Source organism: Amycolatopsis alba DSM 44262 (genome assembly GCF_000384215.1).
Lineage (GTDB): Bacteria > Actinomycetota > Actinomycetes > Mycobacteriales > Pseudonocardiaceae > Amycolatopsis > Amycolatopsis alba.
Genome location: NZ_KB913032.1, coordinates 461,374 through 519,044, shown reverse-complemented (window position 1 = coordinate 519,044; position 57,671 = coordinate 461,374). Strand labels below are relative to the sequence as shown.

Annotated in this window: 48 protein-coding genes (2 of these 48 only partly in view); 30 read left to right on the top strand and 18 right to left on the bottom strand. The window is 68.3% G+C overall.

Annotated features, from left to right (window positions below; all coding sequences use genetic code 11):
- From AMYAL_RS0102270 to AMYAL_RS0102250, 5 genes are all read left to right on the top strand, one after another.
- Positions 1-1,249: the 3' portion of an ATP-binding protein gene (locus tag AMYAL_RS0102270; RefSeq protein WP_026466670.1), read on the top strand. 356 nt of this gene lie to the left of the window's left edge; only the last 1,249 of its 1,605 coding nucleotides appear in the window; its start codon lies off the left edge, out of view; the stop codon is at positions 1,247-1,249.
- Positions 1,246-1,914 (top strand): response regulator, encoded by a 669-nt coding sequence (locus tag AMYAL_RS0102265; RefSeq protein ID WP_026466669.1) that lies wholly within the window; start codon positions 1,246-1,248, stop codon positions 1,912-1,914. The genes AMYAL_RS0102270 and AMYAL_RS0102265 overlap by 4 nt, the downstream gene beginning before the upstream one ends.
- Before the next feature lie 37 nt (positions 1,915-1,951).
- Positions 1,952-2,317, top strand: coding sequence for a MerR family transcriptional regulator (locus AMYAL_RS0102260; protein ID WP_026466668.1), 366 nt, complete (start codon positions 1,952-1,954; stop codon positions 2,315-2,317).
- A gap of 18 nt (positions 2,318-2,335) precedes the next feature.
- Positions 2,336-3,286: a quinone oxidoreductase family protein gene (locus AMYAL_RS0102255; protein ID WP_020629670.1), complete on the top strand. Its 951-nt coding sequence runs from the start codon at positions 2,336-2,338 to the stop codon at positions 3,284-3,286.
- A gap of 153 nt (positions 3,287-3,439) precedes the next feature.
- On the top strand, positions 3,440-3,988 hold the full coding sequence (locus AMYAL_RS0102250; RefSeq protein ID WP_020629669.1) for a snapalysin family zinc-dependent metalloprotease: 549 nt from the start codon (positions 3,440-3,442) through the stop codon (positions 3,986-3,988).
- 266 nt (positions 3,989-4,254) lie between these two features.
- Here the strand turns inward: AMYAL_RS0102250 and AMYAL_RS45500 are convergent, their stop codons facing one another.
- The 3 genes from AMYAL_RS45500 to AMYAL_RS45495 form a co-directional block, all read right to left on the bottom strand.
- The gene (locus AMYAL_RS45500) at positions 4,255-5,364 is read right to left on the bottom strand and encodes a choice-of-anchor Q domain-containing protein (protein ID WP_020629668.1); all 1,110 of its coding nucleotides are present in this window, start codon (positions 5,362-5,364) and stop codon (positions 4,255-4,257) included.
- 291 nt (positions 5,365-5,655) lie between these two features.
- A complete protein-coding gene (locus tag AMYAL_RS0102240) occupies positions 5,656-6,237 on the bottom strand; it encodes a hypothetical protein (RefSeq protein WP_020629667.1) in 582 nt (193 codons plus the stop codon).
- Positions 6,238-6,294: 57 nt separating this feature from the next.
- The gene (locus AMYAL_RS45495) at positions 6,295-7,986 is read right to left on the bottom strand and encodes a tetratricopeptide repeat protein (protein WP_051137495.1); all 1,692 of its coding nucleotides are present in this window, start codon (positions 7,984-7,986) and stop codon (positions 6,295-6,297) included.
- Between the two features lie 228 nt (positions 7,987-8,214).
- Between AMYAL_RS45495 and AMYAL_RS0102230 the strand changes: the two genes are divergently transcribed.
- On the top strand, positions 8,215-11,742 hold the full coding sequence (locus AMYAL_RS0102230) for a glycosyltransferase (protein ID WP_039793765.1): 3,528 nt from the start codon (positions 8,215-8,217) through the stop codon (positions 11,740-11,742).
- A 56-nt stretch (positions 11,743-11,798) separates the two neighbouring features.
- On the opposite strand, the gene AMYAL_RS0102225 is transcribed toward AMYAL_RS0102230, so the two are convergent.
- The 8 genes from AMYAL_RS0102225 to AMYAL_RS0102190 are packed head-to-tail and all read right to left on the bottom strand — an operon-like array spanning position 11,799 to position 21,811.
- Positions 11,799-13,205: a beta-N-acetylhexosaminidase gene (locus tag AMYAL_RS0102225; RefSeq protein WP_026466667.1), complete on the bottom strand. Its 1,407-nt coding sequence runs from the start codon at positions 13,203-13,205 to the stop codon at positions 11,799-11,801.
- Position 13,206: 1 nt separating this feature from the next.
- Positions 13,207-14,088 (bottom strand): carbohydrate ABC transporter permease, encoded by an 882-nt coding sequence (locus AMYAL_RS0102220; protein WP_020629664.1) that lies wholly within the window; start codon positions 14,086-14,088, stop codon positions 13,207-13,209.
- On the bottom strand, positions 14,079-15,038 hold the full coding sequence (locus AMYAL_RS0102215; RefSeq protein ID WP_020629663.1) for a carbohydrate ABC transporter permease: 960 nt from the start codon (positions 15,036-15,038) through the stop codon (positions 14,079-14,081). The genes AMYAL_RS0102220 and AMYAL_RS0102215 overlap by 10 nt, the downstream gene beginning before the upstream one ends.
- Entirely contained in the window at positions 15,039-16,322 is a 1,284-nt protein-coding gene (locus AMYAL_RS0102210) for an extracellular solute-binding protein (protein WP_020629662.1), read from the bottom strand.
- 12 nt (positions 16,323-16,334) lie between these two features.
- Entirely contained in the window at positions 16,335-17,465 is a 1,131-nt protein-coding gene (locus tag AMYAL_RS0102205) for a lactonase family protein (protein ID WP_020629661.1), read from the bottom strand.
- A 27-nt stretch (positions 17,466-17,492) separates the two neighbouring features.
- Complete coding sequence (locus AMYAL_RS0102200) at positions 17,493-18,881, bottom strand: GntP family permease (protein ID WP_020629660.1); 1,389 nt, start codon at positions 18,879-18,881, stop codon at positions 17,493-17,495.
- Positions 18,878-20,473: an N-acyl-D-amino-acid deacylase family protein gene (locus tag AMYAL_RS0102195; RefSeq protein ID WP_020629659.1), complete on the bottom strand. Its 1,596-nt coding sequence runs from the start codon at positions 20,471-20,473 to the stop codon at positions 18,878-18,880. The genes AMYAL_RS0102200 and AMYAL_RS0102195 overlap by 4 nt, the downstream gene beginning before the upstream one ends.
- A 33-nt stretch (positions 20,474-20,506) precedes the next feature.
- Positions 20,507-21,811 carry an amino acid deaminase gene (locus AMYAL_RS0102190; protein ID WP_020629658.1) on the bottom strand — a complete coding sequence of 435 codons (1,305 nt, stop codon included), beginning with the start codon at positions 21,809-21,811 and terminating at the stop codon, positions 20,507-20,509.
- Between the two features lie 150 nt (positions 21,812-21,961).
- On the opposite strand from AMYAL_RS0102190, the gene AMYAL_RS0102185 reads away from it, so the two are divergent.
- Genes AMYAL_RS0102185 through AMYAL_RS0102175 form a run of 3 tightly spaced genes read left to right on the top strand, consistent with a single transcriptional unit; the run spans position 21,962 to position 24,044 of the window.
- The gene (locus tag AMYAL_RS0102185; RefSeq protein ID WP_020629657.1) at positions 21,962-22,903 is read left to right on the top strand and encodes a sugar kinase; all 942 of its coding nucleotides are present in this window, start codon (positions 21,962-21,964) and stop codon (positions 22,901-22,903) included.
- Positions 22,900-23,664 (top strand): IclR family transcriptional regulator, encoded by a 765-nt coding sequence (locus tag AMYAL_RS0102180; protein ID WP_020629656.1) that lies wholly within the window; start codon positions 22,900-22,902, stop codon positions 23,662-23,664. The genes AMYAL_RS0102185 and AMYAL_RS0102180 overlap by 4 nt, the downstream gene beginning before the upstream one ends.
- Entirely contained in the window at positions 23,661-24,044 is a 384-nt protein-coding gene (locus AMYAL_RS0102175; protein ID WP_020629655.1) for a RidA family protein, read from the top strand. Before AMYAL_RS0102180 ends, AMYAL_RS0102175 begins: the two co-directional genes overlap by 4 nt.
- A 208-nt stretch (positions 24,045-24,252) precedes the next feature.
- Here AMYAL_RS0102175 and AMYAL_RS0102170 read toward each other — a convergent pair whose 3' ends face one another.
- From AMYAL_RS0102170 to AMYAL_RS0102155, 4 genes are all read right to left on the bottom strand, one after another.
- Complete coding sequence (locus tag AMYAL_RS0102170; RefSeq protein ID WP_020629654.1) at positions 24,253-25,248, bottom strand: 1-aminocyclopropane-1-carboxylate deaminase; 996 nt, start codon at positions 25,246-25,248, stop codon at positions 24,253-24,255.
- Positions 25,245-25,883: a GntR family transcriptional regulator gene (locus AMYAL_RS0102165; RefSeq protein ID WP_020629653.1), complete on the bottom strand. Its 639-nt coding sequence runs from the start codon at positions 25,881-25,883 to the stop codon at positions 25,245-25,247. Before AMYAL_RS0102165 ends, AMYAL_RS0102170 begins: the two co-directional genes overlap by 4 nt.
- Before the next feature lie 86 nt (positions 25,884-25,969).
- On the bottom strand, positions 25,970-31,150 hold the full coding sequence (locus AMYAL_RS0102160) for a type I polyketide synthase (RefSeq protein ID WP_020629652.1): 5,181 nt from the start codon (positions 31,148-31,150) through the stop codon (positions 25,970-25,972).
- A 306-nt stretch (positions 31,151-31,456) separates the two neighbouring features.
- Entirely contained in the window at positions 31,457-31,816 is a 360-nt protein-coding gene (locus tag AMYAL_RS0102155; RefSeq protein ID WP_020629651.1) for a DUF1844 domain-containing protein, read from the bottom strand.
- Positions 31,817-32,087: 271 nt separating this feature from the next.
- Between AMYAL_RS0102155 and infC the strand changes: the two genes are divergently transcribed.
- From infC to AMYAL_RS0102115, 8 genes are all read left to right on the top strand, one after another.
- A complete protein-coding gene (gene infC, locus AMYAL_RS0102150) occupies positions 32,088-32,663 on the top strand; it encodes a translation initiation factor IF-3 (protein ID WP_051137636.1) in 576 nt (191 codons plus the stop codon).
- 70 nt (positions 32,664-32,733) lie between these two features.
- Positions 32,734-32,928, top strand: coding sequence for a 50S ribosomal protein L35 (gene rpmI, locus AMYAL_RS0102145; RefSeq protein ID WP_007028043.1), 195 nt, complete (start codon positions 32,734-32,736; stop codon positions 32,926-32,928).
- A 62-nt stretch (positions 32,929-32,990) separates the two neighbouring features.
- Complete coding sequence (rplT, locus tag AMYAL_RS0102140) at positions 32,991-33,368, top strand: 50S ribosomal protein L20 (protein ID WP_005163284.1); 378 nt, start codon at positions 32,991-32,993, stop codon at positions 33,366-33,368.
- Positions 33,365-34,195, top strand: coding sequence for a TrmH family RNA methyltransferase (locus AMYAL_RS0102135; RefSeq protein ID WP_084702302.1), 831 nt, complete (start codon positions 33,365-33,367; stop codon positions 34,193-34,195). The genes rplT and AMYAL_RS0102135 overlap by 4 nt, the downstream gene beginning before the upstream one ends.
- A gap of 40 nt (positions 34,196-34,235) precedes the next feature.
- Positions 34,236-35,066, top strand: coding sequence for a DUF6159 family protein (locus AMYAL_RS0102130; RefSeq protein ID WP_026466664.1), 831 nt, complete (start codon positions 34,236-34,238; stop codon positions 35,064-35,066).
- A gap of 275 nt (positions 35,067-35,341) precedes the next feature.
- Entirely contained in the window at positions 35,342-36,406 is a 1,065-nt protein-coding gene (gene pheS / locus AMYAL_RS0102125) for a phenylalanine--tRNA ligase subunit alpha (protein ID WP_020629647.1), read from the top strand.
- The gene (gene pheT / locus AMYAL_RS0102120) at positions 36,407-38,977 is read left to right on the top strand and encodes a phenylalanine--tRNA ligase subunit beta (protein ID WP_020629646.1); all 2,571 of its coding nucleotides are present in this window, start codon (positions 36,407-36,409) and stop codon (positions 38,975-38,977) included. It begins immediately after the preceding gene.
- A 90-nt stretch (positions 38,978-39,067) separates the two neighbouring features.
- Positions 39,068-42,451: a tetratricopeptide repeat protein gene (locus AMYAL_RS0102115; RefSeq protein ID WP_020629645.1), complete on the top strand. Its 3,384-nt coding sequence runs from the start codon at positions 39,068-39,070 to the stop codon at positions 42,449-42,451.
- Here the strand turns inward: AMYAL_RS0102115 and AMYAL_RS0102110 are convergent.
- Positions 42,432-43,124: a DNA alkylation repair protein gene (locus AMYAL_RS0102110; protein ID WP_020629644.1), complete on the bottom strand. Its 693-nt coding sequence runs from the start codon at positions 43,122-43,124 to the stop codon at positions 42,432-42,434. The two genes, AMYAL_RS0102115 and AMYAL_RS0102110, sit on opposite strands and share 20 nt — an antisense overlap.
- Positions 43,125-43,309: 185 nt before the next feature.
- Between AMYAL_RS0102110 and AMYAL_RS0102105 the strand changes: the two genes are divergently transcribed.
- Both AMYAL_RS0102105 and AMYAL_RS0102100 read left to right on the top strand, forming a co-directional pair.
- A complete protein-coding gene (locus tag AMYAL_RS0102105) occupies positions 43,310-44,899 on the top strand; it encodes an alpha/beta hydrolase (protein WP_020629643.1) in 1,590 nt (529 codons plus the stop codon).
- Between the two features lie 347 nt (positions 44,900-45,246).
- Complete coding sequence (locus AMYAL_RS0102100; protein WP_020629642.1) at positions 45,247-45,741, top strand: hypothetical protein; 495 nt, start codon at positions 45,247-45,249, stop codon at positions 45,739-45,741.
- A 42-nt stretch (positions 45,742-45,783) separates the two neighbouring features.
- On the opposite strand, the gene AMYAL_RS0102095 is transcribed toward AMYAL_RS0102100, so the two are convergent.
- Entirely contained in the window at positions 45,784-46,749 is a 966-nt protein-coding gene (locus AMYAL_RS0102095; RefSeq protein WP_020629641.1) for a helix-turn-helix transcriptional regulator, read from the bottom strand.
- Between the two features lie 102 nt (positions 46,750-46,851).
- Here AMYAL_RS0102095 and argC point away from each other — a divergent pair, with 102 nt between their 5' ends.
- Genes argC through argH form a run of 8 tightly spaced genes read left to right on the top strand, consistent with a single transcriptional unit; the run spans position 46,852 to position 54,391 of the window.
- On the top strand, positions 46,852-47,880 hold the full coding sequence (argC, locus tag AMYAL_RS0102090; protein ID WP_020629640.1) for an N-acetyl-gamma-glutamyl-phosphate reductase: 1,029 nt from the start codon (positions 46,852-46,854) through the stop codon (positions 47,878-47,880).
- Positions 47,877-49,037 carry a bifunctional glutamate N-acetyltransferase/amino-acid acetyltransferase ArgJ gene (gene argJ / locus AMYAL_RS0102085; RefSeq protein ID WP_020629639.1) on the top strand — a complete coding sequence of 387 codons (1,161 nt, stop codon included), beginning with the start codon at positions 47,877-47,879 and terminating at the stop codon, positions 49,035-49,037. The genes argC and argJ overlap by 4 nt, the downstream gene beginning before the upstream one ends.
- A complete protein-coding gene (gene argB, locus AMYAL_RS0102080; protein ID WP_020629638.1) occupies positions 49,034-49,954 on the top strand; it encodes an acetylglutamate kinase in 921 nt (306 codons plus the stop codon). Before argJ ends, argB begins: the two co-directional genes overlap by 4 nt.
- Positions 49,951-51,144 (top strand): acetylornithine transaminase, encoded by a 1,194-nt coding sequence (locus AMYAL_RS0102075; RefSeq protein ID WP_026466663.1) that lies wholly within the window; start codon positions 49,951-49,953, stop codon positions 51,142-51,144. The genes argB and AMYAL_RS0102075 overlap by 4 nt, the downstream gene beginning before the upstream one ends.
- Positions 51,145-51,160: 16 nt before the next feature.
- Positions 51,161-52,087 carry an ornithine carbamoyltransferase gene (argF, locus tag AMYAL_RS0102070; RefSeq protein ID WP_020629636.1) on the top strand — a complete coding sequence of 309 codons (927 nt, stop codon included), beginning with the start codon at positions 51,161-51,163 and terminating at the stop codon, positions 52,085-52,087.
- Complete coding sequence (locus tag AMYAL_RS0102065) at positions 52,084-52,605, top strand: arginine repressor (protein WP_020629635.1); 522 nt, start codon at positions 52,084-52,086, stop codon at positions 52,603-52,605. Before argF ends, AMYAL_RS0102065 begins: the two co-directional genes overlap by 4 nt.
- Positions 52,595-52,948 (top strand): adenine nucleotide alpha hydrolase family protein, encoded by a 354-nt coding sequence (locus tag AMYAL_RS0102060; protein WP_020629634.1) that lies wholly within the window; start codon positions 52,595-52,597, stop codon positions 52,946-52,948. The genes AMYAL_RS0102065 and AMYAL_RS0102060 overlap by 11 nt, the downstream gene beginning before the upstream one ends.
- 27 nt (positions 52,949-52,975) lie before the next feature.
- Positions 52,976-54,391 (top strand): argininosuccinate lyase, encoded by a 1,416-nt coding sequence (argH, locus tag AMYAL_RS0102055; RefSeq protein WP_020629633.1) that lies wholly within the window; start codon positions 52,976-52,978, stop codon positions 54,389-54,391.
- Positions 54,392-54,451: 60 nt separating this feature from the next.
- Here the strand turns inward: argH and AMYAL_RS0102050 are convergent, their stop codons facing one another.
- Entirely contained in the window at positions 54,452-55,138 is a 687-nt protein-coding gene (locus tag AMYAL_RS0102050) for a TetR/AcrR family transcriptional regulator C-terminal domain-containing protein (protein ID WP_020629632.1), read from the bottom strand.
- Positions 55,139-55,172: 34 nt separating this feature from the next.
- Here AMYAL_RS0102050 and AMYAL_RS0102045 point away from each other — a divergent pair, with 34 nt between their 5' ends.
- The 3 genes in view from AMYAL_RS0102045 to tyrS are tightly spaced (at most 41 nt apart) and all read left to right on the top strand, a layout consistent with a single transcriptional unit that may run on beyond the window.
- Entirely contained in the window at positions 55,173-56,552 is a 1,380-nt protein-coding gene (locus AMYAL_RS0102045; protein WP_020629631.1) for a serine hydrolase domain-containing protein, read from the top strand.
- A gap of 41 nt (positions 56,553-56,593) precedes the next feature.
- Positions 56,594-57,229: a DNA-3-methyladenine glycosylase gene (locus AMYAL_RS0102040; protein WP_093976513.1), complete on the top strand. Its 636-nt coding sequence runs from the start codon at positions 56,594-56,596 to the stop codon at positions 57,227-57,229.
- A 32-nt stretch (positions 57,230-57,261) separates the two neighbouring features.
- Positions 57,262-57,671 carry the 5' end (the start) of a tyrosine--tRNA ligase gene (gene tyrS / locus AMYAL_RS0102035; protein ID WP_020629629.1) on the top strand. The gene runs 865 nt beyond the window's last position, so 410 of the gene's 1,275 nt are visible here — the first part of the coding sequence; its start codon is at positions 57,262-57,264; its stop codon lies off the right edge, out of view.

The window sequence follows — 57,671 nt, the reverse complement described above, 5'->3', positions numbered from 1 at the left end:
GAACATCGGCGAGGCGCAACGCGGTGGCAAGGTCGTCGAGACCTACGCCGGTTCGCTCGGCCCTTCCGAACGCGTGGTGGTCCCGGTGCGTGGCGCCGCGGGACAGGTCGTCGCGCTGGTCTCGGTCGGCATCACCGTCGAAGCGATCGACGCCGAACTGCGCGAACGCCTGTGGCCGCTGCTCGGGGTCGCGGCGGCGGTGCTGGTGGTCGGCGGGATCGGCAGTTACCTGGTCAGCGCCCGGCTCCGGCGGCAGACCAGGGGGATCGCGCCGGGGGAACTGAGCAACCTGTTCGAGTATCACGAAGCCGTCCTGCACTCGATGCGCGAAGGGCTGCTGCTCGTCGGCGGCGACGGGCGGGTGGTGCTGTGCAACGACGGCGCCCGCGCGCTGCTGGGCGTCGACGGCGATCCGGTCGGCCGGGAACTGTCCGCATTGGACATTCCCGAAGACCTCGTCGAAGCGTTCACTTCGGGGGAGGAGCGCACCGACGAACTCCACCTCACCGAAGCCAGGGTGCTCGTCGTCAGCACGGCGCCGGTGCGCTCGCGGGGGGAGGCGATGGGCACCGTCGTGATCCTTCGTGATCACACCGAACTCCAGGCGCTGACCGGTGAACTCACCACCGTGCGCGGACTGGCCGAGGCACTGCGGTCGCAGGCGCACGAGGCGGCGAACCGGCTCCACACCGTCGTTTCGCTGGTCGAGATCGGCCGCCCCGAACAGGCCGTCGAGTTCGCGACCGAAGAACTCGCGCTGGCGCAGGAACTCACCGACCGCGTGGTCGGCGCGGTCGCCGAACCGGTGCTGGCGGCGTTGCTGCTGGGCAAGGCGGCGGAGGCGAGCGAACGCGGCGTCGAGTTCACGATCACGCCCGACACCGTCATGGAGGACTCGGACACCGGCGTCCCGCCGCGGGATCTGGTGACCATCCTCGGCAACCTGATCGACAACGGGATCGACGCGGCGGCGGGGAACGCCGGCGACGGCGGACGGCCGGGGGTCGAGGTCACCGTCCGCGCGGACGCCGGCGGATTGCTGCTGCGGGTCGCCGACACCGGGCCGGGTGTCGAGGACGTCGAAGAGGTGTTCCGGCGCGGCTGGTCCACGAAACCCGAGGACGGTCACGGTCTCGGTTTGGCACTGGTGGGTCAGGCGGTGCGGCGGCACGGTGGGACGATCGACGTCGGCCGCGACGAGGGCGCGGTGTTCACCGTGTGCTTGCCGCCGAAGGAGCCGACACGATGATCAAGGTGCTGGTCGTCGAGGACGAACCGGTGGCCGCCGACGCGCATCGGGTGTACGTGGAGCGGATGCCCGGCTTCACCGTGTCCGGCGTCGTCCATTCCGGCGGGGACGCGTTGCGGTTCTGCGAACGCGAACCGGTCGACCTGGTGCTGCTGGACTTCTACCTGCCGGACACGCACGGGCTCGCGGTCTGCCGGTCCCTGCGCGCCGCCGGTCTGCCGATCGACGTCATCGCGGTGACCTCGGCGCGCGATCTGGCGCTGGTCAAGGCCGCCGTGTCCGTCGGCGTGGTGCAGTACCTGCTGAAACCGTTCACTTTCGCTTCCCTGCGGGAGAAATTGGAGCGGTACGCCGAGTTCCACGGCGCTTCGGGCGAGGTCACCGGGCAGGCCGAGATCGACCGCGCGCTCGGCACCCTGCGCACCACCGAGCGGCAGGCGCTGCCGAAGGGGATGAGCGGGCAGACCCTGGAGGCGATCACCGACGTCCTCGCCTCGGCCGCGGACGGTCTCTCCGCCGGGGCCGCCGCGACCGCGATCGGCGCGTCCCGCGTCACCGCGCGGCGCTACCTCGAATACCTCGCCGACAACGGCCTCGCCCAGCGCGAGCCCCGCTACGGCCAGGTCGGCCGCCCCGAGGTCTGGTACAAGCCGAAAACCGTATAACGACCTATACCACGTCGCGGTGGCTACCGTGGGCGGGGTGAAGATAGGCGAACTCGCGCGGAAGACCGGGGTCAGCGTCCGCGCGCTGCGCTATTACGAGGAAGAGGGCCTGATCAGCCCCGGCAGGGAAGGCAACGGCTACCGCGACTTCTGCGACGGCTCGGTCGAGGCCGTCCTCCAGATCCGCGGGATGCTCGACGCGGGACTTCCGACGAGGCTGATCCGCGAAGTCCTCCCGTACCTCGACGGGCCCGGCGACGTCCGGCCGAAGGTGCCGTGCGAGTACATGATCGACGAGGTCGCGCGGCAGCGGGAAGTCCTCGATCGCCGGATCGCGCTCATGACCCGCAATCGCGACGCCCTCGACGCGTACCTCCGCGACTTGACCCTCACGCAAACGTGAGGCTTTTAGCGTGCGGGCATGACTTCGATGCGTGCTTTGCGACAGGACTCCGCGAACGGACCTGAAGACCTCCGCCTGATCACCGACGCCCCCGTTCCGGTGCCGGGACCAGGCGAAATCCTGGTGAAGGTGGCCGCCGCCGGTGTCAACTTCGCCGACGTCATGCAGACGCGGGGCACTTACGAGGGCGGTCCGGAAGCGCCGTACCTCGCCGGATTCGAGGCCGCCGGCGAGGTCGTGGCCGTGGGGGACGGCGTGACCGCGCCGGCCGTCGGCGATCACGTCGTCGGGACCGGCGGCGGAGCCTTCGCCGAGTACGTGGTCATGTCCGCGGCCGTTGCGGTCCCGGTACCGGAGGGCTGGTCGGACGAGCAGGCGGCCGGGCTGATCCTGAACTGGGTCACCGCGCTCGCCGCGCTCAAACCGCTGGGGCGGGTGGCCGCCGGTGAGACCGTGCTGGTCCAGGCGGCGACAGGCGGGGTCGGGCAGGCCGCGGTCCGGCTGGCCAAGCACTACGGGGCCACCGTCATCGGCACCGCGTCGCCGGGCAAGCACGATTCGGTGCGGGCGCTGGGCGCCGACCGTGTCCTCGGCTACGGCGAGGAGACCGGGGACGTGGATCTCGTGCTCGAATCGGTCGGCGGGACGACGTTCGCCGCGAGTCTCGCCGCCGCCAAGCGGGTCACCGGACGCGTCGTGGTCTACGGCGTCGCCGGGGGAGAGGTCGCGATCACCAACCGGGACTTGAACTTCCGGCACCAGATCCACCTGATCGGCCTGCATCTCGGCGTTCTGATCGAGCGCGCGCCCGCGATCTTCGCGGAGCTGATGGACGAGCTGCGGGCACTCATCGCCGACGGCGTCTGCGCTCCGGGAACTCCGACGGTGTACGACCTCGCGCACGGGCCCAAAGTGCTGGCGGAGCTGGAGGCGCGGGTGACTTCGGGCAAGCTCGTCCTGCGACCTTGAGCGCGACATCGTTGTATGCGGACATGCGCATGTCAATAGGTCGAAAGTGTTGGTAAATCACCAGCTGGCTGACGCGACGAAAGTCGGTGCCAAGTCGCGGCCGAGGCTCCTAAATTCACGAACCATTCCGTTGTCCTCACAAGGAGTGGGTCCATGGCAAGGAAGTTCTTCGTCTCCGCGTCCGTGAGCTTGGCGCTGCTCGCCGTCCCGGTGACCGCGGGGCAGGCAGCGGCGGTCGAACCCGCCCAGTCGGCCGCGGCGGTGACCACGGTCTATTACGACGCCTCGGGAGCGCCCAGCTTCCGTGCCGCCATCCAGGCGGGTGCGGCGAACTGGAACAACTCGGTGTCCAACGTGAAGCTGCAGGAGAGCTCGTCGGGAGCCACCCTGCGCTACACCGAGGGCAACGACCCTTCGGGTTCGTACGCCGAGACCGACGGCCACGGCCGCGGCACCATCTTCATCGACTACACGCAGGCTCAGCAGTACAACCAGACGCGGATCGCCGCGCACGAGACCGGCCACGCGCTCGGCCTGCCGGACAACTACCAGGGTCCGTGCTCCGAACTGATGTCCGGTGGCGGCCCCGGCCCGTCCTGCACCAACGCGAAGCCGAACGCCCAGGAGGTCTCCAGGGTGAACTCGCTGTGGGCCAACGGCTTGCTGTCGACCGGCACCATGCAGCGCATCTACAACTACTGACGCGCTCCGCTCCGTGAAGGCCTCCTTCCCTACCCTCAAGGTAGGGAAGGAGGCCTTCACGGCGTTCTATTGAGGCGTAGGGCAAATGCGGCGTCGCCTCGCTCGCCCACGTGCCGACCTCGGGTGTCGCGAAAGCCACTCAGTGTCAGGGTGGGTTGTGCTTTCGGGACACCTGATGTCCCGAAAGTGGCTTTCGCGACACCTCCTGGGCCCCACCGATCCCGAGGGGCCGCGGGACCCGAGGTGAAGGAGGCCTTCACGGCGTCCTAGCCCTGGAACTCGTAGGCGCCCGCGTCGACCCGCGCACCGGCATACACCGGGTTCCCGTCGACGTCGCGGTCGTCGTACTTCGTGGTGCCGAGGTCGATCGCCGGGCTCCCCGCCTTCAGGACGAGGTTCGTCGCCGACGTGAACTTCGGGTCGGCCACCTTGTCCGTCGCTCCCGCCGTGAACTGCCGGAGCCCGCCGAAGTAGACGTTGTGGTCGGTCGCGGTGAAGGTCGGGTCCGCGTAGCCGACCTTGTACGCGGCCTGGACTATGTTCTGCGTCATCTTCAGCATCTGGTTCGTGCAGCCGCCGTAGCAGACGAAACCCTCCGACTCGGCGTTCGAGAGCCGGAGAGAGTTGTTGCGGAACACCGTGCCGAGCACCGGCCCGTTGCCGTCCTCGGCACCGCGCGTGACGATCCCGCCGCGCGTCTTGGCGCCGAAGACCGCGTTGTACTCGAAGACGTTGCCGGTCGAGACGCCGTCGGGGTCTTTCGTGTCCGTGCCGAGTTCGGTGAAGGTCTCGTTGTCCTCGGAGATGTTGTGGTGGATGACGTTGCGGGACCCGTAGAAGATCTCGACAGCGGCGCCGTCGAGGCCGCCGAAGTCGTCGGACTTCGCGATCGAGCCGCTGATCCGGTTCCAGCCGATGTCGGAGTCGTTGCCCTGGACCAGCGCGGCGAACGCGCCGGAGTCGTCGTTGCCGCCAGGGGTCACGACGGTCATGTGGTTGTTGTCGACGAGGTCGTTCTGCGTGATTTCGGTGTGGTCCGCCGACGGCGCGATGAACACGCCCGCGCCGGCGCCGGTGATCAGGTTCGACAGCACCTTGTTGCGGTCGCCGGACACCTTCACCCCGGCCCATGAACAGCGCCCGGCGTCGGCGGCGACGCCGATCTGGAGGTCCTGCACCACGTTGTCGTCGCCAGGCAGGTCGACGCACGCTTCGGTGTTGCCTTTGACGATCGGGCGGGCGCCGGTGCCGTACGCGCCGATCGTGACGCCCGAGCCTTTGACGGCGAGCCCGCCGCTCCAGGCCCCGCCCCGCCGCAGCAGCACGGTGTCACCGGGCGCGAACGTGGTCGAGGAGACCTTCGCCAGGACTTCCACGGCGCCTGCTGTGAGGTACCGACGGCGGTGTCACTGCCGTCGACCTGGTCGACGTAGTAGGTCTTCGAAGCGGCTTCGGCTGTCGTGAATCCGGTGCACGTGAAGGCGGCGAGCACGCTCACGGAAAGCAGTTTCCAGGACATCCCGCGGACCGTAACCGCCTGCCGCACAAGGCTCGTACAAAGACCTCCGCGGCGTGGCCGCGTTCAGGGCAGTACGTCCCGAGCGCCACGTTCGAGACGGTGAGCGTCCCAAGCGTGGCGCTCGGGGCACGCACACCACCATTCGCGATCACTCGAGGGCGCGGTCCCGTGGTGAATCGATGGTCAGGGGAGCCGACGCGCCGCCGGTGAGCTGGTTCAGCTGGGTCATGGTCCGGTCCAGCTGCTCCGCCAGCCGCGGAATGGTGCTGGACGGCAGATAGGCCTCGGCCCCGGCGTCGAGGAGGCGGCGCACCGGACCTTCGAACTTGACCCCGAGTTCGGCGTCCTCGATCTCCGTGATCACGATCCGGGCCTTCGGGTACAGCGCCCGGAAGCTCGCGATCAGCTGGGGGCTGGATGGCGGGACCAGCAGCACGTCGACGGTCGGGGGAGCCGAGTGCAGGTCCAGGACGAGGTAGCCGGGGCCGAGCCGCTCGGACAGCGAGTCCCGCGCCGACGCCGACAGCTTCATGGCGGTGGCCACGACCGTGATCTCCTCGGAGTCCGTCGAAGGCGCCGGGACTTCTTGACCAGCGCCGGAAATCGTCCCGATCGTGTCGCCGTTCCGGGTGATGAGCACGTCTTCGCCGGGGCGGAGAGTCTCGATGAGCGCTACGAGTTCTTCAGGGAGCTGGGTGGCGTCGACCCACCGCGCGGACTGATCACTCATGACTACATGATGGCCCCCTTCCTTGCACCTGACGCAAGGAAGGGGGCCATCATATACTTACTTCTGCCGCGGCCGTCCGGGGAAGTTCACGGTGTCGTACAACGTGAACAGCCGGGACCACGGCGACAACAGTGCCGACGCGCGGAAGTGCCGGCTGCGGCTCGTCGAGGTCGACTGGCCTCGGCTGTTGTTGCCCCACCCCCGTTTTCTCGACCCGTTCGACGGATTGAGAACCTTGGCGACTTCAACCCGGAAGTCGGTGATTTCCGACTGCGGGATCGTTTTGACGTCGAGTGTCCGCAGACGCTCCTTGGCCGCTTCGACCACCAAGGGATCGAGTCGCCATCGAGTGCCGTCGCGGGTCGCCACCGAGCGGCTGAGCAAGCGGCTCAACACGGCACCGACATCGACGGTGGCGAAGCTCTGCACCGCCGCAAGCACTGGACTGGGGAATTCGTGCTGGTCGGCGCGAGAAATGAAGTCGAGCAGCACGAGTTCGTCGACGCTCATAGGGTCGATGACCCGTCGGGAGTTCTCAAACACGGTGTCACGCAGTGACTGCTTGGTGGAGAGTTCGTCTCTGGCAGTCAGATACGAGGTAATTCCCTGTCGATGCCTCAGATACTCGCCGACGGCGATCAACGCTCCTGGATTACCGCCCAGATCCTGGACCAAGCACCGGCGACTCTTCTTGTCAACGTCGTCGTCAGGCTTCCGGTACGAGTCCAGCAACTCGTCGGCTTCGATCGAAGACAGCCGCCCCACCCGGACCACGGGTAGATGGCCTCGGAAAGCGTCGTCCTGCCCGACGAGTACCGTGTGCGCTCCGCAACCGCCTGGGAGTACCAGATGGCCAAGGTGCTCGGGACCGCAGCCTGGGGGTAGGTCGTCGACAATCCACAGAGTGGCGTTCTCGGTTTTGTCGAGCGTTCGCGCCACGGCCGAGGAAAGCTGCTCGTCCGGTACGGAGCTGAGGTCCATTCCCAGCTCGCGACAGGAACTCCGGAGCTCACCGCAATAGACGGATTGAAGCCGATCAGGTCGTGAGCCTGCTCCGGCCAGGCTCAACCAGCGGACTCCACCGGGAAACGCGTCCCTGAACCGCCACGCGTAGTTCGCGACGAGAGCGGTTTTCCCAGAGCCGGGTGTGCCCCAGAGTGACACAAAGGAGCCGTAGGCGCGCTCTCTGATAACCGAGTATTTGCTGGCGTGGAGTTCCGTATGAAGGGTCCAAAGTTCACGATGCCGTCCGACGAACCCCCGAACATGGCGAGCCAGCCAAACAGGCCACAGGCGTTCCTCGAAAGACGGCGGACGGCCGAAGGGGCCGTTCAACTCGCGGGCCCTCCCTGCGATCCACCGAGCAAGGTCGGTAACTCCCGCTTGGGGGTGGGCGAACTTCGCGTCTGCCAACTCGATCGGGTGAATATGGTCGGTCCCTGGCTCAGGGTTGATCACCAGGATCCGCTGCCGGACGGTGCCTTCCCGCTGAGCGGCCAGGAAAGCGGTCATGAGTTCATGCTGACACGCGTGCCTGCTGGCATAGCCTTCCGAGTAGTACGCCACGAGCGTTTTCGAACCCTGCACAGCGAGCCCGATGCGCTCCGTGAGGCTATCGGTGAGGGTGATCCCGTCTTCGTCGAGGAAGACGTCCATCCCCTCGGACCGCAGTTGCTCCGCAAGGTCGCGTCCGAACTTCCGATCGTCGCCGGAGAACGACAGGAAGACGTCGTAGATCGTATCGGACAAGTTCGTTGGATCCTCTCAGCCGACGCTGGCGCAGGTGTCGTCCAGTAGTCTTTTCTCCCCAGAGACTTCACCATGTGCGGTGGTCGCCGCGACCTGTCCTGCCGTTCCATCGTTCCCATCGGGTTTTGTAACGGCTGAACGGCTCGAGGGGGCCCTGTACCCAGGTGTCTTGCCTGACCATGGGTGAACATCTGAGCAGTGCGAGTGACCGCGAGAAGAGGGACAGCGGTGGACCGAAAAGCCTTCGGGGTGAGAGTGCAGGAGCTGCGCACTGGCGCCGGCTTGTCCTTGAAAGCGTTCGGGGACCAGATCCACTACAGCAAGGCGCAGATAAGTCGCGTAGAGCACGGAGCAGCACCACCGACGACCACGTTCGCCGCTGCTTGCGATCGCGTCCTGGGAACCGGTAACGAGTTGGCGCGCGCGGCCGCTGTTCTGGCGGTCGATGAACGGCGTGCCCGTATCGAACCACCGTGCGACTTGCCGGCCGGGCCGCGCCAGCTGATCGGTCGCGACGTTGAGGCGAGGACACTCGAGCAGCATCTCAGTCCCGCCGAGCCGAGCCGCTTGCCGCGTGTTTGCGTGCTCTACGGCATGGCCGGTGTCGGCAAGACGGCGATCGGTTTATGGGTTGCCGAGCGGCTCCATCATGACTACCCGGACGGCTGCATCTACCTCGATATGCAGGGCTACAACCCGGACAGCCATCCCTTGGGAAGGGACGAGGCGCTCGTCCGTGTACTGCGACGGTTGGGTGTGCCCGGTGAGCTGGTGCCATCGACTGAGGGGGATCGGACCGCTCTTCTCCGGCAGAAGCTAGCCGGCCGCCGAGTCCTGGTGATGCTCGACAACGTCTCGAGTGCTCAGCAGGTGCATGCTTTGAGACCACCCAACGGCAGGTCTGCGGTCGTCATCACCAGCCGCCAGCCACTGACCGTCTTGGACGCGGCTTTGCACCAGCATGTCCGGGCGCTGGAGCCTGCAGCCGCGATGGCCTTGTTCACCTCGGTCGCCGAACTGGGGACGACCGAAAGGGGCGATCCGGCGGTCGTCCGGAAGATCACCGAGATGTGCTACCGGCTTCCCCTCGCGGTGTGCATCGTCGCATCGCGCTTCCGGGACAATCCAGCCCGGCGGCTGGAAGATGTGGCCGCTCGTCTCGCCGATCAAGCGGCTCGTCACCAGGAGCTCACCGACGGGTTGCGAAGCGTGACCGCGGTGCTCGAGGCTTCTTGCGCCACGCTGTCCGACGCGCAACTGGCGATGCTGCAGCTCATGGCGGCGCATCCAGGCCCTCGAGTGGACGCGTGGGCGGCCGGGGCGATGGCGGGAATCTCACCTGCCGCGGCCGAGAGCCTCTTGGACGAGCTGATCAGGGCCGGGATGCTCGAACGGCATTCCCATAGCGCGTACCGCGTGCACGATGTGTTACGGGATCACCTGCGTCGTCCAGATGCTGAATTGCTGTCCGGTCCGGAGGAGGATTCGGCAAGAGAAAGACTATTCGAATATTTCCTGCATGCCGCCGCCGCGGCGGATTCCCATATTGACGAGCATCGTTATCGGCTGGAGCTCGATCTGGTTTCTCCGGCTGTGGAGACTCCGTTGTTTCCGGACGCCTATTCGGCTGGAAAGTGGATGGAAAGCGAAGTGGATAACTTCCTTCCGTTGCTTCAGGAGATGGCATCGCGGCGTCATGACATGGTCTGCTGGCAGTTCGCTTATTGCCTTCGGGGTTATTTTTATGCCACCAAGCAGTGGGAATTGATGACGGCTTGCTATGGGCAGGCCATGGAGGCGGCGACGCGTACCGGTGACCATCGTGCAATTGCTATCGTCCTCAACAACCTCGGCCTGGCCAGTATGCAGCTCGGCCACAAGGATGAGGCGATGGAGCTGTACTCGCGTGCCCAGTTGGAGTTCTCCGCCGCCGATGACCGTTTCGGCGAGATGAATGTCGGGGCGAACCGGGCCTGGCTCGCATATGAGCGAGGTGACTTCGGTCAGGCGCTGGACCTGTCCCGGCGCGCTTGGGCTTTCTATCGTGATCAGGCGCTGCGATCGAATGCGGCGATTGCCCTTGATTGCATCGCGCGTTGCGAGCTTCGGCTTGGTGGGCTCGCTGCTGCGAAGGTGAACTTCGAGAAGGTGCTGGATGATTACATGGAACTTCTCTTTCGTGACGGTGATGTTGCGCAGCTCATTTCTCATCTCGCTGAAACGGAATTGCTCTTGGGTGAATTCGATGCGTCGGCGAATCACTACCGGAATGCGATAGACCGTGCTCGATCGGGTAAAGCGCAGCGAGAGGAGGCGGTTGCCTATGAGGGCCTCGGCCGAGCGGCTGCTGCTCAAGATCGTCTGGTCGACGCCGACGCGCATCGCGCGGCGGCGATCGCTCTGTATAACGAAGTCGGTGCGGTCGCTGACGTCGAGCGGCTGAGGGGCGAGCAGAAGGCTCAGGTGGAGCAGGGCCACGAAGAGCCGCTAAAGCACGAACCTCGACCTGAGGTGACGGTCGTTGACCCTGGGCGGGTTCGTGTACTGGCGGTCAACACCGAGTGGGCCTCGGGGCACGGCGGCGGTATCAGCACCATCAACCGTGAGCTCTGCAAAGCACTTGCCGGGAAAGGCGCGGAGGTGTTCTGCTCGGTACCGAGTGCGAGTGACGAGGAGCGGAACGACGCGGCTGCGGCAGGTGTCCATCTGGTACATCCACCCGCCGCGTTGGGAGCGCCGGAAAGCGCGTTGTCCCGGCCGCCGGTCGTCTCTTCACCGATCACCCCTGACTTCGTCATCGGGCACGGTCGTAAGACCGGCGAAGCCGCCTTGTGGCTGGTAGAAGACCACTATCGGGACGCCAAGCTCCTGCATTTCCTGCATGTTGTCTCCGATCGAGTCGAAGTCGACAAACGGAGAATGGACGGAGATCCGGCCGCCCAGGCCGACGAGCGCAGCAGGCATGAGATCGAGATCGCGAAGAAGGCGCATCTGGCGATCGGGGTCGGGCCAGCACTGAGCAACAACCTGCGGGACCATCTACGTGGTTCCGGAGGTCCGGAGGTGTTGCGACTCGATCCCGGATTCGATGTCTCCGACGACATAGCGGAAACGCCGGTGCTCAGCGACACGGTTCGCGTACTTCTGATGGGACGGCTAGGGCATCAGGAAGCGCGGATCAAGGGCGTCGACATTGCGGCCAGGGCTCTGGGACATGTGCTGTCGCAGCGAGGAGCGAATGAGCCTGAAGTCGAACTGGTGCTTCGCGGGGCCGAGAAAGGAGACTCCGAGCGTCTGATCCGCGAAGTCAAATCCTGGGCCGGGAATGATTCCCTGCGGGTGGTTCCACGACCGTACTCTCCGGACAGAGAGGCTTTGCGGCAGGACTTGCATCGTGCGAACGTCGTCATCATGCCTTCCCGCTCCGAGGGGTTCGGGCTGGTCGGGCTGGAGGCGATCAAGCTGGGAGTACCGACGCTGATCAGCAAGCGAAGCGGGTTGGGCCTTCTGCTCGCCGAGGAACAATCCGAGCTGTCTGTGGATCTGTCGAACAAGCTGATCCCGGTCACGGAAGAGGAGTACAAGGACACGTTGCGGTGGGGGGACGCGATCGCGGCTGTCCTTGCCAATCCGAAGCCTTCTTTCGGGATGGCGAGGCTGCTGCGTGAGGAGATGGCGGAGAGGCGAACTTGGGCGATGGCCGCCGACATGCTTCTGAAAGCGATGCAAGAGCTTCGCTACGACAACGGAGGATGAAGGAGTCGGGTGGGCCACCTTTGACGGCGGCCCACCCGATGTTCTTTTCGGACCAGCTACCGCGGTCGTCCGGGAACCCCAGGCCGTGTCTGCCACGGGTGCGGCCCGTCGAGCGGCCGGTACTCGACGCCCAGCGCGTCCAGCCGCGGCAGGTGGTGATCCCGCAGGCGCGGCAGGAACTCCGCGTAGTCCCGCCCCGCGGGGTCGCTCCACGCCACCTCGGCGAAAGCGGCCAGTCGCGGGAAGGCGACGTAGTCCACCCGCCGCACGGTGTCGAGATGCTCCGACCACACCTGCGCCTGCGCCCCGAGAATCGTCTTCCCCTCGGGGAAATCGGCGGGCACCGGCTCGTAGCCGTAGAAGCTCTCCAACGTGCTCAGATACCCGACGGGAATCGGCTCGTCGGGATGATCGGACTGCCGGTGGTCCAAGTAGATGTGGTCCTCGGGACACATGACGACGTCGTGACCGGCGGCCGCGGCTCGCGCGCCCGCCGCCTCGCTCTGCCATGAGCCGATGACCATCGGCGGCAGGTCGCCCGCTTCGAGCACCTCGTCCCAGCCGAGCGGACGACGTCCTCGTTCGACCAGGTGCCGGGCGATCTCGCGGACGAACCAGCCGTGTTCCTCGGTCGCGCCGGGAACCTCGTCGCCGCCGAGGGCGATGACCTCGGACGGGAAGATGTCCAGCACGTGGTCGAAGACGCGTTTGAAGAAGTCCACAGTGGACTTTTCCGTGTTCAGCAGTGACGTGCTGATGCCCCAGCTCGTCCACACCTCCCACGGTTCGGTGGTCTCCGGGCCGAGTTCGGGATAGGCGGCGATCGCGGCCCGCGCATGCCCTGGGATGTCGACCTCCGGGACGACCGTCACCGCACGCGCGGCGGCGTACGCGACGATCTCGCGGAGGTCGTCGGCCGAGTAGAAGCCGCCGTGCGGACGCCCGTCGCGCTCCGGTCCGTCGTGCCGCCCGACCATGGACGACTTCCGCCAGCCGCCGACCTCGGTGAGCCTGGGGAACTCGGGGATCTCGATCCGCCAGCCCTGGTCGTCGGTCAGGTGCAGGTTGAGCACGTTGAGCTTGTGCGCGGCGATCAGGTCGACGAACCGCAGCACCTCGGCCTTGGTCCGGAAGTTCCTCGCCACGTCGAGCAGTGTCCCGCGCCAGCCGAACCTCGGGTGGTCGGTGACCACACCGCAGGGGATCGTCTGCTGTCCACTGTGGATCGACGCCGCCCGGAACGCGTCCGGCCCGATGAGCTGCCGGAGCGTCTGGCGGCCGTAGAACTCGCCCGCCGCGTCGGCCGCGTGCAGGGTCACGCCGGACGGGTCGATCTCCAGCCGGTAGCCCTCGGCAGGCAGGAGGTCGTCGCTACGCACGTCCACTTCGGACGGTGCAGAACACTGTCCCGGCAGCGGTTCCACCGAGACGGGACGGGGGAGCAGAGTTTCGAAGCCAGGCATGTCAGCCCTTCACCGCGCCGCCCATGACGGACACGAGTCGTCGTTGCACGAGAATGAAGAACACCAGCACCGGGATGGTCATCAGGGTCGAACCCGCCATCACCGCGCCCCAGTCGGTGTCCTCCGGTTTGAAGAACACCAGGATCGCCAGCGGGAGCGTCTGATTCTCGGTGTTGGAGATGATGAACGTCTTGGCGAACAGGAAGTCGTTCCAGGCGTGGATGAACGCGAGCACACTGATCGCCACCAGCCCCGGCGCCACCAGCGGGAAGAGGATCTGCCAGGTGAACCGCATCCGGCTCGCCCCGTCGATCTTCGACGCCTCTTCCAGCTCCTGCGGCACCGCGGCGACGAACCCGCGCAGCATCCAGATCGCGAACGGCAGGCTGAACGCCAGATGCACCAGGATCAGCGAGCCGAGGTGGTTGGTGCCGAACGCGGGAGCGACGTCGCCGACCGACCGCATCAGGAAGAACAGCGGAATGGTCAGCGCCTCGACCGGCACCATCTGCGCCACCAGCACCATCACCAGCAGGACGGTCCTGCCCTTGAAGTTGAACCTGGTCAGCGCGACCGCCGAAAGGAACGACAGCAGCAGCGACAGCGCCACCACCACGACGGCCACGATCACGCTGTTCAGGAAGAACAGCGCGAAGCCCTCGCCGCTGAGCACCCGTTCGAAGTGCTCCAGGGTCGGCGTCAGCGTCCAGGGGCGGGGGTTGTCCGATTGGATCTGCCCGGTCGGCTTGAACGCCGAAAGCACCATCCAGTACACCGGGAACGCGACCATTCCCGCGATCACCACGCAGATGATCTCGGCGATCAGCCTGCCCGGCTTCTTGACCCGGCGGGGACGCCGGGCGGGAGCCGTGATCACACCCATCCCGCGCTCCGGCGTTGCGACCGGACGTACAGCCCGGTGATGGACAGCAGCAGCAAGGTCATCACGACTCCGAGCGCCGCGCCGAGACCGTATTCCTGTCCGGCGAAGGCCTGTTGATAGGCGAAGACGTTGAGCACGAGGTTGCGCCCGGCCACGCCGCCGCCGTTGGTCATCACGTAGATCTGGGTGAAGATCTTGAAGTCCCAGATGATCGACTGGATGGTGGCGATGGTCAGCAGCGGCCGCACCATCGGCAGCGTGATCGACCATGTGGTGCGCCAGGTCGACGCGCCGTCGAGATACGCGGCCTCGATGACCTCCTCCGGCACGCCCTTGAGCCCCGCGTACATGGTCACCATGACGAACGGGAACGAGCACCAGATGACCTCGGCGGCCACCAGCCCGAACGTGCTGTAAGTGTCGAACGTCCAGGAGTGGTTCGCCATCCCGGTGAACCCGAGGCCCGAAAGCACCTCGTTCACCAGGCCGAAGTCCGCGTCGAACAGGAACAGCCAGACGTACGAGCCCGCCATCGCCGGTGTCGCCCAGGCGGCCAGCGCCGCGAGGAACAGCGGGACCCGCGCCCAGGCGCGGACACGGGTCGCCAGCACGGCGAGCCCTGTCCCCAGCGCCAGGCTGCCGACGACGCAGACCGCGGTGAAGCCGAGGGTCTTGGCCAGTACCTCCCAGAACTGGAGGTTCTCCAGCAGGTCGAGGTAGTTCTGGAAGCCCAGGAACACCAGTGGCGCGTTGCCGACCGCCTGCGGCTGGCCGTAGTCGTAGAACGAGATCAGGACGAGCTGGTAGATCGGGTACACCAGCATCGCGAGCAGCAGGATGCCGCCGGGCGCCAGGTAGAGCAGGGCGGCCCGCCCGTCCCGGCGACGGCGGGGGGACCGCCGTGCCGGGACGGCCGGAGCCGTGGTGCGGGGGATTTCCTTGGTGACCACTTAGCCGAACGCCTTGTTCATCTCGGCGGACGCGGTCGCGAGCGCGGCCGCGGGGTCCTTGCCGCCGGTCGCGATCTGCTGGATCGCGGTCGGCAGCACGTTCTGCGCGTCGATCTTCGACCACGCCGCGGTGGCGGGGACGAACTTCGTGCCGGCGGTGAGCGTGTCGACGAACGGCTTGACCGACGGGTCGCTCGCGGCGAGCTTCTGCTGGACACTGCCGAGCGTGGGCAGGTTGCCCATGGCGACGTACATCTTCTCCTGGTACTTGGCGCCACCGAGCAGCTCGGTGAACTCGACCGCGAGGCTCTTGCGCTTGGTCGCGTTGAACACGCCGAGCAGGTTGCCGCCCGCGAACGCCGGGGCGATCTTCCCCGCCTCGGTGCCGGGGATCGGGATGATCGCGTACTTGCCCTTCACCTGACCGGCTTCGACGGCCTTGCGGTTGAAGTCACCGCCGATCGACATACCGGCCTTGCCGCCCGCGAACGCCGTGATGCTCTGCGTCCCGGTGAGGTTGGCGCACTGCTCCGGCGGGCAGATGTCCGCCTTCAGCAGGTTCGCGTACGTCGTCACGCCTGCCTTGGCCTGCTCGGAGTCCAGAGTGGACTTCCACTTGTCGCCGTCCTGCTTGGCGATCTCGCCGCCGTGCGCCCACAGGAACGGCAGCATCGCGTAGGTGTACTTGCCACCGACGGAGATGCCGTACAGCTCCGGCTTCTTGGCGCGGATCGTCTTCGCGGTCTCGGTCAGTTCCGCCAGCGTGGCAGGCGGCTTGAGGCCGAGTTCGGCGAAGAGGTCCGTGCGGTAGTACAAGGCGCGGATGCCGGTGAACCAGGGAAGCCCGTAGGTCTTGCCGCCGGACTTCGCCGTCTCCAGGACCGCGGGCAGGATGTCGGCGCCTTCCTTCCACGACGACAGGTCGCCGGTCAGGTCGGCCAGCGCGCCCGTGGCGGCGTAGCTGGAGACGTCGGTGTTGCCGAACTCGGCGACGTCCGGCGCGCTGGCCGGGTCGTTGAAGGCGCCGGAGAACTTGTCCGCGCGGCCTTCCACCGGGATCCACTGGACGTCGACCTCGACACCCGAATGCGCCGCCTTGAACTCGGCGATCGCCTCCTTGACCGCGGCTTCCTTCGGCGCGCGGTTGGCTTCGTCGAACAGCCAGACCCGGACCGTGCCGGACTTCTCGTCGCCGCCGCTCGCGGCGGGGGTGTTCTGGGCCGGCGCGCAGCCCGCGACGAGGCCGACCGCCGCGAGGCCCGCGATGAGGACGCGAGTTCTCATGAAATTTTCTCCTTATGCGAAAAAGACGGAATTGACCTGGGGGAGCGCCAGCTTTCCGGCGACGGCCCCAGGGAGACCGGTGGCGGGATCACGCGGCAGCCAGCTCAGCGTGCCGGACTTGTCGCTGGAAACGTAGAACCAGCTTTCGGTCGGATCCAGGGTGAGGTGACGCGGGTAGACGCCACCCACGGGTGTGTTGTTCAGCAGCTTCAAGGACTTCCCGTCCTCGCCGACGCCGAACGACGCGATCGTGTCGGAACCGCGCACGGACGCGTAGACGAACTTGCCGTCCTTGGACGTGGTGATCTCGCCCGGATACTGCTCGCCGGGAGTGCCGGCCGGAACGGCCTTGACGACCTGTCCGGCGGTCAGTTTCCCGGTCGCCGGGTCCCACGCCGCGATGGTCACCTCGGCCCGCAGCTCGCCGAGGATGTACGCGTACTTGCCATTCGGGTGGAAGGCGAGGTGACGCGGCCCGGCGCCCGACGGGAGCTTCAGCTGCTGGTTCAGCTTCAGTTTCCCGGTGGCGACGTCGAGTTTGTAGACGTAGACCGAATCCGCGCCGAGGTCGACCGAGAGCACCCACTTGCCGGTGGGATCGTTGACCACCTGGTGCGCGTGCGCGGCTCGTTCGGCGCCCTTGTGCTGGGCCAGATCGACGACGTCGCCGAGTTTCCCGCCCGCGAGGATCGGGAGCACGACGACGCTGCCGCTGCTGTAGTTCGCGGCCAGCACGTACTTCTGGCTCGAGTGGACGCTCAGATGCGTCGGGTGCTGGCCCTTCGCCGACTTCTTGTTGAGCAGCTTGGGTTTCGCCGGATCGGCGAGGCTGAGAGCGGAGATCTGGCCGTTCTCGTCCTCATTGGTCACGTAAAGCGTCTTGCGGTCGGCACTGATGTCGAACCAGGAAGCGTTGCTGACTCCCGGAATCGTCCGGTCGACGACCAGCGCGTTCGTGGTCGCGTCCCGGTGAGCGACATCGAGTCCGTGCCCGGAACTGGTGTAGCTGCTGATGTAGATGGCCCCGGTTCCCTTCGGTCCGCAGGTCTGTTCGGAGGCGTTCGCGAGGTGGGAACCGAGAACGGTGGTGAGTCCAGCCGCTCCGACGGCGCCGAGGAAGGTGCGTCGATCGAGTCCGGTCATCGTGATCTCTCCCAGCTTTCAGGTGGTTTAAACCACTGCCATGAGCAATGCTGCCACGCCGAAACCGGAAACGGAAAGGACGGTTTCCAAGACGGTCCAGGTTTTCAGGGTCTGCGGCACCGTCATGTTGAAATACCGCGAGATGATCCAGAAGCCGCCGTCGTTCACGTGCGACGCGATGATCGACCCGGCGGAAATCGCCACGACCAGCAGCGCGAGCTGGATCTGTGAGTAGCCGAGAGTCGCCACCGTCGGCGCGACGATACCGCTCGTGGTCACGATCGCGACCGTCGCCGAACCCTGCGCGATCCGCATTCCGCAACTGATGACGTAGGCCGCCAGGATGACCGGCAGACCGGCGTTGTCCAGCGAACCCGCGACGGCCTTGCCGATACCGGTCGCGGACAGCACGGCGCCGAAGAACGCGCCGGCGCCGACCACCAGCAGGATCATCGCGACCGGGCGGAGCGACTTCGCCGAAAGCTCGCTCAAATCCTTGCCCGTCAAGCCGCGGCGCAGGCCCAGCAGCCACGACGCGAGCAGCACCGAGATCGTCAGCGCGACCGCCGGGGTACCGATGAACGCGGCGACACCGGCGGGCGCGGAGTTCTTGGGAAGCCAGATGCTGCCGAAGGTCCCGGCGAGGATCAGCACCAGCGGGACCGCGATGATCGCCACCACCAGCTTGAGCGACGGCGGGTTCTCCTCCTTCTCACCCTCTTCCTCGGCGACGAGGAATTCCGCGGGAACCGGCACGTCGATGCGCTTGCCGATCCAGGTCGAGTACGCCACGCCGCCGATGAGGAACGCCGGGATACCGCAGACCAGGCCCATCAGGATGATCCAGCCGAGTTCCACGTGCAGCAGGCCCGCCGCGGTCACCGGGCCGGGGTGCGGCGGAAGGAACGCGTGCGTGATCGAGAGACCGGCGAGCAGGGGCAACGCGTACAGCACCAGCGAACGGCCGCCCTGTTTGGCGGCGACGTAGACCAGCGGTGCCAGCACGAAGATGCCGATGTCGAAGAAGACCGGGATGCCGAAGACGAAGCCCGCGAGACCCATCGCCAGCGGGGCCCGTTTCTCGCCGATCGCCCGTAGCAGCGCGCCGGTGAGCACCTTCGCCCCGCCGGAACGCTCCAAAATGGACCCGAGGATGGTGCCGAGCCCGATGATCGCGGCGATATGGCCGAGAATCCCGCCGAAACCCTTCTCCAGCAAGGAATCCGATGCCTTCTGCGCGGAGCCGACGATCTGCCCGACCGGCAGGCCCGCGGCCAGCGCGGTCAGCAGGCCGACCACGATCAGCGCGATGAAGGGCTCGAGTTTGACTTTGATGATGAGGAACAACAACACCGCGATCGAGACGGCGGCGAGGGTCAGGAGACCTCCCGTCGAATGTTGGAGCCAGTCGATCATCGGGCACTCCAGGGGTTCCGCAGTGAATGGCCGGCGAGGGCGCCGGTCGGTTGACCATCGTCGATGGCGGCGACACCGTTGACGAAGACATGGGGGATACCGGCGGCCTGCTGCCGCGGCTCGTCGAACGTGGCGGTGTCGGCGACGGTTTCCGGGTCGAACAGCACGAGGTCGGCCGCGTATCCGGCGCGGACGAGACCCCGGTCGGTCAGCCGCAGGCGCTGCGCCGCGCGGCCGGTGAGGTGGGAGACGCATTCGGCGAGGTCCAGGACGCCGAGCTCGCGGACGTAGCGCGCGAGGTAGCGCGGGAACGTTCCCCAGGCACGCGGATGCGGCCGCGCGCCGACGAGGAGGCCGTCACTGCCCCCGGTGTGCGTCCGGTGCCGCATGATCGCCTGGACGTTCTCCTCGTGCCCGACGTGCATCAGGCAGGACGTGCCGAGCTTCTCCGACAGCAGGACGTCGAAGTACAGCTCCGCGGCCGGCTTCCCGGCTCGCTGAGCCGACGCGGCCACGGAATGCCCGACGAGGTGGGAGTTCTCGTCCCGGCGGACACCGTTGATCTCGATGGCCTCCCAGTCGATCGGCACGCCGTGCGCGCCGTCCGAGCCGGTCTCCTCGATCTCGGCGCGGATCCGTTCGCGGGTGTCCACATCGGACAGCCGGGCCAGGGTGGCGTCGAGCCCGCCTTCGGTGGACCAGCTCGGGAGCAGCGCGGAAAGGTAGGTGGCGCCGGGAAGGTAGGGATAGGTGTCGAGCGTGATGTCGCAGCCGTCGTCGAGTGCCTGGTCGAGCAGCTCCAGCAGATTTCCCGCCTTGCCCTTGTTCACCGAGAAGTTCATCGTGGCGTGCGCGAGGTGCAGCGGGCAGCCGGAGCGGCGGGAGACGTCGACCATCTCGCCGAACGCCTCCAGCGCGCCCTTGCCGTAGCTGCGGTGGTGCGGGCTGTAGAAACCACCGCGTTCGCCGACGACCCGGCACAGCTCGACGAGTTCTTCGGTCGTCGCGTACATGCCCGGTGTGTAGGTGAGCCCGGACGACATGCCCATCGCGCCCTCGGCGAGACCGGTCGCGATGAGTTCCTTCATCGCGTTCATCTCGGCCTCGGTGGCTGGCCGGTCTTCCCAGCCGACGGTGAGCATGCGGACGGTGCCCTGCGGCACCAGGTAGGCCGCGTTGACCGCGACCCCGGCGTCGAGCCGGTCGAGGTACTCGCCGACCGAGCGCCAGTTCCAGTCGAAGCCTGCCGGGTCGTCGTTCCACCCGGCGAGCTGCTGGCGCAGTGACGCGAGGACGTCGTCGTTCACGGGCGCGTAGGAGAGCCCGTCCTGTCCGAGGACCTCGGTGGTGACGCCTTGGGAGAGCTTCGCGATGTGATCCGGATTGGCGAGCAGCTGGAGATCGGAATGCGAGTGCATGTCGATGAACCCTGGCGCGAGCACGAGTCCTTCGGCGTCGATGGTGCGGCGGCCCGCGAGCGAGCCGGGTTCGGCGACACTGGCGATCCTGCCACCGGAGATGCCCACGTCGTGCCTGGTGAGCGGATCCCCGGTGCCGTCGGCGACCAGTGCGGAGCGGACAACGATGTCCATGATGATTCTTCCTCTGCGGCGGTGGAGGACGGATCAGAAATGCGTGCGGACGAAATCGAGCACGGTCTCGCCGTCGGGGCCGACGACCGGGATGAGGGGCCACTTGTCGAAGACGGTGCAGGGATGGGACAGACCGAGGGCGATCCAGTCGCCGACCTCGACCGGGGACGACGCGGGCAGGGTGAGGAAGGCGTGCTGGTCGTTCATCTTCTGGATGGAATGACCTTCGAGCGCGGACGCCTGTCCGTCGCCTTTGCGGATCAGGCGCGGTTCGGGCATGCCTTCGTCGAAGGAGGCGTCCCGTTTGCCGATGGTGAGCAGGGCGAGTTCGTCCGTCGGCTTCGACGTGACCTGCGCCCAGGCGCGCAGCGCGGGACGGAACGAGGCGACGCCGCCGATGCGCGGATGCTCGCCCAGCGGGGAGATCACACGGTAGAAGCCGTCGTCGTGGGTCACGTACGCGCCGCTGCGCAGGATCGGCAGGACGTCCAGGCCGCCCCAGTCCTTGGTGAGTTCGTCGGCGACGCGGTCGAAGTACGCGCTGCCGCCGCCGGTGACGATGATCTGACCGGCGTCGTCGAGCAGGCCCTTGTCGTGGAAGGCGAAGACGAGTTCGCGCAGACCGTCCACATAGGAACTGATCAGCTGCAGCGACTTCTCGTCGGTATGGTGGGAGAGCGCGCCCTCGTAGCCGCCGGATCCGCGTAGCCGCAGGGCCGGGCTCGCGTGGGCGGCTTCGGCCACGGCGAGCGCGGTTCCGGTGTCGCGGACACCGGTGCGGCCACCCTCGGCACCCAGTTCGACGAGGACGTCCACCTTGCGGCGGGCCCCGCGCAGGGCTTCGGTCATCAGCTCGACACCGCGGACCGAGTCGACCCAGCAGACGAACTCGAAGTCGTCGTCGGCGTCGAGTTCCGCGGCGAGCCACTTCAGCCCGGACGGGTCGAGCAGCTGGTTCGCCAGCAGGATCCGGGAGACCCCGAACGCCCGGTAGATGCGCAGGTGCCCGGCGTTCGCGCAGGTGATGCCCCAGGAACCGTGCTGGAGCTGCCGCTCGAACAGCTGCGGCGCCATCGTCGTCTTGCCGTGCGGCGCCAGCGCGACACCACGCGTGGCGCACCAGTCGGCCATCGTGCGCAGGTTGTGCTCGACGGCCTCTTCGTCGAGGACCACGAACGGGCCGAGGAAGCCGTCGTCGAACAGCTTCGCGCCGCGAGAGGCGGCTTCGCCGATCGTGAGACCGGACAGCGAAGGCGCGACCGAGCGGAAGCGCCAGTCGACGCGTTCCTCCCGGACGGCCGCGACCGCGGCGGAATCGATGGTGCCGGCTTCGAACATGGGGTTCACCTCGGTTGCGTATGTTGCAACGGACGTTGCGCATATTGCGTGGGATAGGTGTAGCATCCGGTCCGCTAGAGGTCAACGGCGTGACGACTAGGAGACGCGAAGGTGACAAGCGCGCCCCACGTTTTGTGCATCGGGGAGTCGATGGCCTTGTTCGTACCGGCCGAATCCGGGCCGCCCGACGAGGTACGGAAGTGGGTACGGACCATCGGCGGGGCCGAGTCGAACGTCGCCTGCCATCTCCCGGCGCTGGGTTTCGCCAGTGCCTGGGTGAGTGCCGTCGGGGACGATCCGTTCGGCCGCGCGCTGGTGCGCGAGATCGCGGCGGCGGGGGTGGACGTCAGCGCGGTCATGGTCGATCCGACGCGCCCGACCGGGCTCTACATCAAGGAAAGCGGCGCTCAGGGCAGTCCCGTGCGCTACTACCGCAAGGGTTCGGCGGCGTCCGGAATGGACGCCGGGCTGCTGGGGAAACTCGATCTCGACGGGGTGCGCGTCATCCATCTGTCCGGGATCACACCCGCGCTCTCGGACGGCTGCCTCGACCTGGTGCGCGCCCTGATGGAACGCCCGCGCGGCGACACGCTGGTGTCGTTCGACGTGAACTTCCGGCCCGCGCTGTGGACCGGACGAGATCCTTCGATTCTGGCCGAACTGGCGGCGCGGGCCGACATCGTGCTCGCCGGAGAAGACGAGGCCGAACGGGTGTGGGGGACCGGCGACCCGGAACGGCTGCGCGCCGCGCTGCCCGGTCCGAAGACGCTGGTCGTCAAGCACGGCGAACGCGGGGTGACCCTGATCGACGGCGACGCGGCGCCCCTGTTCTCGCCCGCGCTCCAGGTCGACGTCGTCGAGCCGGTCGGCGCCGGTGACGCTTTCGCGGCCGGCTTCCTCGCCGCCACCCTGCGCGGCGACGCCCCCGCGACCCGGCTGCGGCGCGGGCACCTGCAGGCCGCCGCCACCCTGCTGACCCACGACGACGTGGGGACGCCGCTGCCCGAATCCGTCGTCGAAACGCTCCTCGGGGCGGATGAGGCAGCATGGGCGGCGGCGAAGCTGACGGACAAGGGATTGGTGGGCGGATGAGTCAGAGCCTGGACAGGGCGCTCACGCTGCTGAGCGGGCTCGCCCGCGAGCCGAAGACCCTCGACCAGCTCGCCGAGGAGATCGGCGTGCACAAGTCGACCGTGCTGCGGTTGCTGCGCACCCTGGAGACGCACCATTTCGTGCGCCGGGAAGGGCAGCGGTACTACCGGCTGGGCAGCGCGCTGTTCGACCTCGCGCAGCAGGCGCTGGAGGACCGCGACGTCCGCCGCACCGCGCAATCGGCGCTCGCCGGGCTCAACTCGCGCACCGGGCACACCATCCACCTCGCGTCCTACGAGGACGGAGAGGTCGTCTACATCGACAAGTTCGAGGGCAGGCATTCGGTGCGGATGTACTCCCGCATCGGGAAACGCGCGCCGCTGCACTGCACCGCGGTCGGCAAGGTGCTCGTCGCGGCGATGACGCCGGAGAAGCAGGCGGACGTGGTGTCGAGGATCGACTTCTTCGTCCGCACCCCGAACACGATCACCACGCCCGAGGCCTACGGGCAGGAACTCGCGCTCGTCGCCGACCGCGGCTACGCGGTGGACAACGCCGAGCACGAGGACTTCATCCACTGCATCGCCGCGCCGGTCCGCGGCCCTGGCGGCGTCGTGCTCGCGGCCGCGTCGATATCGGTGCCGAAGGTCCTGCTGGACTACGACGGCCTGATGGGGCTCGTGCCCGAGCTCCTCGCCGCCACCGAAGAAGCTTCCGTCCACAGTGGATGGACGGGGAACCGAAAGGGGAAGTTGGAATGAGCAAGACCGCGATCAGCACGGAGAACGCGCCGAAGCCGGTGGCCGCGTTCTCGCAGGCGGTCCGCAAGGGCAACATCCTGCAGGTGGCCGGCCAGGTCGCCTTCGACCCGGCCACCGGCGCCATCGTCGGCGAGACCGTCGGCGAGCAGACCGAGCAGACCTTCAAGAACATCGAAGCGGTGCTCGAGGCCGCCGGGTCGAGCCTGGCGGACGCGGTGATGGTGCGCGTGTACCTGACCGACGTCGACCACTTCGGCGTGTTCAACGAGGTCTACAACAAGCTGATCGGCGAGGCCCCGCACCCGGCCCGCACCACCGTGTACGTCGGCCTGCCCGCCGGACTGCTGGTGGAGATCGACGTCCTGGCCGTGGTGGACTGATCCCGCGTGCCATGAACGGTCCGTTCCTTGCAAATTTCGCAAGGAACGGACCGTTCATAGCGTTCGGCTGGGTGGCCGCCGAGTGCGCCCTCCGCCCGTCGGAGAGATGTCGCGAAAGCCACTTTCGGGACATCAGACGTCGCGAAAGTGGCTTTCGCGACACCTCCGTCGCCGACTTCCGGCAGCAGGGCCAGGGCGGCAGCCCCCGCTAGAGCACGCTCGTGTACCCGTTCAGCGCGGGCTGCCCGCCCAGGTGCGCGAAGAGCACGTTCGAGTCCCGCGAGATTTCACCGCGCGCGATCAGGTCGATCAGCCCCGCCATCGACTTGCCCTCGTACACCGGATCGGTGAGGACACCCTCCAGTCGCGCCAGCGTCCGGATCGCGTCCAAAGTGGACTCGTCCGGGATGCCGTAGATCCCGGCGTGGTAGCGCTCGTCCAGTTCGACTTCCTTGATCTCGCCCGCGCCGATCAGCTCCGCGGTCGCCCGCGCGATACGGGTGATCTGGTCACGGGTCTCGGCCGGTTTCGCCGACCCGTCGATGCCGAGGATCCGCCGCGGCTTGCCCGACAGCGCGGCCCCGGCGACCATCCCGGCCTGCGTGCTGCCGGTGACCGAGCAGACGACCACCGTGTCGAAGAAGACGCCGAGCTCGGCCTCCTGCGCTTCGAGTTCGACGATCCAGTTCGCGAAACCGAGCCCGCCGAGGCGGTGATCCGACCCGCCCGCCGGGATCGCGTACGGCTTCCCGCCGCCGTCTTCGATCTCCTTGACCGCGTTCTCCCAGCTTTCCTTGAAGCCGACACCGAATCCGGCCTCGACCATCCGGATGTCCGCGCCGAGGATGCGCGAAAGCTGGATGTTGCCCACCTTGTCGTACAGCGGGTCGTTCCAGTCGACCCAGCTCTCCTGCACCAGCACGGCCTTGAGCCCGGCGCGCGCGGCCGCCGCGGCGACCTGGCGGGTGTGGTTCGACTGCACGCCGCCGATCGAGATCAGCGTGTCCGCGCCCGAGGCGAGCGCGTCGGCGACCAGGTATTCGAGCTTCCGGGTCTTGTTGCCGCCGAACGCGATCCCGGAGTTGACGTCCTCGCGTTTCGCCCAGACCTGCGCGCCGCCGAGATGGGCTGTGAGCCGTTCGAGCGGGTGGACGGGGGAGGGGCCGAGCAGCAGCGGGTAGCGCGGGAAGCCGGCGAGGGTCATGGCGTCTCCAGGAGGGTTTCGAGTTCGGTCCAGATCGTGGCGGTGATCGCGCAGGCCGCGTCGACGTCGCCCGCTTCGATGGCGTCGGCCAGTTCCGTGTGACGCTGGACCGACCGGTGCGCGGGCAGGGAGCCGAAGCGGGCGTATTCGAGACGTCGGAGCAGCGGGGTGTAGCGGGCCAGCGTCGCGGCGATGGCCCGGTTGCGCGCGGCGGCCACCGGGACGTCGTGGAGCTCGTCGTCGGCGGCGATCGCGGCCGCGATGTCCCCGGCGGCGATCGCGTCGGCGAACCGGGTGTTGGCCGCGCGCATCGCCGCGACCTCGGCGGGCCCCATCCGCGGCGCGCCCGCGCGGACGGCGAACTCGTGCAGCGCGCGCACGAGCTGGAGCGCGTCGCGGACATCGTCGGGAACGAAGCCGGCCACGCGCGTGTAGCTCTGCGGCTTCGACTCGACGAGACCGTCCTCAACGAGACGGAGCAACGCTTGGCGCACCGGCGCACGGGAGAGACCCAGCTGGTCGGCGAGGTCGCCGTCGCGCAGGTTCGTCCCCGGCGGCAGTGTCCCGTCGATGATCGCCCGGCGGATGTTCTCGTAGGCCTCGTCCCTGAGGAGAGACCTCGGCACCTTCGCCAACCCACTCACATCTGAAATGTTAGCTGCTGGTGCGCCGGAAAGGAACAGGGGCCGGGCACTTCACCCGAAGTACCCGGCCCGTCCGGTCAGCTCTCGTGGAGGGTGGTGAGGACGAGTTCCGCGAGCTGGTCGATCGTCCGTCGCTGCAGGAAGACGGCGACCGGCAGCGCGGCTCCCAGATCTTCGGTGATCCGGTTGCGCAACTGGACAGCCATCAGCGAGTCGATGCCGAGCCGGTTCAGGCGCTGGGCACCCTGGACCTTGTCCGGCCGCGCCTTGACCACGGTCGCGACCTGACCGCACAGATAAGCGGAGACGGCGGCCTGCGCGGAGCCGTCGTCCTCCAAGGCCACGAGGTCGATCCCGGAGGCGGGCCGCTCCGGCGCCGTGTCGAAGTCGCGCAGCAGAGAGCCGGTGCGCAGCGCGGGGAAGTCCTTGGCCCACACCGCCGGGTCGAACGACATGACCGCCGTCTGTGCCTGGGAACCGCCCAGCAACCTTCCGAGTAGTGCCAGCCCGTCAGCTGGGGCGAACCCCTTGAAACCGCGATCGTCGAGCCGGAGGTCGTGATCGGCCTTGGCGACCCGGCCGGTGGCGGTCCACTGACCCCAGTTCACGCCGAGTGCGGGCAACCCTTCGGCGTGGCGATGGTGGGCGAGACCGTCCACGAAGGCGTTGGCCACGGCGTAGTTCGACTGACCGGGCGAGCCGATCAGCGAAGCCGCCGACGAGTACAGGACGAAGAAGTCCAGCTCCCGCTCACGGGTGAGCAGGTGCAGGTTCCAGGCCCCGGTGACCTTCGGCGGCATCACGGAGAGAAAGCGCTCGGGAGTGAGCTGGGTGAGGATGCCGTCGTCGAGCACCACCGCCGAGTGCACCACACCTCGCAGCGGAGGCATGGTTCCGTCGATCTCGGCGAACACCTCGGCCATCCGGTCGTGGTCGGCCACGTCGGCACGGACGGTCCTGACCACGGCCCCACCCGCGGTCAGGGTGTCCAGTTGTTCCTTGACCGCCTCGTCGGGAGCGTTCCGCCCGGTCAGCACGAGATGCCGGGCGCCCTGGGCGACCAGCCAGCGCGCGGTGAGCAGACCGACGCCACCGAGCCCGCCGGTGATCAGGTAGGTCGCGTCGGCCCGCACCGGGGTCCGGCTCTGCTCGGGCAGGTGCCCACGGGTCAACCGGGCGGCGTGGCGGACGCCGTCGCGCAGGGCGATCTCGTCCTCCGCGCCGTTCGCGGAGATCTCGGCGCACAGCGCGGTCAGGTCGGACGGCGACGACTCCTTCGGCAAGTCGATCAGGGAACACCGCAGATCCGGGATCTCGTAGCGCACGACGCGCCCCAGCCCCCACAACGCGGTGTGCGCCGGATCGACGGAAGCCCCGTCGGTCACGGCCTGCGCGCTCCGGGTGACGAACCACAGCCTGGGCGGCGAGGGCAGCGCCGAGAGCGACTGGACGAGTTCCAGCGCGACGACGGCCTCGTCGACACTGTCGCCGGAGTGCGCGTAGAGCACGGTCCCGAAATCACCGGTCTCCAGCACCTCCTTCCACCCCGAGGTCGCCGAGACCGCCTCGACGCCTTGGCTGGCGAATTCGGCGCGAACGGCGTCCTCGTCGCCGAGGACGAGTACACGTCCGTCGAGAGCGCGGCGAGCACACGGTTCGAGCGGCACCCAGCTCAGGTCGTAGCGGAGTTCGCGGGCCCGTTGCTCGAACAGTTCGGGCAGATCACCGCCGAGCCGCTTCAGCCGGAAGTCCTCGATGGTGAGCAGATGCCGTCCGGTGCTGTCGCCGATCACGTAGTCGCCGCGGACGAGGTCGGTCTCGCCCTCGGGCGAGGTCCGGGTGACCGCGCACCACAGCGACGCGCCAGGAGTGGGGACGCCCCGGCCGTGGAACCGTGCCGTGCCGACGGGAAGGTAGGTGTCGTGGGCGACGTCCTCGCCGAGGAGCAGGGACATCAGCGGCTGCAACGCGCAGTCCAGCAACGCCGGGTGCAGAACGTGCTTCCCGAGGTCACCGGCGATCGACGGATCCACCGAGAACTCGGCCAGGATCCGGTTCTCCGAACGGCGCAGCGAGGTGAGTGTCCGGAAAGGACCTGTCTGCACGATCCCGCGGGCGGCGGACGCCGCGTAGTGCCGCGCGATGTCCACGGTGCCGGGGAAAAGCGCCGGATCCGGGCGGTTCACCGCGGCCGGCGCGGCCCGCTCGGGCTCGGCGTAGAGGACGGCGGTCGCCAGCAGCAGCCATTCGCCGTCGTAGGTGTAGCACTTCCAGCCGTACACGCCCTGGGTTTCCCGCGTGCAGCGGATCTGCAGGCGCGCCGGGGTTTCGGCGGAAAGGAACAACGCGCGCTCCAGGCGCAGGTCGCGCACGGCGAACGGGGTGGCGCCGTGGAGCTGCGTCCCGGTCGCGAGGGCGAGTTCGTGGTACGCGGCGCCGGGCAGGACGGGGATGTCGTGCACGCGGTGCTCGGCCAGGTACCGCAACCGGTTCAGGTCCAGCTCGACGTCCCACACGTAGGCGTCGCCGGGGGCCAGCCGGAGATAGGTGCCGATCATCGGATGCGCCGGGACCGCGGTGGTCGTGGCGAGCGCGCTCGCCGCCTCCGCGTCGGGCAGGCTCAGCTCGTCCCGCCAGTACCGTTCGCGTTGCCACGGATAGCGGGGAAGCGGTACGTACCGGCCGGTTCCGCTGAGGCGCTCGAACGGGATGGCCCTCCCGGCGACGTACAGCTCCGCGATCGCCTGGAGCAGCGTGGTCTCCCCGCCACAGTCCCGTGCCATGGTGCCCACGACGACGCCGGGCCTGCCGACGTGGTCCAGGTTCTGCCGTACGGACGAACCCAGCAGCGGATGCGGGCTGAACTCCACGAAGGTGTCGACGCCCTCTTTCGCGAGGCCCTGGACGACGTCGCCGAACCGGACCGGTTCCCGCAGGTTGTCCATCCAGTACGCGGGGCCCATCGTGGTGCCGTCGATGATCTTCCCGTTCACCGTCGAACGCAGCGGAGTATGTCCCGCCCTGGGCTTCAGCGGGGCCAGCAGTTCGAGCAGCTCGGCGCGCAGCGGATCCATCTGAGGGCTGTGCGAGGCGACGTCGACCTTGACCCGGCGCCAGGACACGTCCCGCGCTTCGAGGTCCGCGAGGATCTCCGCGATCGCGGATTCACCGCCTGCCAGGACACTCGACGCGGGGCCGTTCGCCACCGCGAGTGACACGCCGGTCCTTCCGGCCACCAGCTTCTCCGCCTCGGCGGGGGAAAGGTCGACGGCGATCATCACGCCCTGACCGCTGACGATGCGCAACAGGCGGCTCCGACGGCAGATCAGCATCGCGGCGTCGCCGAGATCGAGGATCCCCGCGACATGGGCGGCCGCGACCTCGCCCATCGAGTGCCCGATCACCACGTCCGGGGCCATTCCCCGGTCTCGCCACATCGCGGCCAGCGCGACCTGGACCGCGAAGATCACCGGCTGGGCGACGTCGATCCGGGCCAGCAGGGATTCCTCCGGCGACGCGCCGAGCTGTTCGGTCAGCGACCAGTCGACGTACGGCGCCATCGCGACCTCGCAGGCGGAGATCTTCCCGGCGAAGACCGGATCGCTCGCCACGAGGTCGCTGCCCATGCCCAGCCACTGGCCACCCTGGCCGGGGAAGACCCACGCGGACGGGTGGGCGGCGTCCAGATCGTCTTCGGCGTCACCTGTGACGACGCCTTCGGTGTAGGCGCCGCGGGCGTAGGCGTCGAGCCGTTCCGCCGCTTCCTCGGCCGAGGAAGCGACGATCGCGAGCCGCTGGGCGTGATGAGTCCGGCGGACGGCGGCGGAGTACGCCACGTCCGCGAGCGGGAAGTCCTTGTGGGACATCAGGTCGCGATACGCGCCGGCGAGGTGGGGCAGCGCCGCTTCCGCCCGCGCGGACAGAGTAAGGAGGGCCGGGCGGTCAGCGGGCCCGGCGGGGGAGGTCTCCGTGGCCGGTGGTTCCTCCAGCACGACGTGGACGTTCGTGCCGGTGATGCCGAAGCTGCTCACCCCCGCGCGCCGGGGCCCGTTCTCCTCGAACCAGTGCACCGGCTTTGCGGCGACCTCGACGTTGATGTCGGACCAGGGGATGGCCGGGCTCGGCGTCTCGAAGTTGAGACTGCCAGGGATGAAGCCGTTCCGGACGCACAACGCGGCCTTGATGAGCCCGACGGCCCCGGCGGCGCCTTCGGTGTGCCCGATGTTCGTCTTGACCGAACCGACCAGCAGCGGGCTGCCGGGCGGCCGGGCCTGCCCCAGAACCGCTTGTAGCGCCCCGATTTCCACCGGGTCGCCGACGCTCGTACCGGTGCCGTGCGCTTCCACGTAGCCGACGCTGCCCGGATCGAGGGCGGCATCGGCGTACGCCGCGCGCAGCCCCGCGCTCTGACCGTCGACCTGCGGCGCCATGAACGTCTCGCCGTGCCCGTCGTTGCTCGCCGCGCTGCCCCTGATCACCGCGTGGACGCGATCGCCGTCTTCGAGGGCGCGCGAAAGCAGCTTGAGCGCGACCACCGCGGCGCCTTCACTGCGGACGTAGCCGTCGGCCCGCGCGTCGAAGGCCTTGCACTGGCCGTCCGGCGCCATCATCCGGCCCTGGGAGAAGCCGATCGCGTGATCCGGGTTGAGGATCATGTTGACCCCGCCCGCGAAGGCGACATCGCAGTCGCCCGCGCGCAGCGACCGCACTGCCAGGTGAACGCCGACCAGCGAGGACGAGCACGCCGCGTCGACGGCCACGCTCAGCCCGCGCAGGTTCAGCGCGTAGGAGATCCGGCCGGCGTTGCCGCCTCGCGTGCTCCCGCCGACGGTGTGCACGTCAAGGTCTTCCAGCCGGTGCGCCTGCCGGTCCCAGTAGTCGCTCGTGATCACGCCCATCAGCACGGAGGCGTTGAGCGCGGAGACGCCGTCCAGTGTCAGGCCGGCGTCCTCGAACGCCTCCCAGGCGACCTCCATCAGCAACCGCTGTTGCGGGTCCATGCATTCGGCCTCGCGCGGCGAGATCCCGAAGAACTCCGCGTCGAACTCCTCGATGCCTTCGAGGAAGCCGCCGTAGCGGCTCATCATCCGGCCCGGCGTCGCGGGCTCGGCGGCGTAGAAGTCGTCGACCGCGAATCGCTCCGGGGGCACTTCGCTGATCGCGTTCCCGCCGCGGCACAGCAATTCCCAAAGGCCTTCGACGCTCGAAGCTCCAGGGACCCGCGCCGCCATTCCGACAATGGCGATCGGCTCCGTCATGTAATTCCCCTACCTAAAGTAGTCAATAGTCACTCTCGGTGAAAATCGAGGGGAGTGTACGGGCGTGACGCTCCGAGTTCGGTTGGACACGCAGGATGAGCGGCGGTGAAATCGGGCTGGCAACCGTTTACTTGATCAGTAATCGTTTACTTCTCGTGTTCGACGGATCCCGTGGTCAAGACTGGTGAAATATCTCGAAAGCGCACAGAATGCCAGAGCTGAGTACCGAATACGTGGCGGCGAGACAAGAGTGGCGGTTCGGGATGGAACCCGAACCGCCACGCGAGCCTCGAACTCTGAACAGGCCTAGTAGACCGGGCCCGTGTACTTTTCGCCCGGTCCTTGTCCGGGGGCGTCCGGCACGGCCGAAGCCTCACGGAACGCCTTCTGCAGCGACTGCAGGCCGTCACGCAACGGGCCCGCGTGCAGGCCGAGGTACTCTGCCGAAGCGGTCACCAGCCCGGCGAGGGCGGTGATCAGGCGACGAGCCTCGTCGAGGTCGCGGTGCGGTGAGGTGGCCGGATCCTCGTCCGCGAGGCCGAGGCGTTCGGCGCCGGCGGACAGCAGCATGACGGCCGCCCTGCTGATCACCTCGACGCTCGGGATGTCCTCCAGGTCGCGGACGTCCGGGGAATACGGGGGTTGCTGAACGGGTTCATCTGACACGTCTGGTACCCTTCCACGAGCGACCAGCCCCCGAGTGATCGGGGGCGGCAAGTGGAGCCCCGCTCCCACCCGCGTCACTGCCGCAACATCAGGTGTCCGGGTCCGGTCTCGCCAAGGACGATTTCGGGCGTCCGAGGCGGTGTGTTCGGTTCTGGAGACTGAACGCGATCGGAATGAGTGGGCCTCGCGTACCTCATGGGTACCGGGGCCTTCGGCATGTGGGCACCAGGTCGAAACGGTAGAAGAATTTACCTCGAACCAGGGAGGCCCCATCAGCTCCGAGACACGCATCAACGACCGAATCCGGGTGCCGGAAGTCCGACTCGTCGGGCCCGCCGGTGAACAGGTCGGCATCGTCCGGATCGAAGATGCGCTGCGGCTGGCACAGGAGAACGATCTCGACCTCGTCGAGGTTGCTCCGCAGGCACGCCCGCCCGTATGCAAGCTCATGGACTTCGGCAAGTTCAAGTACGAGAGCGCGCAGAAGGCCCGCGAGTCCCGCCGCAACCAGCAGCTCACCGTCATCAAAGAGCAGAAGCTGCGGCCGAAGATCGACCAGCACGACTACGAGACCAAAAAGGGTCACGTGTCGCGGTTCCTCGCCGCCGGCAACAAGGTCAAGGTCACGATCATGTTCCGTGGTCGCGAGCAGTCCCGGCCGGAACTCGGTTTCCGTCTGCTGCAGAAGCTCGCCGACGAGGTGACGGAACTCGGTTTCGTCGAGTCGTCGCCGAAGCAGGACGGCCGCAACATGATCATGGTGTTGGCCCCGCACAAGAACGTGAAGCCGCAGAAGGCCGCGAAGGCAGCCAAGGACGATTCGTCCGAGCCGCCCGCCGACGCGTAGCGCCGACCAGCACATGTCAGCGGCACACCGGAGCACCCCGGTGTGCCGCCGCACGAAAGAGGACAACGTAATGCCGAAGATGAAGACGCACAGCGGGACGTCCAAGCGTGTCCGCGTCACGGGTTCGGGCAAGCTGCGCCGCCAGAAGGCCGGCCGCCGCCACCTGATGGAGAAGAAGTCCAACAGGCTCACCCGTCGCCTCGAAGGCACGACCGAGATCGCCAAGAACGACGTCGGCCGCGTCAAGCGCCTTCTCGGCCGCTGACACCCCCGCACTTGTAAACCACGGGCGCGCTCGCCGCGCCCCCAGATCGACAGGATGGACCAGTGGCACGCGTCAAGAGGGCTGTCAACGCCCAGAAGAAGCGTCGCGCGACTCTCGAGCTCGCCAGCGGCTACCGCGGCCAGCGCTCGAGGCTGTACCGCAAGGCGAAGGAGCAGACGCTTCACTCGCTGAACTACGCCTACCGGGACCGCCGTGCCCGCAAGGGTGACTTCCGCCAGCTGTGGATCACCCGCATCAACGCGGCCGCCCGCGCCAACGGCGTGACCTACAACCGGTTCATCCAGGGCCTCAAGGCCGCGGGTGTCGAGGTCGACCGCAAGATCCTCGCGGACCTCGCCGTCAACGACGCCGCCGCGTTCACCGCGCTGGCCGAGCTGGCCAAGGCGAACGTGAACACCGAAGAGAAGAAGTCGGCCTGACCGGCGACAGCGCTCTTCCGCAACCCGAGGCGGCTCCGTTCACCGAACGGACGCCTCGGGTTGTTGCTGCGCGCAAGCTCACCCGCCGGGCCGAGCGGGAGAAGACCGGCCGGTTCCTCGCCGAGGGCGCGAACGCCGTCGAGGCCGCCCTCGAAGACGGCGGCAAGGTGTACGAGCTGTTCGTGACCGAGCGCGCCGCCGCGCAGCACGGGCGGCTGCTCGTCGCCGCGCGCGACGCGGGCGTGCCGGTCTCGCCGATCACCGACCGCGCCGCCGACGGACTGTCCGAGACCGTGACACCGCAAGGCATCGTCGCGGTCTGCGCGCACGTCGACCGTCCACAGGAGACTGTCCTCAAGCCGGGCGCCAAGCTCGTCGTCGTCCTCGTCGACGTCGCGGACCCCGGAAACGCGGGCACCGTGATCCGGGTCGCGGACGCCGCCGGCGCCGACGCGGTCGTCCTCGCGGGAGACAGCGTCGACCCGCACAACGGCAAATGCGTCCGCGCCGCCGCCGGTAGCCTGTTCCACCCCGCCATCACCCGGATCCGGGACGTCGACGCGGCCTTGAAGGCCTGCTCCGCCGCCGGGCTCCGCACTTTCGGCGCGCACGGCTACGCCGACACCGAACTCGATCAAGTGACGTTCGACGAGCCCACCGCCTGGGTGTTCGGCAACGAGGCGCACGGATTGCGCCACGACGTCCTGGAGTCGGTCGATCTCGCGGTCAAGATCCCGATGTACGGCCGGGCGGAGAGCCTGAACCTCGCGACGGCCGCCGCGATCTGCGTGTACACCAACGCGATGGCGTCGCGCGCGGCTCGCTAGGCTGCCGCTTCACCATTTCCGTTGATTCACTGGGGGAATCATGGGGCGTATCGCCCGTTCCTTTGCCTTGTTCGGTGCTTCTTGGCGAGTTCTGCGGTCCCGTAAGGAACTCGCGGTCTTCCCGGTGCTCGCCGCCGTCGCAGGCCTGCTGGTCGCGGCCGTGTTCCTCGGGTCGGGTTACTGGATCTCCCACACCGAGATCGCCGACCATTCCCGGCTGACGCCCGGTTCGTACGTGATGATCGGCCTGTTCTACCTCGCGGCCGCGTTCGTCACGGTGTTCTTCAACGCCGCGCTCATCTCGCAGGCCGACGTCGCGCTGCGCGGTGACGACCCCCGCGTGGCCGCCGGGCTGGCCGAGGCCGGACGCCGCTGGCTGCCCCTGCTGGGCTGGTCGGTGGTGACGGCGACGGTCACCTTGATCCTCCGGGAGATCGAGCAGCGGTTCGGGTTCATCGGCCTCCTCGTCGGCAGGCTGGCCGGGGCCGCCTGGAACCTGATCACGTACCTGGTCCTGCCGGTCATGATGATCGAGGACGCGGGCGTCCGGCACGGGGCCAAGCGCTCGGCGGAGCTGCTCAAGCGGACCTGGGGCGAGCAGGCGGCCGGGCGGCTCGGCATCGGGCTGGTCGGTGTCCTGCTGTCGCTGGCCGGGTTCGCCGTCTTCCTGGGCGCCGGTTTCCTGCTCGGTGGCACCATCACGATCTTCGTCGCCCTCGGGATTTCACTCGTGTGGGCGTTCTTGGTCTCCATCCTCTGCACGACGTTGTCGGGGATCTACCAGACCGCCTTGTACCGCTACGCCGCAGACGGCGTCGTTCCCGACGAGTTCGGCAAGGTGGACTTCGAGGGCGCCTTCGCCGGGCGCTGAGCCGGAATCCGATGGCTTCGTCGCCCGCGGCCACGTAGAGTCGCGGGCACGACGCCGTTCGCACCACGACGCCAAGGGAGTTCTCATGGAACGCACTGTTCGTTCCAGCACCTTGTTTACGGCGTAGAGCGCGTTTTTCGCACTCCTGACCGACGGTGTGCCCAGCCCGAGGGTGATCGGTGGGCGCCGTTCGCTGTCCCATAGAATTCAGAAGCTGCTAAACCCATGCGTGCGCTCGCGTGCACCGGACCAGTCCCAGCGGACGCCGAGGAGTTATGTCCGAAGCCAACGACAAGCAGGACCCCCAGGCGGGAGCCCTCGCGCCGGAAACGTTGACGGCCGCCGTCAAGCAGGCCGAGACGGATTTCGCGGCCGCGGCGGATCTCGACGCGCTGGCCGCGGTCAAACCCGCCCACCTCGGGGACCAGTCTCCGCTGCTCCTCGCCCGCCGCGAGATCGGCGCGCTGCCGAAGCAGGAGAAGGCCGAGGCAGGCAAGAGGGTCAACGAAGCACGTCAAGGCATCCAAGCCGCCTTCGACGACCGTCGTGCCGTGCTCCAGGTCGAACGTGACGAAAGGGTGCTCCGCGAGGAGACCGTCGACGTCACGCTCCCCTGGGACCGGGTGCCCCGCGGCGCCCGGCACCCCATCGCGACCCTGTCGGAGCGGATCGCCGACGCGTTCGTCGCGATGGGCTACGAGGTCGCCGACGGGCCGGAGCTCGAGGCCGAGTGGTTCAACTTCGACGCCCTGAACTTCGGCAAGGACCACCCCGCGCGCCAGCTGCAGGACACGTTCTACCTCGGTGAGGAGGACTCCGGCCTGGTGCTGCGGACGCACACTTCGCCGGTGCAGGCCCGCACGCTGCTGCACCGCGACCTGCCCGTGTACATCGTGTGCCCTGGCCGCACCTACCGGACCGACGAGCTCGACTCCACGCACACCCCGGTGTTCTCGCAGGTCGAAGGGCTCGCGGTGGACAAGGGCCTGACGATGGCGCATCTCAAGGGCACCCTCGACGCTTTCGCCCGCGCGATGTTCGGCGAAAGCTCGAAGACCCGCTTGCGCCCGCACTTCTTCCCGTTCACCGAGCCGTCGGCCGAGGTCGACGTCTGGTTCGAGCAGAAGAAGGGCGGACCGGGCTGGGTCGAATGGGGTGGCTGCGGCATGGTCAACCCCAACGTCCTGCGTGCCTGCGGTGTCGATCCCGAGACTTACTCGGGCTTCGCCTTCGGCATGGGTATCGAGCGCACCCTGCAGTTCCGCAACGGAATCCCGGACATGCGCGACATGGTGGAGGGCGACATCAGGTTCACCCTGCCCTTCGGAACGGAGGCCTGAGTGAAGGTCCCAGCCAGCTGGCTGACCGAACACCTCGACGTCGACGAGGAGGTCACGGCCCAGGATCTGGCCGATGCCTTCGTGCGCATCGGCATCGAGGTCGACGACGTCCGGAAGCTCGAACCGGTCACGGGCCCGCTCGTGGTCGGCAGGGTCGCCGAGATCGAGGAGCTCACCGAGTTCAAGAAGCCGGTCCGCTTCTGCCGTGTCGACGTCGGCGAGTCTGAAGACGCCGAAGCCGACAAGCCGGACGAGAACCTCGACGACGACGAGGACGACGACGAAGGCCCGTTCGAAGACGACGGCCCCGCGGGCATCAGGACCCGCGGGATCATCTGCGGTGCCACGAACTTCGCCGAGGGCGACCTGGTCGTCGTCGCGCTGCCCGGCACGGTGCTGCCCGGCGGTTTCGAGATCGGTTCGCGCAAGACCTACGGCCGGCTCAGCGACGGCATGATCTGCTCCGCGCGCGAACTCGGCATCGGGGACGACCACTCCGGCATCCTGGTGCTGCCGCCGAGCACCGCCAGCCCCGGTGAGGACGCGAACAAGCTGCTCGAGCTCGACGACACCGTCCTCGAGGTGACACCGACCCCGGACCGCGGGTACACCCTGTCGGTCTGCGGCCTGGCCCGCGAGCTGTCCAACGCGCTCGACGTCCCGTTCGGCGACCCGGCGTCCATCGAGGTCCCCGAGGCCGAGAGCGACGCCTGGCCGGTGCGCCTCGAAGACACCGAGGGCTGCAAGCGGTTCGTCCTGCGCCGGGTGAAGAACCTCGACGCGACGGCGCCGACGCCGTGGTGGATGCGCCGTCGCCTGATGCTGGCGGGGATCCGGTCGATCTCGCTCGCGGTCGACGTGACCAACTACGTCATGCTCGAGCTCGGACATCCGCTGCACGCGTTCGCGACCGGTTCGGTCAAGGGCGATCTGGTGGTGCGCAAGGCGAAGCCGGGCGAGAAACTGACCACTTTGGACGATGTCGAGCGCACGCTCGACACCGACGACGTGATCATCGCCGACGACAGCGGGGTCATCTCGCTGGCGGGCACGATGGGTGGCGCGTCGACCGAGATCACGCCGGAGAGCACCGACGTGCTGCTCGAAGCGGCGCACTGGGATCCGTCGTCGATCAGCCGGACGGCCCGCCGTCACAAGCTGTTCTCCGAGGCGGCCAAGCGGTTCGAGCGCTACACCGACCCGCAGCTGTGCGCGGCGGCCGTCGAGCTCGCCGCCCGTCTGCTGCGTCAGTACGGCGAAGGCTCGATCCTGCCCGGCCGCACCGACGAGGGCGGCGTCGGGCCGAACCAGCCGGTCACCATGCCGATCAGCCTCCCCGACCACGTGGCCGGGGTGCGCTACGAGCGCGGTGTCACGGTCAAACGGCTCTCGCAGATCGGCTGCAAGGTCAACGTGGGCACCTCCGAGGACGGCACCGCGCTGGTGACCGCGGTCCCGCCGAGCTGGCGCGGTGACCTGGTGCAGCCCGCGGACCTGGTCGAGGAGGTACTCCGGCTGGAGGGCTACGACAGCATCCCCTCGGTGCTGCCCGACGCCCCGGCAGGCCGTGGTCTCACCGACGAGCAGCGCCGCCGTCGTTCGGTCGCGCGTGCGCTGGCGGAGAACGGTTACGTCGAGGTACTGCCCTTCCCGTTCATCTCGGGCTCGGTCTGGGATGCGTTCGGGCTGCCCGAGGACGACGTCCGCCGCCGCACCGTCCGGGTCCGCAACCCGCTGGAAGCGGACAAGGACCGGATGGCGAGCACCTTGCTGCCGGGGCTGCTGGAGATCCTGCAGCGCAACATTTCCCGTGGCTTCAAGGATGTTTCGCTGTTCCACATCGGACAGGTCGTGCTGCCGGGGTCGAACCCGATCCCGATGCCTTCGCTCGGGGTGGACCGGCGCCCGACCGACGAGGAGCTCGCGGTCCTCGAAGCGGCCGTCCCGCCGCAGCCGCTGCACGTCGCCGTCGTGCTCGCGGGCCAGCGTGGCCGCGCGGGCTGGTGGGGCGAGGGCGAGCAGGCGAACTGGGCCGACGCGGTGCAGGCCGCACGGCTGGTGGCGCAGGCCGCCGGTGTCGAGCTGACCACGGCCGCGGCGGACCAGCCGCCGTGGCACCCCGGCCGCTGCGCGCAGCTGCGGGTGGGGCAGTGGCCCGTCGGTTACGCCGGCGAGCTGCACCCGAAGGTCGTCGAGGCGCTCGGGCTGCCGCCGCGCACCGTCGCGATGGAACTCGACCTGGACGCGATCCCGATCCCGGACAGCCGTCCGGCGCCGCGGATCTCGGCGTACCCGCCGGTGCTGCTCGACGTCGCCCTCGTCGCCGAGGACGGCGTGCCGTCGGCGGACTTGGCCGAGGCGCTGCGCGAAGGTGCGGGCGAGCTGCTCGAGGACATCACGCTGTTCGACTCCTACCAGGGTGAACAGCTGGGCGAGGGCAAGCGTTCGGTGGCGTACAAGCTGCGGTTCCGTGCCGCGGACCGCACGCTGACCGTCGACGAGGCCACCAAGGCTCGCGACGCCGCCGTCGCTCTCGCCGGTGAGCGCTTCGGCGCCAGCCTGCGAGCCTGACACCGATCAGCGCGTGAAGGCCCTCTTCCCTCGGCTGAGCTGAGGGAAGAGGGCCTTCACGCGCCGCGGGATGTGGCAAAGTGAGGCCTTGTGTCACGTCCAGATGGTCGGTCCAGCATCCAAGACATCACCCGTGCCCTGCTGAGCGACGGTTTCGTCGGCCGGGTCGGGGAACGTGAGGACTTCCGGGTCAATCTGGGGTTGCCGGGGAGCGATCGCCGCCGCCGGTACCTGTTCTCGGTGCATGGTCTGGCGGGGGTCGGCAAGTCCTTCCTTCTCGACCAGCTTCGCGGTATCGCCGAGGAGACCCGCGCCGCCGTCGGGTTCGCGGACGACCGGCAGCAGGACCTGCCCGCCACACTGGTCAAACTGGCGAAGGACCTCGCTCGCAGCGGGCACGAGATGCGCCGGTTCGAGAAGCGCTACGAGTTCTACCTCAAGGCGAGGGAACGTCTCCACAGCGATCCGCAGGCTCCGGCGGCCGGTCGCGCGCTCGTGACGAAGACCGTGGTCAAAGCCGGTCTCGGGATGGCGAAGACCCTTCCCGGCGGCAGCATCGCCGCCGACGCGATCGACGCGGACGCGACGGCGAAACAGCTGGAGCAGCTCCAGGTCTACCTCGCGGCGAAGTTCAAGCGGAAGGCCGACGTCCAGCTGCTCCTGGAACCGGCGGAGGAACTGACCAAACCGTTCGTCGAGGATCTCTGGCGCCTTCCGGAAACCCGGCAGATCGCGCTGTTCTTCGACACCTTCGAACGCACGTCCCCGGTACTGGAGACGTGGCTGCTCGACCTTCTCGGCGGGCTGTACGGCGACCTGCCGCAGAACCTGGTGCTCACCGTCGCGGGCCAGTTCCCGCTGGACGGCGCGAAGTGGAACCGGTACGCGCCGCTGACGCGCGAGATCGAACTCAGGCCGTTCACCGAGCCGGAAGCACGCCGTTTGCTCGCCGAACGCGGGATCACCCAGGAAGAGGTGATCGAGATCGTGCTGCGGCTGAGCGACGGCCTGCCCGTCCTGGTCGCCATGCTGGCCGAAGGGAATCCCACCGAAGCGGACGCCGTTCTCGATCCCAGCGACGACGCGGTCAAGCGGTTCCTGCACTGGGTTCCCGAAAAGGACAGGCAGAAGATCGCCGCCACGGCGTCGCTGCCCCGTGTCCTCGACGAGGATGTCATCGGCGTGCTGATCGGGAAGGAAACCGCAGGGGAGATCTTTCGCTGGTTGCGGGAGCTGCCGTTCGTCGGGCGCCGCGAGCTTCCGGTGCGGTACCACCCGGTGGTCCGCGGTCCGATGGTGCGGCTGGAGCGCGGCACTTCGCCCGCCGAGTTCGCCGAACGCCACCGCAGGCTCGGCGAGTACTACCAAGACCGGTGCGACGAACTCGGTCTCAGCCGTCATCGCGACGCCTGGAACGACGAACGCTGGCAGCGAAGGAAGCTCGAACAGGTCTACCACCGGCTGTGCGGAGACCCGGCCGACGCGCTGCCGGACGCGTTGCTCGGCGCCGCGGAGATGATCACCACCGGAACGGCTTCCGCTCGCGTCTGGGCGCGCATGATGGAGCAGGCCGGCGTCGACGCGGACGCGCCCGCGGTCCTGGACTGGGCGCGACGCCTGGCCGCCGCGGTCGGCGACGGGGACAGCCCGAGTGAGATCCAGGTGCTCGACCTGCTCTCCAGCGCGGGAGAACTTGACGCGGCCCGGCTTTCGACGGTGCTCCGGCGGCGCGCGTGGGCTCACGAGGGCCAGGATGACAACGAGGCGGCGAAACGGGACTACGACCGGGCTCTCGATCTGAACCCGGCGGACCCGTACGTCTGGAGCGACCGGGGCAATAGGTTCCTCGACGAAGGCGAGTGGGAACGGGCGCTGTCGGATCTGGACCGGGCGATCGAACTCGACCCCACCTACGCCTTCTCGTGGCGTGGGCGCGGTTCCGCCCGCGCCGAACTCGGCGACCTCGACGGTGCGATGGCCGACCTCGACGAGGCCATCCGTCTCCAGCCCGACCACAAATGGGCCTACCCCATCCGGAGCGAGGTGTACTTCAAACGCGGTGACATCCGGAAAGCGATCGACGAGATCGACATCGCGATCCGGCTCGACCCCGACTCCGCCTGGGCCGTCTATTACCGGGCGACGCTGCTCGCCGGGCAGGGAAAGAAGGACGAGGCGCTCGCCGGTCATCGCGCGGCCGTCGCGCTCAGCCCTCAGGACCTGTTCTACCTGAACGAACTCGCGTCGTTCCTCGAACGGAACGGAGACGAAGCCGCGTCGGCGGCCTACGACGCGATCGTGACGGCGGACCCCGGAAGCGCCAACGTCCACGCGATCCGGGCGGGGTTCCACCGGCGCGGCGAGCGGAACCGGCTCGCCATCGACGGTTTCACCACCGCGCTCCGGATGGACCCGGAGTACGAGTGGGCGTACTACATGCGTGGCCGGGCGTACGAAGACCTGGGTGATCTCCCGGCGGCGCTCGCCGACTTCGAACGCGCCATCGACCTGGCTCCCGACGACGCCGAGAATCACCTGCAGCGAGGAATGACGCTCCGCAGGCTGAAGCAGTACAGCGCGGCGCTGAGCTCGTTCAGCCGCGCGATCGAACTCGACCCCGGCAACGGGTGGGCACACACCTGGCGCGCGATGACCCACCAGCGGTCCGGTGATCATCCGGCGGCCCTCGCCGACATCGACGTCGCGGTGGCGGCGAATCCGGAGGCGGCCTTCTTCCACACCACCCGAGGCGACATCCTCACGGGCCTTGACCGGCACGAGGAGGCGCGGGCCGCTCTGGACGAGGGAGTCCGCCTCGGACAGGACGGCGGATACGCCTGTCATCGGCGTGCCGAGCATCGCCTTCTCTTCGGTGACCTCGAAGGTGCTCTGTCCGACGTGGACGACGCACTGGCCGCCGGTCATGACGAAAGCGGCCGAGCCCTGCGCGCGGAGATCCACCGCCGGGCGGGCGAGCACGGGGAAGCCTGCCGCGAGCTGCGTGAACTGGTCGCCTCGTTCCCGGAGGACATCGACTTTCGCGAAAAGCTCGGGGAGGCCTTGCTGTACGGGGGTGAGACCGGCGAAGCGATGGAAGTCCTGGGCCCGCTCGCGCCGGAGTCTTTATGGGCCCGCAACCTCCTGGCTTTGGCGTGGCTGAAGACCGGAAGGACAGAGGAAGCCCGCCGGGTGCTCACCGAAAGCCTCGAGGAAGCCGTCACCCGTGCCGCGGCAGGCTCCGCGGACTGGGACGACCAGGTCCAGCCGCTCTTCTACCTGCTCGCCCTCGGTCGCGACGCCGAAGCGAGGGACGATCTCACGGCAGTGCTCGAAAAAGGGCCGCCTCGGGAGGCTCGGTTGGACCTCATTCACGACCTGACGGAGACGCGCGACCTGCTGCCGGGGCTCGGTGAGGTGATCGACGAGTTCCTCGCGCTCGTCCCGAGGCCGGTGCTCAACCTCCCAGGTGCTTGAGCGCCTCCTTTCTGGACAGCGGGGACAGTGCCGGATGCGCCGTGACGAACGCGCGCACCCAGTCCGGCTCGGTCTTCGCGTACTCGCGCAGCGCCCAGCCGATCCCCTTGCGCAGGAAGAAGTCCTTGTCGTCGATGTTCGCCTCGACGGCACGGGTGAGCAGGTCGGTGTCGGTTCCGCCCTTCGCGCCGACCTGGCAGATGACCGACGTGCGGCGACGCCACCTGTCCTCGTCGTAGGCCCAGGTCAGCATCAGCGGGCCCACCGTCTCCGGCTCCGCCCGCAGAATCGGCCCGACCCGGCGGATGGCGACTTCGTCCACATAGTCCCACCACGCGCCCGTCACGATCATCTCCTCGTACAGGCCGAGCAGATCGCTGTCCTGCCAGCGGGTGTAGGCGCGGTGCCCGGAAAGGGCGATCGCCGCGTAGCGCTCTTCACGGAAGTCCGCCTCGCGCCACAAGGTGAGCACGGCGGTCGAAAAGCTCACTCGATCGGTTAGTGAATGCCCGGCGTAGACCTGTTTCAGCAAAGCGGACCGGGGCGGTGACGCCACACCGAGGAACGGCATGTCCGACTTCATGTACGCCCGCATCGACGGCGCCTTCGCCGGATCGGCCAGCGCGGCCAAACCGTTGCGAACCGCCGAAACCAGGCTTTTCACCTCGTCCACGTGTGCTCCTTTCCCCAGTGGGCGCCGCGAGCGTACGACAGGGGACCGACAAGACTGATATGCCCGGATCGAGGTCCGGATACCGACTAAAGAGGGATGGCGGTCAACGTGTCGGTCAGCGAGATTGAAGCCGGTTCTCGGTAGCTTCGGCCCGACCGGGTCGAACGCGGACGAAAAGGAACACAGTGAAGAAATTCGTTGCCGCCCTGGCGGTCGCGGGGATCGGCGTCGGCACCTTGGCGCTCGCTCCTTCCGCCACGGCCGCCTCGGCGTCGGACTTCGATCCGAAGCCCATCTCCTGGGGAGCCTGCACGCGCCCGAGCCTGGTCAAGGCCGGCGCGGAATGCGGCTTCCTCGAGGTCCCGTTGGACTACGCGAAGCCAGGCGGGGAGAAGGTCTCGATCGCCGTCTCGCGGGTCAAGCACAAGTCCGCCCAGTCGCAGGGCGTCATGATCGTCAACCCCGGTGGTCCCGGTGGCTCCGGTCTCGGCCTGTCGACTCTCGGCCGGGCGGTCCCCAAGAAGGCGGGTGAGGAGTACGACTGGATCGGCTTCGACCCGCGCGGGGTGGGGGAGAGCAAGCCGTCGCTGACCTGCGACGGGAACTACGCTTCCTACAACCGCCCGCAGTACGTGCCGACCACGCGCGCCATCGAGACGGCGTGGCGTGAGAAGGCGAAGGGGTACGCGAAGGCGTGCGCCAAGAACGGCGCGATCCTCGAGCACATCAAGACCATCGATGTGGCGAAGGACGTCGACAACCTTCGCAAGGCGCTGGGCGAGAAGCAGATCAACTACTACGGCTTCTCCTACGGCACCTACCTCGGCCAGGTCTACAGCTCGCTGTTCCCGCAGAACGTGCGGCGGATGGTGTTCGACGGCACGGTCGACCCCCGCGACGTCTGGTACAAGGCGAACCTGAACCAGGACATCGCCTTCGACAAGAACATCAAGACCTACTTCGGCTGGCTCGCGAAGTACGACGACGTCTACCACCTCGGCAAGACCGCGTCCGCGGTCGAGAAGCTGTGGTACGGCGAGCAGAAGAAGCTGTACGACAAGCCCGCGGGCGGCGTCATCGGCGGTTCCGAGTGGACGGACATCTTCCTGCAGGCCGGTTACTACGTCTTCGGCTGGGAAGACATGGCGAACGCGTTCTCGGGCTGGGTCCACAAGGGTGACTGGCAGACCCTGAAGGGCCTGTACGACAACTCCAACCCGCCGGGTGACGACAACGGGTACGCGGTCTACGCGGCCGTGCAGTGCACCGACGTGGCGTGGCCGCAGAGCTGGAACCGCTGGAAGTTCGACAACTGGGTCACCCACTTCCGGGCACCGTTCGAGACCTGGGGCAACGCCTGGTTCAACGCGCCGTGCATCGACTGGCCCGCGAAGCCGGGCAAGCCGGTGGAGATCGACGGGCGCAAGGTCCCCGGCATCCTCATGGTCAACGAGGAGAACGACGCCGCGACGCCGTACCCCGGCAGCCTCGAGGTCCGCAAGCGCTACCCGAATGCCAGCCTGATCAGCGCCCCCGGTGGCACGACGCACTCGGGTTCGCTGTCCGGTGTGTCCTGTGTGGACGACAAGATCGCGGACTACCTGCTGACCGGAAAGCTGCCCGTGCGCAAGCCGGGCAACGGTTCGGACGTGCAGTGCACCCCGGTCCCGCAGCCGGTTCCGGCCGGTGCGGGAGCCGCCGCGAAGAAGTCGGACGTGCCGTCTTCCGTGGCTGAAGTGAAGAAGGAGGCGCTGGCTCAGGCGCTGCCTTTCTGAGTCTGTCGCTTTCGGGATGCTTCGGTGCCCCGGCCCGGTTCTCCGGGCCGGGGCATTTCCTTTGGGTGCGGTGGTGCGCAACCCGGCAGCCGGGTGTTGCGAAAGCCACTTTCGCAACCTTCAACGTTGTGAAAGTGGCTTTCGCAACGCTTCTCGGCGGGGGCTCACTACAGGACTCGATCCCGCCCGCTCATCGCGATTGGTCCTCTGAATGCGACGGACAACTGGCCATGACCGGCACCCTCTCGTCCCGAAAAGCGATGAAAGTACCGGTCATCCACCGCCCCGGAGCGAATCCCCCTCGCCGGGCCCCGGAATTGTCGGAGCCGTCCGTTAGCGTTCCCGCCATGACCATCGTCGAAGAGCACCGGACCGAGATCCGCGTGCAAGACACCGTTTATCGCATCGAGGTCGCCGCCCGTGAGGGTGGCGGCGCGGCCGGGGAAGACCGCTGGGTGACCGTCATGGTCGGCGGAGCCGGACCGCAGGAGGAGCCTGTCGCCGAAGGCAGGCTCGATATCGACGCCGAGGCCGTACCTGCCTTGGCGACAGTCCTTTCCGACACGCTGATGGCGTTCGCCGGTCGTGGCAACGGCCGGAACGGCCGCCGAAGATCGGCCGACCGCCCCGCGCATCAGGGCCTGCCGTGGTCCGAGGAGCTGGACGCTGAACTGGAAAGCCGTTGGCTGGCCGGGGAAAGCGTCGAGGAGATCGCGCGGCGCTTCGAGCGGACGCCAGGCGGGATCCGGGCCCGGCTGCCCAGGGTCGGCTGCGACCCCGAGCGCCGGGGCGCGTATCTCCCGATCCCGCCGAGCCGTCGAGAGGTGGGTGAACTCGGCTGAATCCAGGCGGCCGCGAGGGTCATCCGGCTCTCGCGGCCGCCGTCAGTCCACTGTGGACTTCGTGCCGCGCTCGGCTCGTGCCGCCATCTCCCGGAGGTGGCTGATCAGTTCCGGCGGTTCGTGCACGGTGAATTCGCAGCCGAGCCCGAGGATTCGGAACGCGAGCCAGTCCAGGGTGTCCGTGCCCGCGTTCAGGACGCAGGTCTCGTCGTCGACCTGTTCGAGTTCGCCGACGTTGTCCCCGATCGCGGGGGAGACCTGGCTCAACGGCGCGTGCAAGGTCACGCGTGCGCGGTAAGTGGGAAGGAGGCTGTACATCTTGTCGGTGACATAGGCCGCCACGTCCTCCGCGGGTGGCTGTCTCGGCGTTGCCCGGCCGCCGGTGGCCCGTGGTCCGGAGATCCGGTCCGCGCGGAAGATCCGCCAGCCGTCCCGGTCGAGGTCGTAGCCGAGCAGGTACCAGCGGTGCCTGGCCGAGACGAGCCGGTGCGGTTCGACATGCCGCCGGGATTCGGTGCCGTCGCCGGTGCGGTAGGCGAACCGCGTCCTTTCGGTGTTGGCGATCGCGCCCGCGAAGACGGTGAGGTGTTCCGGGTCCACGGCGGGGCCGGTGCCGGGCAGCGGCACGGTCGCGGCGCCCAGCGCGCCGACGCGGTACCGCAGCCGCGAGGGCAGCACCTGCTCGAGTTTCGCCAGCGCCCGCACCGAAGACTCCTCGATGCCCGAGATCGCCTGGCCTGCGGCGCCCCGGAGACCGACGGCGATCGCGATGGCTTCCTCGTCGTCGAGTAGCAGTGGCGGCATGGCCGCGCCCGCGCCCAGCCGGTAGCCGCCTTCGGAGCCTCGCGACGCCTCGACGGGGTAACCGAGCTCGCGCAGCCGGTCGATGTCGCGCCGGATGGTCCGCGGGCTGACCTCCAGCCGTTCGGCGAGCTCGCTGCCGGGCCACTCCCGAGGGGTCTGCAAGAGCGACAGCAGGCTGAGCAGCCGGGCGGGCGTGTCTGTCATGCCGCAAGGATGCCTCGGACAAGGGACAGGGGATGGCCTAAATCGGGTGAGCCGCGCGACCTTTGTTTGATTGAACTTGCACGGCTGTGCATAATCATACGTATGACGGTGAAGATCGCGGTGGCCGGAGCCAGCGGGTACGCGGGTGGCGAACTCCTGCGCCTGCTGCTCACCCATCCCGAAATCCAGATCGGCGCGCTCACCGCGGCCAGCTCCGCGGGGACGCCGCTCGTCCAGCACCAGCCGCATCTCGCGCCGCTGGCCGACCGTGTCCTCCTGGAGACGACCCCGGACACGCTGGCCGGGCACGACGTCGTCTTCCTCGCCCTGCCGCATGGTCACTCCGGTGCCATCGCCGCGCAACTGGGCCCGGACGTCCTGGTGGTCGACCTCGGCGCGGACCACCGCCTCTCCGACGCGGCCGACTGGCAGCGCTGGTACGGCGGCGACCATGCCGGCCAATGGCCGTACGGGCTCCCCGAACTCCCCGGCGCCCGCGAGCGCCTCGCCGGGACCAAACGCATCGCGGTCCCCGGCTGCTTCCCGACCGGCGGTTCGATCGCCCTCGCCCCGGCCCTCGCGGCGGGCCTGGTCGAGCCGGAGGTCAACGTCGTCGCCGTGACCGGGACCTCGGGCGCGGGCAAGAGCCTCAAGCCGAACCTCCTCGGTTCGGAGGTGATGGGTTCGGCCACCGCGTACGGCGTCGGCGGCGCCCACCGCCACACCCCCGAATTCGCGCAGAACCTCTCGGCGGTCTCGGGAGAACGGGTCAAGGTCTCGTTCACCCCCGTGCTGGCCCCGATGCCGCGAGGGATCCTCACCACCGCGAGCGCCGCCCTCAAGACCGACCTGGACGCCGACGGCGCCCGCGAGGTCTACGAAAAGGCGTACGCCACCGAGCCGTTCGTCCAGCTGCTGCCTGTCGGCCGGTGGCCGTCGTCGGCTTCGGTGGTCGGCTCGAACAACGTCCAGCTGCAGGTCACCGTGGACGCCGACACCCGGCGCCTGATCGTGGTCGCGGCCATCGACAACCTGACCAAGGGCACCGCGGGAGGCGCCGTCCAGTCGATGAACATCGCGCTCGGCCTCCCCGAAACCACCGGACTACCGACCGTAGGAGTGGCTCCGTGACCGTCACCCAGCCGAAGGGATTCCGTGCCGCGGGCGTCGCCGCCGGGATCAAGGCCGAGGGCAAGCTCGACCTCGCGCTCGTCGTCAACGACGGGCCGCTGCAGGTCGCGGCAGGCGTGTTCACGCGCAACGTGATCAAGGCCGCGCCCGTCCTGTGGTCGCAAGAGGTACTGAAGCAGCAGCGGCTGAAGGCCGTCGTCCTCAACTCCGGTGGCGCGAACGCCGCCACCGGTCCCGGCGGTTTCCAGGACACCCACCAGACCGCCGAGAAGGTCGCCGGGCTCTTCGAGGCCGGGGCGATCGAGGTCGCTGTCTGCTCGACCGGTCTGATCGGCGAGCGGCTGCCGATGGACGCGCTGCTCTCCGGCGTGGACGCCGCCTTCGGGGAACTCGGCACCGGTGGCGGAGCCGACCTCAACGCCGCCACCGCGGTCATGACCACCGACAGCAAGCCGAAGCAAGCGGCCGCGAAGCACGACAGCGGCTGGAGCGTCGGCGGGTTCGCCAAGGGCGCGGGCATGCTCGCCCCGAACCTCGCGACGATGCTCTCCGTCCTCACCACCGACGCCGTCGTCACGCCCGAAGTCCTCGACAGGGCCCTGCGCGCCGCCACCGGCGTGACCTTCGACAGGCTCGACGTCGACGGCGGCACCTCCACCAACGACACCGTGCTCGTCCTCGCCTCCGGCGCCAGCGGCGTCGAGCCGACCGAGGCCGAACTGACCGAACTGCTCACCGCCGTCAGCCTCGACCTCGTGCTGCAACTGCGCGCGGACTCCGAAGGCGCGACCAAATACGTCGACGTCACGGTCACCGGCGCGGCGAGCGAGGCGGACGCCATCGCCGTCGGCCGGACGATCGCCGAGGACAACCTGGTCAAGACCGCGCTGTTCGGTTCGGACCCGAACTGGGGCCGCATCGCCATGGCGCTGGGCCGGGTGCCCGCGGAGATCGACCCGGAGAAGGTCGCCATCGCGATCAACGGCGTCACCCTGTTCGCCAAGGGCACCCCGGCGGCGGACCGCTCCGAGGCGGATCTCTCGGGCCGGGACATCAAGATCGTCGTCGACCTCGGCCTCGGCGAGGGGGAGTCGACGATCTACACGACCGACCTCTCGCACGCGTACGTCGAAGAGAACAGCGCGTACTCGTCATGAGCCCTTCCGAATCCACGGTCCCCGCGGACGAGCGGCTCGCGACGGCCGCCGAGAAGGCCGCGATCCTGATCGAAGCCCTGCCCTGGCTGCAGCGCTTCCACGGTGCCACCGTCGTGGTCAAGTACGGCGGCAACGCCATGATCGACGAGAGCCTCAAGCAGGCCTTCGCCGAGGACATGGTCTTCCTGCGCATGGCCGGGCTGCGTCCGGTGGTGGTGCACGGCGGCGGCCCGCAGATCACCGCGATGCTCACCCGGCTCGGCGTCGAAGGCGAGTTCAAGGGCGGCCTGCGGGTCACCACCCCCGAGACGATGGACATCGTCCGCATGGTGCTGACCGGCCAGGTCAGCCGCGAACTGGTCGGGCTGATCAACGCGCACGGCCCGTACGCGGTCGGCATCTCCGGCGAGGACGCGCGGCTGTTCACCGCCGAACGCAAACAGGCCACCGTGGACGGTGTGCCGGTCGACATCGGGCTCGTCGGCGAGGTCTCCGAGGTCAACCCGGACGCGGTGCTCGACATCGTCAACGCGGGCCGGATCCCGGTGGTGTCCACCGTGGCCCCGGACGTCGACGGCGTCGTGCACAACATCAACGCCGACACCGCCGCCGGTGCGCTGGCCGCCGCGCTCGGCGCGGAAAAGCTCGTCGTGCTCACCGACGTCGAAGGCCTTTACGCCAACTGGCCGGACCGGAGTTCGCTGGTCGACCGGATCCGCGTGGACCGCCTCGAAACCCTGCTTCCCGGCCTCGCCAGCGGCATGATCCCGAAGATGGAGGCCTGCGTGCGCGCCATCCGCGGCGGTGTCCGCCGCGCGCACGTGATCGACGGCCGCATCGCCCATTCGGTGCTTCTGGAGGTTTTCACCTCCCGCGGCATCGGTACCATGGTCTTCCCCGAAACGGAGCTCCCGTGACCACGTCCGAGTCCAATGCAGACGGCCAGGAGCGCTGGAAGTCGTCCCTCATGGACAACTACGGCACCCCGGCGCTGACCCTGGTCCGAGGCGAGGGCGCGACGGTCTGGGACGCCGACGGCAAGCCGTACGTCGACCTGCTGGGCGGCATCGCGGTCAACGCGCTGGGGCACGCGCACCCCGCCGTGGTCGCCGCGGTCACCGAACAGGTCGCGAAACTCGGCCACACCTCGAACCTCTACGTGAACCCGGTCGCCGTCGAACTCGCCGAAACACTCCTGGACGTCGCCGGTCTGTCCGGCAACGCGAAGGTGCTGTTCGTCAACTCCGGCGCGGAAGCCAACGAGGCCGCGCTGAAGATCAGCAGGCTCACCGGGCGGACCAAGATCGTCGCCTGTGAGGGTGCCTTCCACGGCCGCACGATGGGCGCGCTGACACTGACCGGCCAGCCGTCGAAGCGGGACCCGTTCAAGCCGCTGGTCCCCGGTGTCACCCACGTTCCCTACGGTGACATCGACGCGCTTCGCGCCGCGGTGGACGCAGACACGGCGGCGGTGTTCCTCGAGCCGATTCTCGGGGAAGCGGGTGTCATCCCGGCGCCGGACGGCTACCTCCAGGCGGCACGGGAGATCACCAAGGCGACCGGGACCCTGCTGGTCCTCGACGAGGTGCAGACCGGCATCGGCCGCACCGGCGCGTGGTTCGCCTTCCAGCACGCCGGCGTCGTCCCGGACCTCGTCACCCTGGCGAAGGGACTCGGCGGCGGACTGCCCCTCGGCGCGGTCATCGGCGTCGGCGAGGCGGGAGACCTGATCAAGCCGGGCCACCACGGGACCACCTTCGGCGGCAACCCGATCTGCTGCGCGGCCGGGCTCGCCGTGCTCAAGACCATCGCCAAGGACAACCTGAACGACCACGTTTCCGCCCTGGGCAAGGACATCGCCTCTCGTGTGGAGGAGCTCGGCCACCCGCTGGTGTCCGGGGTCCGCGGTGCCGGGCTGCTGCTCGGCATCGCGCTGCGCGAACCGGTCTCGGCGGCGGTCGCCAAGGCCGCGCAGGACGCGGGGTACCTGGTCAACCCGATCGCCCCGAACACCATCCGGCTGGCACCGCCGCTGATCCTGAGCGTCGATGAGGCCGCGGGATTCCTCGAAGCCCTTCCAGGGGCGCTCGATTCCACCACCACCTAGGACAGAGACGAAACGCATGCTCCGCAACTTCCTCCGTGACGACGATCTCAGCCCTGCCGAACAGGCCGAGATCCTGGACCTCGCCGACCAGCTGAAGGCCGAGCCGCTGAGCTCCCGCGCGCTGGAGGGCAAATCCGTCGCGGCGATCTTCGAGAAGAACTCCACCCGGACCAGGTTCTCCTTCGAGGTGGGCATCGCCCAGCTCGGCGGCAACCCCGTGATCGTCGACGGTCGCTCCATGCAGCTCGGCCGCGAAGAGACCATCGAGGACACCTCGCGGGTGCTTTCGCGGTACCTGGACGCGATCGTCTGGCGGACCTTCGCCCAGAAACGCATCGACGCGATGGCCTCGGCGGCGAGTATCCCGGTGATCAACGCGCTCACCGACGAGTTCCACCCGTGCCAGGTGCTCACCGACCTGATGACCATCCGCGAGCGGAAGGGCAAGCTCGCCGGGCTCACCCTCGTCTACCTCGGCGACGGCGCCAACAACATGGCGCATTCGCTGCTGCTGGGCGGCACCACGGCGGGGATGCACGTGCGCGTCGTCTCGCCGGAGGGCTTCCAGCCGGATCAGCAGGTCATGCTCGACGCCAAGCACCGTTCGACTGAAACCGGCGGCAGCACCACGGTCTTCACCGACCCGTACGCCGCCGTCGAAGGCGCGGACGTCGTCGTCACCGACACCTGGACTTCGATGGGCCAGGAGAACGACGGCCTCGACCGGGTCGGCCCGTTCCGCGAGCTGCAGGTCAACACCGCGCTGATGCGCCGCGCCGCCGACGAGGCGATCGTGCTGCACTGCCTGCCCGCGCACCGCGGCTGGGAGATCACCGACGAGGTCATCGACGGCCCGTCGAGCGCGGTCTGGGACGAGGCCGAAAACCGGCTGCACGCGCAGAAAGCTCTGCTGGTCTGGCTGCTGGGCCAGGAGCGACGATGACCGGAAGCAGAGTCACCCGGCAGGCCAGGATCAACGAACTCGTGTCGTCGATGGCCATCCGAAGCCAGACGGAGCTCGCGAAGCTCCTGGCGGCGGAAGGTATCGACGTCACCCAGGCGACGTTGTCGCGGGACCTCGACGAACTGGGCGCGGTGAAGCTGCGGGGCGCCGATTCCGGCGCACCGGTGTACGTCATCCCGGAGGACGGCAGCCCGGTACGCGGGGTGCAGGGCGGTACGTCCCGGCTTTCGCGGTTGCTCGCCGAGCTGCTCGTTTCGGCGGACTCGTCGGGGAACCTGACGGTGCTGCGCACGCCGCCGGGCGCGGCGCAGTTCCTCGCCAGCGCCATCGACAGGGCGGCGCTGGAGGAGGTCGTCGGTTCGATCGCGGGCGACGACACGGTCGCCGTGATCGCGAGGGAGCCGTTGTCCGGCAAAGACCTGGCCGAGCGTTTCATGGCGCTGGCCCGACGGTCGTCCACAGTGGACGGCGGTGAGGAGACCGAAGGTGACGCCTGACGGGTTCGCCTTCCCGGAAGATCCGGAGAAGCTGGTCATCACCTTCGACGAAGGGGTGCCGGTCGCGATCGACGGGGAGACCGTGACGCTGCTGGAAGCCTTCCAGGAGCTGAATCGCCGTCTCGGCGCCTTCGGGCTCACAGGGCGCGGGATCTACGAGAGTCCCGCCGCGCTCGCGCTCATCAGGGCGTACGAAGAACTGAAAAAGGTCAGTATCGGGCAGGTGTCCGGCGAAGTCTGCCTGGTCTTGCACCGCGGAAACGCGGTCGTGAACTCCGCGCGCGACGAGCGCGCGCTGTACGACTTCACCACAGGCGCTACCTTCGACCGGTCAGTCGCCTGAAGAGAACCAAGGAATTCGAGGAGTGTCGTGAGCGGGAATGAGCAGCCGGTGCAGCTGTGGGGCGGCCGGTTCGCCAGCGGGCCGGCGGAGGCGATGGCGGCGCTGAGCGCGTCGACCCATTTCGACTGGCGGCTGGCGCCGTACGACATCGCCGGGTCGAGGGCACACGCGCGAGTGCTGCGGAAGGCGGGACTGCTCACCGATGACGAGCTGACCGGCATGCTCGCCGCGCTGGACACCCTCGCGCAGGACGTCGCCTCGGGCGCGTTCACCCCGACCGTCGCCGACGAGGACGTCCACACCGCGCTCGAACGCGGCCTGCTGGAGCGGGCGGGCACCGAGCTCGGCGGCAAGCTGCGGGCGGGCCGTTCGCGCAACGACCAGGTCGCGACGTTGTTCCGGATGTGGCTGCGGGACGCCGCCCGCCGCGTGGTCGCCGGCACCCTCGGCGTCGTCGACGCGCTGGTTTCGCAGGCGAAGCGGCACCCGGACGCGATCCTTCCGGGCCGCACCCACCTGCAGCACGCCCAGCCGGTCCTGCTGGCGCATCACCTGCTCGCGCACGGCCAGTCGCTGCTGCGCGACGTCACCCGGTTGCGTGACTGGGACGTCCGCACCGCCGAATCCCCCTACGGTTCCGGCGCGCTCGCGGGTTCCTCGCTCGGACTCGACCCCGAGGCCGTCGCAGCCGAACTGGGCTTCGACACCAGTGTCGAGAACTCCATCGACGGCACCGCCTCGCGGGACTTCGTCGCCGAGTTCGCCTTCGACGTCGCGATGCTCGCGGTCAACCTGTCCAGGATCGCCGAAGAGGTGATCATCTGGAACACCGCCGAATTCGGTTACGTCACCCTCGACGACGCCTGGGCGACCGGCAGCTCGATCATGCCGCAGAAGAAGAACCCGGACGTCGCCGAGCTGACCCGCGGCAAGGCCGGACGGCTCATCGGCAATCTGACCGGTCTGCTCGCGACACTCAAGGCCCAGCCGCTCGCGTACAACCGGGATCTGCAGGAGGACAAGGAGCCGGTCTTCGACTCCGTCGAGCAGCTGGAACTGCTGTTCCCGGCGATCGCGGGCATGCTCGAGACGCTGACCTTCCACACCGACCGGCTCGCCCAACTGGCCCCCGCCGGATTCACCCTCGCCACGGACATCGCCGAATGGCTTGTGCGCCAAGGGGTTCCGTTCCGTGTCGCGCACGAAGCGGCGGGGGAGAGCGTCCGCGTCGCGGAGGGCCGCGGGGTCGGCCTCGACGAACTGACCGACGAAGAGTTCGAGAAGATCAACCCGGCGCTGACACCCGCCGTGCGCGAAGTGCTGACCGTCGAGGGTTCGGTGAGCTCGCGCGACGCCCGTGGCGGTACCGCTCCGGCGCGGGTCGCCGAGCAGCGGGACCGGCTGGTCGCGCGGGTCGCCGAACACCGCGCCTGGCTGAGCTAGACAGCTGCGTGTGAAGGCCTCTTCCCTCTGCTCAGCCGAGGGAAGAGGCCTTCACGCGTATCAAGGGAGCTTTGCTGCCAGCCCGTCGAGGACGCAGTCGAGACCGCGCGCGAAGTCCGCGTCGTTGGTCTCGCCGGGTTCCCTGGTTCGCTGGGCCGCGTACAGCTTCTTGAGGCGCGGGTGATCCCGCACAGCCTGCTTGGCCGCGGGCCACAGGCGGTCCTTCCATTCCTGCTCGGTCTGCCCACTGCGGTTGAGCGTCGTGAGCCAAGCGGCCTCGCTGATGGCCCGTCCGACGACGAACGCCATGACCGTGTTCCACGCCAGATCCGCGTCTTCCAGCGAGAAACCGGCCTCTTCGAACAACGTCAGTGCCGCTTCCGACATCCTCAGGACGTTCGGCCCCAGATACGCCACGCCGGTCTCGCCGAGCAGCGAGCCGATCCACGCGTGGCGCAGGAACACCGAACGCAGGTCGCGCGCGAACCGTGTCGCCTCTGCTCGCCACGGACCCGGCTCCGGGATCGCGACCTCGCCGTACACCTCGTCGACGACCAGTTCGACCAGCTCGTCCTTACTGGCCACGTGGGTGTACATCGACGGGGCGGCCACGCCGAGCCGGACACCGAGCTTGCGCATGCTCAGCGCCTCGATGCCGTCGGCGTCGAGGAGTTCGATGGCCGCGGAGACGATCTGCTCCCGGCTCAGCGACCGCTTTCGTTTCGGGGGACGAGCCCACACCGACATCCGCGTTCCTTCACTTTTCCGTACAGTGTTCGATATGCCTAACAGTGTACGGACAACGTTCGACAAAGCCCACTGGCAGTCCCGGCTCGACGACCTGCGGTCCGAGCACGGGGTGCCTGGGGCGACACTCGCCGTTCTGGTCAACGACGAGATTCACGAGCTGGCAGGCGGGATCCTGCACCGGGGAACCGGCGTGGAGGCGACCACCGATTCGGTGTTCCAGCTCGGCTCGATCGCGAAGGTCTACACGGCCGCCTTGGTACTGGGGCTGGCCGAGGAGGGACGCCTGGACCTCGACACGCCGGTCGTCGAGGTGCTTCCCGAGTTCGCGACCGTCGATCCGGCGGCGACGAAGACCATCACCGCCCGGCAGCTGCTCAGTCACACCGGCGGGCTCACCTGCGATTTCATGGAGGACACCGGCCGCGGCGACGACTGCCTCGCCAAGTACGTCGAGGCAGCCAGGGGAGTGGCGCTCGACTGCCCGCCGGGCACGACCGCGTCCTACAGCAGCGTCGGGTACGCCGTGCTCGGCCGGATCGTCGAAGTGCTCACCGGCCTGACCTGGGACGACGCCCTGCGGGAGCGGATCGTCACGCCGCTCGGGCTCACGGAGACGATGACCCTGCCCGAAGAGGCGCTGCGGTTCCGCGTGGCGATGGGGCACCTCGGACAAGAGCCGACAGCCGCCTGGGATCTTCTGCCCCGCAACGCCGGTCCTTACGGGCGGGTCCTCGCCACCGCGGGCGACGTCGTCCGCTTCGCCCGGATGCTGCTGGACGGCAAAGCTGCTGACGGCACCCGCGTGCTCGCGGCGGAGACGGTGGCCGAGATGCGACGCCGCGAGGCCGAGGTGCCTGACAAATGGACGCTCGGTTCCGAAGGCTGGGGACTCGGCGTCTCGGTCCACGACTGGAACGGCGTCCAGGGCTTCGGGCACAACGGATCGTCGATCGGGCAGCGCTCCTACCTGCGGGTGGTGCCGGAAGCCGGACTGGCCTTCGCCCTGCTCACCAACAGCGGCACGACCGACAGGCTGTACATGGAGCTGGCAAGGGAGCTGCTCGGCGAACTCGGCGGCGTCCAGGTGCCCGCCGACTTCGCCCCGCCTGCGACACCTCCCTCAGTCGACGTCGGACCCTTCGCGGGCACCTATCGCCGCGAAGGCGTGATCATCACCGTCACGGAGACCGAAGGGAAGCTGCGCTTTGTCTACGAGTTCGCCGACGGACTTGAGGGCATCGCCCCGCCGATCGAGGCGGATCTGGTGCCCGTCTCGGAGAACGTCTTCGCCGGCATGAACCCGACGTTCGGCGACGACTGGATGCCGGTGCTGTTCACGAAACTCCCCGACGGCACCGGGTGCTGCCACACCAGCATGCGGGTCGCGCCGAAGATCGGGGCCGCCGGTTAAGGTCGGTTCCGGGAGAGCGCGGCGAAAGGGAGTGCGGAACGTTGGTGACCGGCAGACAGTTCACCCGGCGGGAGCTGGCACTGGACCCGGTGGAGCTGTCCACACTCCTGCTCGGCGCGGTGATCGAAGCGACCGGTCCCGACGGCACGGTCGCCGTCCGCCTGGTCGAGGTCGAGGCCTATCGCGGACTCGACGACCCCGCGTCGCACTGCTATCGAGGCAAGACCCCGCGCAACGCGGTCATGTGGGGGCCCGCGGGGCATCTGTACGTGTACTTCGTCTACGGCATGCACTTCTGCGCCAACGTCGTCGGCACCGAAGACGGGCAGCCGGGCGCCGTGCTGCTGCGCGCCGGGGAGGTGGTGTCCGGAGCGGACGTCGCCCGTGCGCGCAGGCCGTCCGCGCGGGGCAACGGCGAACTCGCGAAAGGCCCGGCCATCCTCACCTCGGTACTCGGCATCGACCGGGCCGAGAACGGCGTCGACCTGACCGATCCCGCGTCACCCGTCCGGCTGTTCACCGGCGAACGCGTCCCCGAAACGGACATCCGCACCGGGCCACGTGTCGGCGTCGCGATGGCGATGGACACGCCGTGGCGGTTCTGGGTCGACGGGTCGCCCGCGGTCTCCACCTACCGCCGGGGTGGCAAGCGACGGGCGGCCGCCCCCGGCCGATAGTCGGTTGACCTGGTGCGGGAGGATCTACAGGCGTGAGCGAGCACATCCTTGACGAGCTGACCTGGCGCGGCCTGATCGCGCAATCCACCGACACCGACGCACTGCGGCGAGACCTCGACCAAGGGCCCCTCACGCTCTATTGCGGATTCGACCCGACCGCGCCCAGCCTGCACGCCGGCAACCTGGTCCCGCTCCTGATGCTCTCGCGCTTCCAGCGCGCCGGGCACCGGCCGATCGTGCTGGCGGGTGTTGCCACCGGGATGATCGGCGACCCGCGTGACACGGGGGAACGCACCCTCAACACGCTGGACACCGTCTCCGAATGGGCCGACCGGATCCGCGGTCAGCTGGAGCGGTTCGTCGACTTCGACGACTCGCCGACCGGCGCGGTCATCGAGAACAACCTGAACTGGACCGGGAAGCAGACCGTGGTCGAGTTCCT

Bases quoted from the DNA above. Each gene is read 5' to 3' on its own strand.
- AMYAL_RS0102050 (WP_020629632.1), bottom strand. From the start codon at position 55,138: ATGTCGGTGTGGGCTCGTCCCCCGAAACGAAAGCGGTCGCTGAGCCGG.
- AMYAL_RS0102065 (WP_020629635.1), top strand. From the start codon at position 52,084: ATGACCGGAAGCAGAGTCACCCGGCAGGCCAGGATCAACGAACTCGTG.
- AMYAL_RS0102255 (WP_020629670.1), top strand. From the start codon at position 2,336: ATGACTTCGATGCGTGCTTTGCGACAGGACTCCGCGAACGGACCTGAA.
- AMYAL_RS0102240 (WP_020629667.1), bottom strand. From the start codon at position 6,237: ATGAGTGATCAGTCCGCGCGGTGGGTCGACGCCACCCAGCTCCCTGAA.
- AMYAL_RS0102175 (WP_020629655.1), top strand. From the start codon at position 23,661: ATGAGCAAGACCGCGATCAGCACGGAGAACGCGCCGAAGCCGGTGGCC.
- AMYAL_RS0102100 (WP_020629642.1), top strand. From the start codon at position 45,247: ATGACCATCGTCGAAGAGCACCGGACCGAGATCCGCGTGCAAGACACC.
- AMYAL_RS0102250 (WP_020629669.1), top strand. From the start codon at position 3,440: ATGGCAAGGAAGTTCTTCGTCTCCGCGTCCGTGAGCTTGGCGCTGCTC.
- argC (WP_020629640.1), top strand. From the start codon at position 46,852: ATGACGGTGAAGATCGCGGTGGCCGGAGCCAGCGGGTACGCGGGTGGC.
- AMYAL_RS0102095 (WP_020629641.1), bottom strand. From the start codon at position 46,749: ATGACAGACACGCCCGCCCGGCTGCTCAGCCTGCTGTCGCTCTTGCAG.
- pheS (WP_020629647.1), top strand. From the start codon at position 35,342: ATGTCCGAAGCCAACGACAAGCAGGACCCCCAGGCGGGAGCCCTCGCG.
- AMYAL_RS0102205 (WP_020629661.1), bottom strand. From the start codon at position 17,465: ATGACCGGACTCGATCGACGCACCTTCCTCGGCGCCGTCGGAGCGGCT.
- AMYAL_RS0102220 (WP_020629664.1), bottom strand. From the start codon at position 14,088: ATGGGTGTGATCACGGCTCCCGCCCGGCGTCCCCGCCGGGTCAAGAAG.
- AMYAL_RS0102180 (WP_020629656.1), top strand. From the start codon at position 22,900: ATGAGTCAGAGCCTGGACAGGGCGCTCACGCTGCTGAGCGGGCTCGCC.
- rpmI (WP_007028043.1), top strand. From the start codon at position 32,734: ATGCCGAAGATGAAGACGCACAGCGGGACGTCCAAGCGTGTCCGCGTC.
- AMYAL_RS0102045 (WP_020629631.1), top strand. From the start codon at position 55,173: ATGCCTAACAGTGTACGGACAACGTTCGACAAAGCCCACTGGCAGTCC.
- AMYAL_RS0102195 (WP_020629659.1), bottom strand. From the start codon at position 20,473: ATGGACATCGTTGTCCGCTCCGCACTGGTCGCCGACGGCACCGGGGAT.
- AMYAL_RS0102190 (WP_020629658.1), bottom strand. From the start codon at position 21,811: ATGTTCGAAGCCGGCACCATCGATTCCGCCGCGGTCGCGGCCGTCCGG.
- AMYAL_RS0102225 (WP_026466667.1), bottom strand. From the start codon at position 13,205: ATGCCTGGCTTCGAAACTCTGCTCCCCCGTCCCGTCTCGGTGGAACCG.
- argB (WP_020629638.1), top strand. From the start codon at position 49,034: ATGAGCCCTTCCGAATCCACGGTCCCCGCGGACGAGCGGCTCGCGACG.
- AMYAL_RS0102130 (WP_026466664.1), top strand. From the start codon at position 34,236: ATGGGGCGTATCGCCCGTTCCTTTGCCTTGTTCGGTGCTTCTTGGCGA.
- AMYAL_RS0102160 (WP_020629652.1), bottom strand. From the start codon at position 31,150: ATGACGGAGCCGATCGCCATTGTCGGAATGGCGGCGCGGGTCCCTGGA.
- AMYAL_RS0102265 (WP_026466669.1), top strand. From the start codon at position 1,246: ATGATCAAGGTGCTGGTCGTCGAGGACGAACCGGTGGCCGCCGACGCG.
- AMYAL_RS0102210 (WP_020629662.1), bottom strand. From the start codon at position 16,322: ATGAGAACTCGCGTCCTCATCGCGGGCCTCGCGGCGGTCGGCCTCGTC.
- AMYAL_RS0102170 (WP_020629654.1), bottom strand. From the start codon at position 25,248: ATGACCCTCGCCGGCTTCCCGCGCTACCCGCTGCTGCTCGGCCCCTCC.
- AMYAL_RS0102185 (WP_020629657.1), top strand. From the start codon at position 21,962: ATGGCCTTGTTCGTACCGGCCGAATCCGGGCCGCCCGACGAGGTACGG.
- AMYAL_RS0102200 (WP_020629660.1), bottom strand. From the start codon at position 18,881: ATGATCGACTGGCTCCAACATTCGACGGGAGGTCTCCTGACCCTCGCC.
- argF (WP_020629636.1), top strand. From the start codon at position 51,161: ATGCTCCGCAACTTCCTCCGTGACGACGATCTCAGCCCTGCCGAACAG.